40 protein-coding genes and 1 tRNA gene (1 of these 41 running past the window's edge) are annotated in these 44,713 nt (G+C 61.2%); 16 read left to right on the forward strand and 25 right to left on the reverse strand.

What is annotated here, in order from left to right:
• Positions 1–68 carry the 5' end (the start) of a ribonuclease gene (locus GVL52_RS18165; protein ID WP_160009648.1) on the reverse strand. It extends 667 nt beyond the left edge of the window, so the window shows 68 of its 735 coding nt (coding positions 1–68); its start codon is at positions 66–68; the stop codon falls past the left edge of the window.
• Positions 69–239: 171 nt separating this feature from the next.
• Here GVL52_RS18165 and GVL52_RS18170 point away from each other — a divergent pair, with 171 nt between their 5' ends.
• The 4 genes from GVL52_RS18170 (at position 240) to GVL52_RS18185 (ending at position 5,077) form a co-directional block, all read left to right on the forward strand.
• Entirely contained in the window at positions 240–1,169 is a 930-nt protein-coding gene (locus GVL52_RS18170; protein ID WP_160009650.1) for an alpha/beta hydrolase, read from the forward strand.
• A gap of 72 nt (positions 1,170–1,241) precedes the next feature.
• Complete coding sequence (locus GVL52_RS18175) at positions 1,242–2,201, forward strand: DMT family transporter (RefSeq protein WP_160009652.1); 960 nt, start codon at positions 1,242–1,244, stop codon at positions 2,199–2,201.
• Positions 2,202–2,219: 18 nt separating this feature from the next.
• Positions 2,220–3,422 carry a CaiB/BaiF CoA-transferase family protein gene (locus tag GVL52_RS18180; RefSeq protein ID WP_160009654.1) on the forward strand — a complete coding sequence of 401 codons (1,203 nt, stop codon included), beginning with the start codon at positions 2,220–2,222 and terminating at the stop codon, positions 3,420–3,422.
• Complete coding sequence (locus GVL52_RS18185; protein WP_160009656.1) at positions 3,419–5,077, forward strand: thiamine pyrophosphate-binding protein; 1,659 nt, start codon at positions 3,419–3,421, stop codon at positions 5,075–5,077. Before GVL52_RS18180 ends, GVL52_RS18185 begins: the two co-directional genes overlap by 4 nt.
• Before the next feature lie 41 nt (positions 5,078–5,118).
• Here GVL52_RS18185 and GVL52_RS18190 read toward each other — a convergent pair whose 3' ends face one another.
• The 3 genes from GVL52_RS18190 to GVL52_RS18200 form a co-directional block, all read right to left on the reverse strand.
• On the reverse strand, positions 5,119–5,460 hold the full coding sequence (locus GVL52_RS18190; RefSeq protein WP_160009658.1) for a RidA family protein: 342 nt from the start codon (positions 5,458–5,460) through the stop codon (positions 5,119–5,121).
• Between the two features lie 71 nt (positions 5,461–5,531).
• Positions 5,532–5,870 (reverse strand): TIGR01244 family sulfur transferase, encoded by a 339-nt coding sequence (locus tag GVL52_RS18195; protein ID WP_160009660.1) that lies wholly within the window; start codon positions 5,868–5,870, stop codon positions 5,532–5,534.
• 83 nt (positions 5,871–5,953) lie between these two features.
• Entirely contained in the window at positions 5,954–6,793 is an 840-nt protein-coding gene (locus tag GVL52_RS18200) for a DUF4432 family protein (protein WP_160009662.1), read from the reverse strand.
• Between the two features lie 238 nt (positions 6,794–7,031).
• Between GVL52_RS18200 and GVL52_RS18205 the strand changes: the two genes are divergently transcribed.
• Positions 7,032–8,381 carry a L,D-transpeptidase gene (locus GVL52_RS18205; protein ID WP_160009664.1) on the forward strand — a complete coding sequence of 450 codons (1,350 nt, stop codon included), beginning with the start codon at positions 7,032–7,034 and terminating at the stop codon, positions 8,379–8,381.
• Positions 8,382–8,394: 13 nt separating this feature from the next.
• Here the strand turns inward: GVL52_RS18205 and GVL52_RS18210 are convergent, their stop codons facing one another.
• From GVL52_RS18210 to GVL52_RS18250, 9 genes are all read right to left on the reverse strand, one after another.
• Positions 8,395–9,498: a LuxR C-terminal-related transcriptional regulator gene (locus GVL52_RS18210; protein WP_160009666.1), complete on the reverse strand. Its 1,104-nt coding sequence runs from the start codon at positions 9,496–9,498 to the stop codon at positions 8,395–8,397.
• 273 nt (positions 9,499–9,771) lie between these two features.
• Positions 9,772–10,485, reverse strand: a complete 714-nt coding sequence (locus GVL52_RS18215; RefSeq protein ID WP_160009668.1) for a ParA family protein — start codon at positions 10,483–10,485, stop codon at positions 9,772–9,774.
• Positions 10,486–10,725: 240 nt separating this feature from the next.
• Positions 10,726–11,877: an iron-containing alcohol dehydrogenase gene (locus GVL52_RS18220; RefSeq protein WP_160009670.1), complete on the reverse strand. Its 1,152-nt coding sequence runs from the start codon at positions 11,875–11,877 to the stop codon at positions 10,726–10,728.
• Positions 11,874–13,259: an aldehyde dehydrogenase family protein gene (locus tag GVL52_RS18225; RefSeq protein WP_160009672.1), complete on the reverse strand. Its 1,386-nt coding sequence runs from the start codon at positions 13,257–13,259 to the stop codon at positions 11,874–11,876. Before GVL52_RS18225 ends, GVL52_RS18220 begins: the two co-directional genes overlap by 4 nt.
• A gap of 17 nt (positions 13,260–13,276) precedes the next feature.
• Positions 13,277–13,693 (reverse strand): type II toxin-antitoxin system VapC family toxin, encoded by a 417-nt coding sequence (locus GVL52_RS18230; protein ID WP_160009674.1) that lies wholly within the window; start codon positions 13,691–13,693, stop codon positions 13,277–13,279.
• A complete protein-coding gene (locus GVL52_RS18235; protein ID WP_160009676.1) occupies positions 13,686–14,168 on the reverse strand; it encodes a helix-turn-helix transcriptional regulator in 483 nt (160 codons plus the stop codon). Before GVL52_RS18235 ends, GVL52_RS18230 begins: the two co-directional genes overlap by 8 nt.
• Before the next feature lie 80 nt (positions 14,169–14,248).
• The gene (locus GVL52_RS18240) at positions 14,249–15,616 is read right to left on the reverse strand and encodes a glutamine synthetase family protein (protein ID WP_160009678.1); all 1,368 of its coding nucleotides are present in this window, start codon (positions 15,614–15,616) and stop codon (positions 14,249–14,251) included.
• Positions 15,617–15,763: 147 nt separating this feature from the next.
• The gene (locus GVL52_RS18245) at positions 15,764–17,359 is read right to left on the reverse strand and encodes an amino acid permease (protein ID WP_160009680.1); all 1,596 of its coding nucleotides are present in this window, start codon (positions 17,357–17,359) and stop codon (positions 15,764–15,766) included.
• A 126-nt stretch (positions 17,360–17,485) separates the two neighbouring features.
• The gene (locus GVL52_RS18250) at positions 17,486–18,256 is read right to left on the reverse strand and encodes an N-formylglutamate amidohydrolase (RefSeq protein WP_160009682.1); all 771 of its coding nucleotides are present in this window, start codon (positions 18,254–18,256) and stop codon (positions 17,486–17,488) included.
• A gap of 179 nt (positions 18,257–18,435) precedes the next feature.
• Between GVL52_RS18250 and GVL52_RS18255 the strand changes: the two genes are divergently transcribed.
• The 7 genes from GVL52_RS18255 to GVL52_RS18285 all read left to right on the forward strand — a co-directional run bounded on the left by GVL52_RS18255 (position 18,436) and on the right by GVL52_RS18285 (position 25,933).
• Complete coding sequence (locus tag GVL52_RS18255) at positions 18,436–19,308, forward strand: MurR/RpiR family transcriptional regulator (RefSeq protein WP_160009684.1); 873 nt, start codon at positions 18,436–18,438, stop codon at positions 19,306–19,308.
• A gap of 179 nt (positions 19,309–19,487) precedes the next feature.
• The gene (locus GVL52_RS18260) at positions 19,488–20,591 is read left to right on the forward strand and encodes an ABC transporter substrate-binding protein (RefSeq protein ID WP_160009686.1); all 1,104 of its coding nucleotides are present in this window, start codon (positions 19,488–19,490) and stop codon (positions 20,589–20,591) included.
• Between the two features lie 73 nt (positions 20,592–20,664).
• Positions 20,665–21,558 carry an ABC transporter permease subunit gene (locus GVL52_RS18265; RefSeq protein ID WP_160009688.1) on the forward strand — a complete coding sequence of 298 codons (894 nt, stop codon included), beginning with the start codon at positions 20,665–20,667 and terminating at the stop codon, positions 21,556–21,558.
• On the forward strand, positions 21,555–22,343 hold the full coding sequence (locus GVL52_RS18270) for an ABC transporter permease (RefSeq protein WP_160009690.1): 789 nt from the start codon (positions 21,555–21,557) through the stop codon (positions 22,341–22,343). Before GVL52_RS18265 ends, GVL52_RS18270 begins: the two co-directional genes overlap by 4 nt.
• A gap of 14 nt (positions 22,344–22,357) precedes the next feature.
• Positions 22,358–23,419, forward strand: a complete 1,062-nt coding sequence (locus GVL52_RS18275) for an ABC transporter ATP-binding protein (RefSeq protein ID WP_160009692.1) — start codon at positions 22,358–22,360, stop codon at positions 23,417–23,419.
• 181 nt (positions 23,420–23,600) lie between these two features.
• Positions 23,601–24,944 carry an MFS transporter gene (locus GVL52_RS18280; RefSeq protein WP_160009743.1) on the forward strand — a complete coding sequence of 448 codons (1,344 nt, stop codon included), beginning with the start codon at positions 23,601–23,603 and terminating at the stop codon, positions 24,942–24,944.
• A gap of 119 nt (positions 24,945–25,063) precedes the next feature.
• Positions 25,064–25,933 carry a hypothetical protein gene (locus GVL52_RS18285; protein ID WP_160009694.1) on the forward strand — a complete coding sequence of 290 codons (870 nt, stop codon included), beginning with the start codon at positions 25,064–25,066 and terminating at the stop codon, positions 25,931–25,933.
• A gap of 106 nt (positions 25,934–26,039) precedes the next feature.
• On the opposite strand, the gene metH is transcribed toward GVL52_RS18285, so the two are convergent.
• Positions 26,040–29,813 (reverse strand): methionine synthase, encoded by a 3,774-nt coding sequence (gene metH, locus GVL52_RS18290; RefSeq protein WP_160009696.1) that lies wholly within the window; start codon positions 29,811–29,813, stop codon positions 26,040–26,042.
• Between the two features lie 173 nt (positions 29,814–29,986).
• On the opposite strand from metH, the gene GVL52_RS18295 reads away from it, so the two are divergent.
• On the forward strand, positions 29,987–31,243 hold the full coding sequence (locus GVL52_RS18295; protein WP_160009698.1) for an AGE family epimerase/isomerase: 1,257 nt from the start codon (positions 29,987–29,989) through the stop codon (positions 31,241–31,243).
• 234 nt (positions 31,244–31,477) lie between these two features.
• On the forward strand, positions 31,478–32,779 hold the full coding sequence (locus GVL52_RS18300; RefSeq protein WP_160009700.1) for a DUF2254 domain-containing protein: 1,302 nt from the start codon (positions 31,478–31,480) through the stop codon (positions 32,777–32,779).
• A 39-nt stretch (positions 32,780–32,818) separates the two neighbouring features.
• Here GVL52_RS18300 and GVL52_RS18305 read toward each other — a convergent pair whose 3' ends face one another.
• The 9 genes from GVL52_RS18305 to GVL52_RS18345 form a co-directional block, all read right to left on the reverse strand.
• Positions 32,819–34,363 carry a DHA2 family efflux MFS transporter permease subunit gene (locus tag GVL52_RS18305; RefSeq protein ID WP_160009702.1) on the reverse strand — a complete coding sequence of 515 codons (1,545 nt, stop codon included), beginning with the start codon at positions 34,361–34,363 and terminating at the stop codon, positions 32,819–32,821.
• 216 nt (positions 34,364–34,579) lie between these two features.
• Positions 34,580–35,290, reverse strand: a complete 711-nt coding sequence (locus GVL52_RS18310; RefSeq protein ID WP_160009704.1) for an alpha/beta fold hydrolase — start codon at positions 35,288–35,290, stop codon at positions 34,580–34,582.
• 186 nt (positions 35,291–35,476) lie between these two features.
• Positions 35,477–35,968: a heme-degrading domain-containing protein gene (locus tag GVL52_RS18315; protein WP_160009706.1), complete on the reverse strand. Its 492-nt coding sequence runs from the start codon at positions 35,966–35,968 to the stop codon at positions 35,477–35,479.
• A gap of 129 nt (positions 35,969–36,097) precedes the next feature.
• Positions 36,098–36,709, reverse strand: coding sequence for a flavin reductase family protein (locus GVL52_RS18320; protein WP_160009708.1), 612 nt, complete (start codon positions 36,707–36,709; stop codon positions 36,098–36,100).
• 3 nt (positions 36,710–36,712) lie between these two features.
• Positions 36,713–37,453: an aspartate/glutamate racemase family protein gene (locus GVL52_RS18325; protein WP_160009710.1), complete on the reverse strand. Its 741-nt coding sequence runs from the start codon at positions 37,451–37,453 to the stop codon at positions 36,713–36,715.
• 4 nt (positions 37,454–37,457) lie between these two features.
• Positions 37,458–38,279, reverse strand: coding sequence for an ABC transporter permease (locus GVL52_RS18330; RefSeq protein WP_160009712.1), 822 nt, complete (start codon positions 38,277–38,279; stop codon positions 37,458–37,460).
• Between the two features lies 1 nt (position 38,280).
• A complete protein-coding gene (locus tag GVL52_RS18335; RefSeq protein ID WP_160009714.1) occupies positions 38,281–39,195 on the reverse strand; it encodes an ABC transporter permease in 915 nt (304 codons plus the stop codon).
• 216 nt (positions 39,196–39,411) lie between these two features.
• Positions 39,412–40,710, reverse strand: coding sequence for a PotD/PotF family extracellular solute-binding protein (locus GVL52_RS18340; RefSeq protein WP_160009716.1), 1,299 nt, complete (start codon positions 40,708–40,710; stop codon positions 39,412–39,414).
• Between the two features lie 31 nt (positions 40,711–40,741).
• Positions 40,742–41,830, reverse strand: a complete 1,089-nt coding sequence (locus GVL52_RS18345) for an ABC transporter ATP-binding protein (protein ID WP_160009718.1) — start codon at positions 41,828–41,830, stop codon at positions 40,742–40,744.
• Between the two features lie 268 nt (positions 41,831–42,098).
• Between GVL52_RS18345 and GVL52_RS18350 the strand changes: the two genes are divergently transcribed.
• Positions 42,099–42,812: a GntR family transcriptional regulator gene (locus GVL52_RS18350; RefSeq protein WP_244619224.1), complete on the forward strand. Its 714-nt coding sequence runs from the start codon at positions 42,099–42,101 to the stop codon at positions 42,810–42,812.
• Positions 42,813–42,894: 82 nt separating this feature from the next.
• Here GVL52_RS18350 and GVL52_RS18355 read toward each other — a convergent pair whose 3' ends face one another.
• Together GVL52_RS18355 and GVL52_RS18360 are read right to left on the reverse strand one after the other, a co-directional pair.
• Positions 42,895–43,278 carry a hypothetical protein gene (locus GVL52_RS18355; protein ID WP_160009720.1) on the reverse strand — a complete coding sequence of 128 codons (384 nt, stop codon included), beginning with the start codon at positions 43,276–43,278 and terminating at the stop codon, positions 42,895–42,897.
• 250 nt (positions 43,279–43,528) lie between these two features.
• The gene (locus GVL52_RS18360; protein ID WP_160009722.1) at positions 43,529–44,275 is read right to left on the reverse strand and encodes an SIMPL domain-containing protein; all 747 of its coding nucleotides are present in this window, start codon (positions 44,273–44,275) and stop codon (positions 43,529–43,531) included.
• A 153-nt stretch (positions 44,276–44,428) separates the two neighbouring features.
• Here GVL52_RS18360 and GVL52_RS18365 point away from each other — a divergent pair.
• A tRNA-Ile gene (locus GVL52_RS18365) sits at positions 44,429–44,504 on the forward strand.
• The last annotated feature ends 209 nt before the right edge of the window (positions 44,505–44,713 follow it).

Consider the following 44,713-nt stretch of genomic DNA (forward strand, 5'->3'; position numbering starts at 1 on the left):
GCCAAGACCGGCCCGGCGATGATTGTTGCGATGACCAATGCCACGATACGCGCAAGCAGATTGCTCATTCCCATCTCCAACCCAACCTCTATCCGCAAAAGAACAATTCATGAACACAAAAGCATGTCGCGCATCGTCCCGCAAGACGCAAAACGGCATCATTGAAATTCCCCGGCACAACCTGCCCGGCCTGTTGCATTTGGCCGCTGTTCTGGTCTTCTCCCGCCACGGAGGAAATCATGTTCGCAGACACCCGGCGCCTCGATCATTCAGGCGCCTCACTCGCCTTTCATCATCAGCCAGCAGACGGCGCGGCGCGCGGCATTGTGCTCGTCTGCCACGGCCTCGCCGAGCATTCGAAGCGCTACGAGACCTTCGCGACGGCAATGGCCGCCCGCGGCTACCATGTCTATGCCTACGACCACCGCGGCCACGGCGAGACGATCGCAGCGGACGCGCCGATCGGCCGCTTTGCCCGCCGCGATGGCGCAAGACGCGTCATCGACGACGTTTTGGCGATGCGCGACTACGTGGCGACCGAGCATCCGGGCCTCCCCGTCATCCTCTTCGGTCACTCGATGGGTGGATTGATCGCGCTCAATGCGGCAGTCACCTACCCCAGGAAATTCGACGCCGTTGCCATCTGGAACGCGAACTTCAATCCCGGCCTCGCCGGTCGCGCCGCGCAAGGCATCCTGCTGGTCGAGCGAGCACTGAAAGGCTCCGACGTGCCGAGCGACCTCTTGCCGAAACTGACCTTCGGCACATGGGGCAAATCGATATCGGGGCGCCGCACCGATTTCGACTGGCTGTCGCGCGATCCCGATCAGGTGGAAAAGTATATCGCCGATCCGCTTTGCGGCTTCGACGCCTCCGTGTCGCTGTGGCTAGACCTGTTCGAACTGACGTTCCGGGCGCCGCAGAAGCAGCATCTGGCACGCCTGCCGACAGAGACGCCGATCCAACTGGTTGGTGGCGGCAAGGATCCGGCAACGGACAACGGAAAAGCCGTCACCTGGCTTTCAAACCATTTGAAAGCATCCGGCTTCTCTCGTATCAGCACTGAGATATATCAGGATATGCGTCACGAGACCTTGAACGAGATCGGCGCTGACACGGCAATCTCGGCTTTTGCCGATTGGTGCGACCAGGCAACCGCCAGATCCTGAGCAACAAGCCCAAGGCCCCCGCCCCCTGAACGGGCACCCCTGAACAGCCAGTCCCGAGCAAAGAACCCCGACATGAGCAGCAACATACCGTCCGCCACCACGAACACCTCTTCGGAAGTGATGATGGGCCTTGTCCTGATGTTTATATCGGTCCTGATATCGCCTGTTATCGACATATTCTCGAAGCTTGCCATCACCACCATCCCCTCGGCAGAGATCACCGCGGCGCGCTTTGCCGTGCAGGCGCTGTGCATGCTGCCGATCGTGCTGTGGCGAAAGAACCTGGCCGACACCACCTGGCGCCAGAGCTTCTTCCACGCCATCCGCGGCGCCATCATCACCATCTCGATGATCTCCTTCGTCACCACGCTGAAATACATGGCGGTTGCCGATGCCATCGCCATCTTCTTCGTCGAACCGATCATCCTGACGATCCTCAGCAGCATCTTCCTCAAGGAGAGGATCGGCTGGCGGCGCTACACCGCCTGCGGCGTCGGCTTCTTCGGCGCCATCCTGATCATCCAGCCGAGCTTCCAGGAAGTCGGCTACGTTGCTCTTCTCCCGGTCGTCAGCGCCGTCTGCATCGCCATCTCGGCGATGATGAACCGGGCGCTTGCCCAGCGCGAAGATCCCTGGGTGATGCAGTTCCACATGGGTCTCTGGGGCCTGCTCATCTGCGCCATCCTGCTCTACATCGGCCACGGCAGCGGCTCCGACGTCTTCGATCCCGTCATGCCGGATATGCGCGCCTCGCTCTATCTGGTCGGCGTCGGCGTCACAGCCGCGGTCGCCGGTATCTTCGGCGTCTACGCCTACCGCTCGGCTCCCGCCTCGACACTGGCGCCGCTGCAATATTTCGAAATCGTCTCGGCCACCGCCTTTGCCTGGCTGGTGTTCGGTGATTTCCCGAATGCGCTGAAATGGCTCGGCATCTTCATCATCATGGGCTCCGGCTTTTATATCATCTGGCGCGAGCGCCGCTTTGCATCAAAGCCCGTATCCGATACATCTCAATCGACGCGGGCACCCTGATCTGATCGTGGGAGGAACATGACGGAAACCCAGCCCAACAAGGCCCCATTGTCTGGCATCCGGGTCATCGAACTCGCCCGCGTGCTGGCCGGCCCATGGGCAGGCCAGATGCTGGCTGATCTCGGCGCCGACGTCATCAAGGTTGAAAATCCCGATGGTGGCGACGACACCCGGCAATGGGGGCCTCCCTTCGTCAAGGGCGCCGACGGCGAAAACCTTTCCGCCGCCTACTACCATTCCGCCAACCGCGGCAAGCGCTCGATCACCGCCGATCTCAGGAGCGAAGAAGGCCAGTCGCTGGTGCGCCGCCTCGTTGCCACCGCCGATGTCGTCATCGAGAACTTCAAGCTCGGCGGCCTCGTCAAATACGGCCTCGACTACGAGAGCCTGAAGGCGATCAATCCGAAACTGGTCTATTGCTCGATTACCGGCTTCGGCCAGACCGGCCCCTATGCCGCCCTCGCCGGCTACGACTATATCGTCCAGGGCATGTCCGGCTTCATGTCGATCACCGGCGAGCCGGACGGGCAGCCGATGAAGGCGGGCGTGGCGATTGCCGACATCTTCACCGGCATCTATGCCGTGTCGGCGATCGAAGCTGCCCTCATCCATGCGTTGAAGACCGGGCAAGGACAGCTGGTCGACATGGCGCTGTTCGATGTGCAGTCGGCAGTTCTCGCCAACCAGAACATGAATTACCTGATCTCCGGAAAGCCCCCCACGCGGCTCGGCAACGCCCATCCCAACATCTCGCCCTACGAAGTCATCCCGACTGCCGACGGATACCTGATCCTTGCGATCGGCAATGACGGCCAGTTCCGCCGCCTCTGCGCCATTCTCGGCCTCGGCGCCGCGGCCGACGACGAACGTTTCGCCACCAACAAGGCCCGCGTCGCCAATCGCGACGAGGTACGCCGAATGGTCTGCACGCAGACGCTGGCATGGCAGAAGGCCGACCTCCTGAAAGCCTGCGAGGCAAGCGCCGTCCCGGCCGGCGCGATCAACACCATCGAGGAAATGTTTGCCGATCCGCAGATCGAGGCACGCGGCCTGCGTGTCGATCTCAAGGATGCAGCAGGCACGATCATACCGGGTGTGAGAACGCCCGTTGTCATGTCGCAGACACCGTTGCGCTACGAACGGCCCAGCCCTAGATTGGGCGAGCATCAGGAGGAGGTGCTGGCGGAACTCGCCGAATGGGAGGGGAAGAAGCCGACATGAAAAGAACCGGCGGAGAACTGATCGTCGAGGCATTGAAAGCGAATGGGGTCAAACGCCTCTCCTGCGTGCCCGGCGAGAGTTTCCTCGCCGTTCTCGACGCGCTCTATGACAGCGACATCGAGGTGATCGTCTGCCGCCAGGAGGGCGGTGCCGCGATGATGGCCGATGCCTGGGGCCGGCTCACCGGCGAGCCCGGCATCTGCATGGTCACCCGCGGCCCCGGCGCCACCAATGCTTCGGCCGGCCTGCACATCGCCAGGCAGGATTCTATCCCGATGATCCTGTTCATCGGCCAGGTCCAGCGCGACGCCCGTGAGCGTGAAGCCTTCCAGGAGGTCGAGTTCCGCCGCGCCTTCACCGAATACGCCAAATGGGTGGGCGAGATCGACGATGCCGCCCGCATCCCCGAATTCGTCACCCGCGCTTTTTCGATCGCCACGTCGGGCCGCCCCGGCCCTGTCGTCCTGTCACTGCCCGAGGACATGCTGCGCGACGAAGTCGAAGCGCCCCGCGCCAGGCGTTATGCCCGTGTCGAGGCCCATCCGGGCAGCAGCCAGATCGATGACCTCTATCTGCGCCTGCTGAAGGCCGAACGGCCAATGATCATCCTCGGCGGCACCCGCTGGGATGCAGATGCCGTCGCCGATTTCCAGACTTTTGCCGAACGCTTCAAGCTGCCGGTCGGCTGCTCTTTCCGCCGTCAGATGCTGTTCGATCACCTGCACCCGAGCTATGCCGGGGATGTCGGCATCGGCATCAATCCTGACCTTGCCAAAGAGATCAAGGAAAGCGATCTCCTGATCCTGCTCGGCGGCCGCATGTCGGAAATGCCTTCATCAGGCTACACGCTGATCGACATCCCCTACCCGCAGCAGCAACTGGTCCACATCCACCCCGATCCATCCGAACTCGGCCGCCTCTACCGCGCGGATCTCGCCATCTCAGCCAGCCCGCAGGATTTCGTCGCCGCGCTCGCCGATCTAGAAGCGCCTGATGAAGCCCATTGGGCCGAGCGCACCGAGCGCATGCATCGATCCTACCTCGCATGGTCGACACCGCCGCGGACCGGCCCCGGCGACGTCCACATGGGGCCGATCATGGAGTGGATCGAGGAAAACACCAGGCCCGACACGATCTTCACCAACGGCGCCGGCAACTACGCCACCTGGGTGCATCGCTTCCATCGCTCCCGCCAGTTCAACACCCAGGCAGCCCCCACCTCCGGCTCCATGGGCTACAGCTTGCCGGCCGCCGTTGCTGCCAAGCGGCTGTTTCCCGACCGCGAGGTGATCTGCTTTGCCGGCGACGGCTGCTTCATGATGCATGGCCAGGAATTTGCCACCGCCGTGCGCTATGACCTGCCGATCATCGCCGTCGTCATCAACAACGGCATGTACGGCACCATCCGCATGCATCAGGAGCGCGAATATCCCGGCCGCGTCATCGGCACCGGCCTCACCAACCCTGATTTTGCCGCCCTCGCCCGCGCCTATGGCGGCCACGGCGAAACGGTGGAGAAGACCGCCGACTTCGCGCCCGCCTTCGAGCGCGCCCGCGCCAGCGGCAAGCCATCGATCATCGAGGTAAAGCTCGATCCCGAGGCGATCACGCCCACCCGCACGCTATCGGAAATTTCCCAAACAAAAAGCCGGTGAGCGAACCCACCGGCTTTCTTCAAATCGAGATGGCAGCGAGTTTAGATCGCAGCCGTGACGATGAATTCGACCTTGTACTTCGGCGCAGCAAGCTTTGCTTCGCTGGTCGCACGCGCAGGCGTGTTGGCAGGATCGACCCATGCTTCCCAGGCAGCGTTCATTTCAGCGAAATAATCGATGTCGGAGATGTAGATGATCGTCTGCAGGATCTTCGACTTGTTGGAGCCGGCAGCGGCGAGCAGGCGATCGACTTCAGCCAGTGCCGACTTGCACTGGTCGGTGACGCTTTCGCCTTCGCCAACCTGGCCGGCGAGGTAGACAGTGTTGCCGTGGATGACTGCGCCGCTCATGCGGGCGCCGGCGTCGAGACGCGTGATGCTCATGATGTTCTCCTTGTTATGATATGAAAGGCGCCGCACGAAAGGCGGCGCCGGGTATGCCACTCGGTCGAGGACTAAGTGCGGATATGGTGGGTCTTCTGGTAGATCGCCGTCGAGCGGGCGCCGGAACGGCAATAGCCGAGCATCGGGCGCGGAAACTCGTCAAGCGCATCGACCATGCCGGCAACCGCTTCTTCGGTCACGCCCATCGGGCCGACAGGAACATGGGCGATCTCGAGACCGAGTTCCTTCGCCCGCGCTTCGATCACGGCAAATGGCGTCTGGTCCATGCTTTCCTGGTCCGGACGATGGCAGACGATGGACTTGAAGCCCATGGCCTTGATCTCATCGAGTTCATCGACCGTGATCTGGCCGGAAACCGAATATTCGTCGTCGATCGGGCGAATGTCCATCGCAAATACTCCTGAAATCGTTGGCTGAATGACTACGCCGCCCGATGCGAGGCGTCAACCGCAGATCGCTCCTACGTGAGCACTCAAACGAACGCGAAACTGAGGGCATAATCGCGGCTTTCGCCGGGCTCCAGCATGACGAATTCGCCGGCCTCCTCAAGCTCCGAACGCGCCACCCAGCGATGCGACACCGGTTCGATGCCGAGCACGTCGGCAGGTGCCGTCTGGTTGCGCCAGACCTGCAGATGCGGCAACGTTTCGGCCTTGACCCGCACCCTCAGCGTCTTGCCGCCGATGGCGGCAATCGGCCCGAGCCGCACCTCCGCCAGGCCGTTTTCGGTGGCCGGCGCCTCGACGCAGAAGATGTCGCCATCGACAGCGCCGAACCGCCAGGGAAAGCCACCGCCATCGAGCATCTCGCCCTCAAGCCGCGTGCCACCATCGAACCATTTGCCGCCGATATTCATGTGGTACATCAGGAAGGTCGGCACCGTCCGGTCGCTGGTGTTGATCACCTTGTCTTTCAGATGCGCCTCGCCCGTCTTCCCGTCGATGAACCAGTGGCGTTCGATGCGCGCAGGCAGCCCATCGACCGTGACGATGTCGATATCGGCGCGGCATTCCGCATTGCCGTTCTCGAATTTCGTCCAGAGCACCTTGGCCGCATGCCCAGCAGCCGAGCCATGCAGCGGATAGACTTTGCCGTCGGTGCGACCGGGTATCTTGTCGCGATGGCGGATGTGGTCTGGCCCGCAGGTGAAGAGGAAACCCTGAACCGAGTGCGAGATGCGCGCATCGCCATCATCAGGCACTGCTTCCTTCGGCGCAATATCGATGCCTTCGACCACGCATCCGCCGATGTCCATCGACGACGTTTCGTCCAGCATCAGCCTCGGCCCGGTAGCAGCGGCGAACTCCATCATGGTCTCATCTCCCATTCGACAACTGCGGTAGGGTTAGGTTGCGCGCTGCGTTTCGTCAATCTGGCCTATCTTTGCGATTGCCGAGATTTTGATTGGAACCGTCTGGCCCTCTCAAATGTTTATGAGTAAAGGGAAATTTGTGTGTTTTTTCATCTTTTGTTCAGCACGATTTCATAAATTCCACACTCGCGTCAAAATTCGCAGGTGTGTGTCGGCCAGTCACTAAGGATACGAAGACGTGAATCGCTTTCTGAAATCGGCATTGTCGGGAACAATCATCGCGCTGGCCATCACGGCAACGGCCGAAAACGCAGGCGCGCAGCAGTTCCGCCGGCAGGGCAGCGTCGTCTTCGTCACACCGAACGGCGACATCCTCGATTACATGCCGGAAGGCTCCGGCTATGCCCGTGACCGCAGCGGCAATCGCGTGCTGATCGACCGCAATGGCTACATCATTGCCACCGAAGCGCGCGCACGCGGCTACTACCCGCCACCGCCGACCCGCGAAGTCTATAACAACGACCCCTATTATAGCGACGAGCAGTACGGCGATCCCCGCTACTCCGACCCCGGCGCAGTGACAGGCTCGATCCCGCGCGAAGCGTCGATCGATCGCCAACCTCTCGACGATCAGGCCTACCCGCAGAACGATGGCAATTACGCATCGATCGAGCCCGACCAGCAGCAGCCGGGAGTGACGCAGCCGACGCGGCCTGCAGATCCCGTCATCACGCTGAACAACAAGTCGAAGTCCGAAATCGTCGCCCTGCAGGTGTTCCTCGACCGCGCCGGCGTATCGCCAGGTGCGATCGACGGCCATATGGGCGCCAACGTCACCAAGGCGATCTACGCCTATGAGCAGATGACCGGCGAGAAGCTGGATCCGAACAACACCGATGCCATTCTCGAGCAGCTGCGCATGTCGGGCGGCCTGCCTGTCGTCAGCTACACGATCACGCCTGCCGATGCGGCTGGCCCCTACGTCGCCGAAATCCCCGAGGACTACGCCCACAAGGCAGCCTTGACCTCGCTCAGCTACACCTCCACCACCGAGGCACTCGCCGAGCGTTTCCACATGGACGAAGGCTTCCTGAAGGAGCTCAACCCCGGCGCCGATTTCACCGTCCCCGGCACCATCGTCAAGGTCGTCAACCCCGGCGAGATCAAGAGCGGCAGCGTCGCCCGTATCATTGCCGACAAGGGCAAGAAGCAGGTCTTTGCCTATGACGCATCCGGCAACCTCCTGTCAGCCTACCCCGCCTCGATCGGCTCGACCGATACGCCGTCGCCGTCGGGCACGGTGACTGTCGAGCGTGTCGCCTTCAATCCGGGTTATACCTACAATCCGAAGATCAACTTCCAGCAGGGCGCCAACGACAAGATCCTGAACATCCCGCCAGGCCCGAACGGCCCTGTCGGCACCGTCTGGATGGCCCTGTCGAAGCCGACCTACGGCATCCACGGCACGCCGGAGCCTTCGAAGATCGGCCGGACCCAGAGCCACGGCTGTATCCGCATGACCAACTGGGATGCCACCGAACTGGCAAAAATGGTCAAACCGGGTGTCACTGTCGAATTCGTCGATTGAAATAGGCGCTGATCTAACTGTGATAGCGTGTCTGCTCGCTGAAGTAGACGAGCCTTAGAAGCTCGGACTGCGAGTTGACGCCTGTCTTTGAAAACACCGATTTGAGCTGGCTGCGGATGGTCTCTCTCGACCGGTTTGATTCGACTGCAAGGTCGGCAATCGACGATCCGCCGAGCAGACCGCGCATGATCTTCATCTCCGCCTTCGTCAGGCCGAACTTGCCGGCCAATTGCGGAATGTCCGCTGCGCCGGGCATGGCCGGCTTCTCGATGATGATGGCAACGGTGGGCGAATCGAAGAAGCCCAGCCGCGCGCTCTTCTGAAGCCTGATGATGGTCAGCTTCGCCGCACTGGATGACATCACCTGTTGCCGCTCGCCATCGCGCCATTGCCCCAGCAAGCGCGTGAGGCGGGCGTCTGCATCGGCATCCGTCAGGCAGACATTCCCCTGAATGCCAAGCCGAACGCATTGGCCGCTCTCCAGCGCCTTGTGGCCGACCTCGCTCGCCGAAATCAGCCTGCCGCCATCACCCACCAGCAACACACCGACACCGATGGCATCGAACAGGCGCCCACCGAGTTCGTTGAGGCTCTTCTCGCTCTGGCCGGCCTCGAAATACCGCACGGCCCGGTGCAGATGCGGCGCCAGCCGCGTCAGCATATCCGCATAGATCTGGTTATCCTCCGGTTCGCCTGAGGCGATCGAACTGGAGATGTTGAACAGCTGGTCGCCGCGCTTGACGAGTGCCATGCCGATGGCAGTCCGGCCGCACTGCTTCCAGAAGTCGTTGTAGAATTCGGTCTTCTCGAACGTGGCGCGCGGAAACAGCTCTTCGGCGACGAAACCCTTCCACATCGGCATCCGGCTCATCGCCTCGCCCCATGGATTGACGCTGGCGAAATGGTTCGCATAACTCTCGACCCATTCCTCGCTGAAGCCCTTGTCGATGTGCGAGGCGCCTGCGGCACGCGCGGGGTCGTGGCAAAACAGCGTTGTCCTTCCACCCGGAATAATCTCGTTCCAGCGACCGAGAAACATGTCCCAGGTCGCCTCACCAAAGATCACGCCATAGATCGTATCGACCAGGCCGTCATAGGTTTCCTCCGCAACAGTCATTCGTCTCCCCGGCATCACTCGCAACGCAAGATAGCAGTGTAAAGCTTCTTCAAATGCATGGAATTACCCCTTTCGGGTGATGCGCCGCGGCGGAAAATCGACACTGATGACGTCAGGTGTGAATGCAGCAGGTCACGGGCGGCCGCAACAGAACCACTATTCCCCGCAAGCGGGAGTGCATCGCAAGGCCATGCAGATTCGAGGATTGGCCTGATGCAACAAAGAATGCGCCCCAGCGGACCGGGGCGCATTCTTCATCTCGTTCGATTGGCTCTACGCCGCCGAGCGGATCAGCGGACCTGTCATGCGGGCTGCGGCCGTTAGCCTGACCGGCAGCTTGCGCATGATCTCTTCGGCAAAGCAGAGTGCGTTCTCGCGGGCCTTTTCGAGGTTGCTGGCGCGGGCCGGATCAAGTGTGTGCAACGTGCCGCCGCAATCGAAAATATCGCGGAAAGCCGAACGCTCGATGATCGCGGTGTCGAGAACCGGGACCTGTCGTTCCGAGAGAAGCGATTTCACCAGCGACAACGCCCTGGTCGTCACCATCGAGTTGACGCGGGTGAGCACCACGGAATGGCCGATCTTGATCCCTGCCTTCTCGTCCAGATACTGCAGCAACTCCAGCACCTGCGCGCCACCGCGCGCATCCATCGCGCAGCCCTGGATGGGAATGAGCACGTGATCCGAAAGCCCGATCGCGGTGGCCAGCATTGGATTGCGCGCGCCCGGCAGATCGATGATGAAATAGTCGGTATTGTGCTTGTTGTCTGAGATGTGGTGCGGCAGCGACGCTGAGGTGACGAAATCGATCACCGAGATATTTGCCACCTGCCCAGAGACTTCATGCCAACGCGAAATCCAGTGTTGAGGATCGGCATCGAGGATGGTGATCCGGTAGCCCTTGCGGGCAAGCTCGGTCGCCAGCAGAAGCACCGCGGTCGTCTTGCCGGCCCCGCCCTTGGTGTTTGCAAACGTAATGACTGCCATGTTCGATCCTCAAGGGGAAATGTCGCGAGCCCGGAATCGCTCTATTGCGCACATCAGGATGCATCGTGCGATTAATGCATCCTTTCCAATCATGGTTAACAATGCCTAAACACACCCACCCAAATTGCGGTGCGGATTTCTGATACTCGCCGTCGCCTGCAGCCGGAACAGCCTGCGCAGCAACAAAAAAGCCCGGAAGCGCAATGCTTTCCGGGCTAAGTCTCAGGTCCGCATTTTGTATCAGAAGCAGTCCGCAAACAGCGTCTTGGTGTTCTCGAGCGTCAGCGCCACCGGATTGCCACCCGCACTCGGGTCCTCGATCGCCATCGCCGACAACTCGTCGATTCGGTCAGGCGTGATTCCCATGGCAGTCAGCGTCTGCGGCACGCCCAGTTCCGAGCGCAGTTTCAGCACGTAATCATAGAAGCCGTCGAAGCCGCCCGAAATGCCGAGATAGGCCGCAGCGCGCCCGATCTTCTCCTCGATCGCCGCCCGGTTGAAGCGCAGCACCGCCGGCATGACGACAGCGTTGGTCATCCCGTGGTGGGTATTGTAGACGGCGCCGATCGGGTGCGACAGCGCATGAATGGCGCCAAGCCCCTTCTGAAAGGCGACAGCTCCCATGGCGGCCGCCGACATCATGTTGGCGCGGGCTTCGAGATCCGTGCCCTCTTTGTAGGCGCGCGGCAGGAACTCCTTGACCAGCCGCATGCCCTCCAGCGCGATACCGGCCGACATCGGGTGATAGAACGGCGAGGAATAGGCCTCCAGGCAATGCGCAAACGCATCCATGCCGGTGCCCGCGGTGATGATCTTCGGCATCCCGACTGTCAGTTCCGGATCGGCGATGACCACGCCGGGCAGGAATTTCGGATGGAAGATGATCTTCTTCACATGCGTCTGCGAATTGGTGATGACCGAGGCGCGCCCCATCTCCGAGCCGGTGCCGGCAGTCGTCGGCACCGCGACGATCGGCGCGATACCCTCGACGCTGGCACGCGTCCACCAGTCACCGATATCCTCGAAATCCCATACCGGCCGCGTCTGGCCCGCCATGAAGGCCACGCACTTGCCGAGATCGAGACCAGAGCCGCCCCCGAAGGCGACGACGCCATCATGACCGCCATCCTTGAAGGCCTTGACGCCGGCGTCGAGGTTCTTTTCGTTCGGGTTCGGATCGACATCGGCGAAGATCGCCCGGCCGAGACCCGCCTCTTCGAGAATGTCGAGCGCATTGGAGGTGATCGCCATCGATGCCAGGCCGCGATCGGTGATCAGCAGCGGCTTCTTGATGCCGAGGCTTTTGCAGGCATCCGCCAGTTCCTTGATGCGGCCGCGGCCGAGCTTGAAGGTGGTCGGATAGCTCCAGTTGGCTGTGATATGCGCGCTCATGCTGTGACTTTCTTCAGATGGTAGGATTTCGGACGCGTCAGGTTCTGGAAGCCGATGATCGACAGCGAGCCGCCACGGCCGGTTTCCTTGACACCGGTCCAGCACAGAGCCGGATCGAGATAATCGGCGCGGTTCATGAACACGGTGCCAGTCTCGATCTCGCGGCCAAGCCGCCCCGCCCGCTCCGCGTCCTTGGTCCACAGCGATGCCGTCAAACCGTACTGGCTGTCGTTCATCAGCGCGATTGCCTCGTCGTCGCTCTTCACCTTCATGATGCCGACGGCAGGTCCAAAGGTCTCCTCCCGCATGAAGCTCATCGAGTGATCCACATCGACGAGGATCTGCGGCGCCAGATAGGCGCCACCATCATCTTCAGGAAACAGCTTCGGATCGACCAGCGCCTTGGCGCCCTTGGCAACCGCATCGGCGATCTGCTCGCGCACCACCTTGGCAAAGCGCTTGTTGGCCATCGGCCCCAGCGACGTCTCAGGGTCCAGCGGATTGCCGAGCTTGTAGTTCGACACCCAGGCCACCGACTTCTCGACGAAGCTGTCATAGAGCGATTCATGCACATAGATGCGCTCGATACCGCAGCAGCACTGGCCGGAATTGTAGGTCGCGCCATCCATCAGCGTATCGACGGCAGCCTCGAGATCGGCATCTTCCATGACGTAACCCGGATCCTTGCCGCCGAGCTCGAGCCCCAGACCTGTAAACGTCCCCGCCGCCGCCCGCTCCATCGACCGGCCGCCCTCGACCGAGCCGGTGAAGTTGACGAAGTTGAAGCTGCCGGCCGCAATCAGCGCCGAGGTCGTCGCATGATCGAGGAACACGTTCTGGAACACATCCTCAGGCACACCGGCCTCGACGAAGGCCTGAACCAGCCGCTCGCCGACCAGCAGCGTCTGCGACGCATGCTTCAGCACCACCACATTGCCCGCCATCAGCGCCGGCGCGATCGTGTTGATCGCCGTCATGTAGGGATAGTTCCACGGCGCCACGACGAACACCACGCCATGCGCCTCGCGCTCGATGCGGCGCTCGAAGCTGTCGCTGGCTTCGACCACCAGCGGCGCCAACGCATCGGCGGCGATCGAGGCCACGTAATTTGAGCGCTCATTAAAACCCTTGTATTCGCCGCCATAGCGGATCGGCCGGCCCATCTGCCAGGCAAGCTCCGGCACCACGACGTCGGACATCTCGTTCAGCCGCGCCACGCCTTTCAGCACCAGTTGAACACGATCTTCCAGCGGCCGCTTCGCCCAGGACTTCTGCGCCTTGCGCGCCCGCGCCACCACCTCTTTCGCCGCCTCCAGCGGCAGCGCCGGGCGCTCGGCGTAAACCGATCCGTCGATCGGCGATATGCATTGGATCATCGTCATTTCCAGAACTCCAGTCATCAACAGGCAAGCGTGCGGACATGGCCCGCAGCACCGTAGGAAAGAATCGCGCGGTCGCGCGTGATAATCGTCAGATCCTGCTCTCGTGCAGTCGCAATCAGGATGCGGTCGATCGGGTCTCTGTGAAGCAACTGCGGCAGTGAGCAGGAGGCAATGAAAATGTTGGCAGTCACCGGCTGTTCCTCAATCTGAGCCTCGCGCTTGAAGTCATCGTACCATCGTTCCGCACTCTTGGTTTCGCGAATGCGGCCACGTGCCAATAGCATCGCCATCTCCCACGCCGTTATGGCAGAGACAAAAACAGGCATGGCTGCAGCCCTGGCACCTGCAAGTGCGACGACGGCATTTTGGGCCAAGGGTTCTCTTTTTGTCATCCAGATTGCCGTGCAGGTGTCGAGCAGATATGCGCTATTCATTGAAGAGCTTCTCGCCCCACTCCTCGTCCCAATCCATTGGCGCGGTGAGATCGACGCCCGGGAGAATGGTCAACGTACCCTTCATGCAACCGTAGGCCGGATGCAGTTCGAGCAAGGTGCCGTCATCCAGCTCCATCCAACGCTTGCCATCCTTGTAGATGATATCGTCCTCCGTAAACATTTTGACGTCTGGCTCTGCAGGCTCCAACAAACCAGAGCCTTCGCTCGCGTAGTCTGCCTGCTTCTTCTCCCCAAAGCCTGCCGCCTCGCCGCGACGACGCGCGGCCACCTCCCCAAGGTTGACACCGAGATAGTCGGCAATCTGATCCTGCTCCTCCGCACTCATCTTCCGCTCGCCGTTCAGCATCCGCGAAACAGCGCTGGGATCAAGCCCCATGAAACGCGCCATGTCTCGAAGCGATGCGCCCCGCTCCGCAAGCTTTTCATAGAACCAGGTACTGTCGATGGCGCCCATCACGATCTCCTCACGAAAACGCCCGCCGACAATAGCACAATGCGACCACAGCAACAACCAAAGCGAGTGTTGTGATTATCTCACGCCCGCTCGAATCCGCGCGCCACCTCCCAATCGGTAATGCGTCGATCGTATTCCTCCTGCTCCCATTCGGCAGCCCGGGTATAGTGGTCGATCACGTCATCTCCGAACGCGCCACGCAACATCTTCGACTTGGTCATCACACTGGTTGCAACCCGCAATGTCCGAGGTATCTCACGCACTTTGCGCGCACCATAGGCATCGCCGACGAATGGCGCTTCCAGCGCCATCTTGTTCTCGATGCCATCGATCCCGGCAGCGAGCAGCGCCGCGAACGCCAGATAGGGATTGAGGTCGGAGCCACCGACGCGGCACTCGATGCGGATCGCCTTGGTGCCGTCGCCGCACAGACGATAGCCGGCGGTGCGGTTGTCCTTGCTCCAGATCGCCTTGGTCGGCGCGAAGGTGCCGGCCATGTAGCGCTTGTAGGAGTTGATGTAAGGCGCCAGGAAATAGGTGATCTCGCTGGCATGCGCGAGCAGGCCGGCGATGTAGCTCTCCATCAGCGGCGACATGCCGTACTTGCCCTTGTCGTCGGCAAACAGCGGCGTCTTGCCGTCGATGCTCCACAGTGACTGGTGGATGTGCGACGAACTGCCGGCAGCATTGTAGTGCCACTTGGCGAGGAATGTGATCGCCTTGCCCTTGGCCCAGGCGATCTCCTTGCAGCCGTTCTTGATGATCGCATGGCGGTCGGCCATCGTCAGCGCATCGGCGTAGCGGACGTTGATCTCTTCCTGGCCGGCCGAGGCCTCGCCCTTGGAGTTTTCAACGGGAATGCCGGCGCCCTGCAGCCCGGTGCGGATCGCCCGCATCACCTCTTCTTCCTTGGTGGTCTGGAAGATGTGGTAGTCCTCGTTATAGGCGCTGGCGAGCTTCAGATTGCGGTAGCCGGCGGTGTGGGCGGATTCGTAACTCTGGTCGAACAGGAAGAACTCAAGCTCCGAGGCCATGAACGCCTTCATGCCCATGTCTTCGAGGCGCTTGATCTGTTTCTTCAGGATAGCGCGCGGCGAATGCGGGACTTCCTCGTGGGTATGATGATCGAGCATGTCGCAGAGCACCAGCGCCGTGCCTTCGAGCCAGGGAATGCGCCGTAGCGTCGAAAGATCCGGCTTCATCGTATAGTCGCCGTAACCGCTCTCCCAACTCGTCGCCTTGTAGCCGGACACGGTCTCCATTTCCATGTCGGTTGCCATGAGATAGTTGCAGCTATGCGTCTCCTTCCAGGCGCTCTCAAGAAAGAACTCGGCCTGGAAGCGCTTGCCCATCAGCCGCCCCTGCATGTCCACCTGGCATGCGAGAACGGTGTCGATGCGCCCATCGGCGACATCCTGCTTCAGATCGTCAAGAGTATAAATGCTCATCCGTCCCCCCTTGTCCATTGTCGTAAAATCGGCCCGACGAAGTGCATGCTCTGGCCGGTCTTCGCCGGTCTCGCCATTCATACATTCTCATTTGGCCGGCCAAGGGACCGCGGATGCGGTCCCTTGCTGTTGATAGTTTGCGTGAACTCAGGCCTTGCTCGGCACAGCGTCAGCCAATGCCGTTTCGCCGACAGCCGCTTCGGCCGCCGCGATTTCGCCCTTGCGCTTGGCGATCATGTCGCCGATCGGCGGTCCCTGGAAACGCTTCTTCTCGAGCGTGAACCAGACGACGATAGCCAGAACGATGAAGCCGACGGTGACGCCCAGGACCTTGTCGTTCGGCGGCTGGATCGCGATGTAGATGATCAGGATCATGCCAAGCGTTGCCAGCACGCCCATCGCCTTGAAGACGCCGCCACCGATATTCCACGGGCCGGGTGCCGGCCATTTTGCCGTGCCGTAGGCAAACATGCCGAGCACGATCGGAAACAGGAACGACAGGAACAGGAAGATCAGCGTCGCATTGACGACGGTGACATAGAGGCTGGCTTCGCCGACCGAGATGAACAAGGCACCCCAGACGAACAGGCTTTCAAGCGCAGCACCGGTCCAGATCGCCGCAACGGGCGTGCGGAACTTCGGGCTGACGCTTGCCAGCATTTTCGAACCAAACGGAATGCCGCCATCGCGCGAAAACGCATAGATCATCCGCGAGCAAGACGTGACCGTCGCCAGACCGCAAAGGAACTGCGCGATGAAGATGGCGATGTAGAGCAACGTCACCAGCCAGGCGGGCATGATTGCGTTGATCGTCATGAAGAACACACCCCAGCCCTGCTTGGCGCCTTCGGCCATATCGGGAATGGCAATGACGAAGGAGGACAGCATGACCCAGCCGGCCAGCGACGACCAGATGACGGCAGACACCATCGAGCGCGGCACCGAAATGGCCGCCTTCTTGGTTTCTTCCGACGTATGGGCAGACGCGTCGTAACCCGTGATCGTATAGATCGGCAGCAGCAGACCGAGGCCGAAAATATACCACATGCTATCCGACTGCGGCCAAACGGAGCCACCAGCCTCACCGGAATTGTTGGTGAACGTCCACAGGCGCGAGAAATCATGCGTCGGTGCGAAGTAGAAGCACGCAATCGTCAGGACCGCTGCCGTGACCAGGATCAGCGAACCGGAAAAATCGGTGAGCTTGGCCGTCAGGCCGATACCGAAATGGTTGATCGCCGCCTGAACGATGGTGAACAGCACCACGAGAACGACCTGCATGCCCGGCGAGACGACGCCCGCGGCATCGGCGATGCCCAGTTGCGCACCGAACGTGCCGCCGAGGAAAAGAGCGGTACCGATGTTGATCGCGCCCAGAACGGTGATCAGGCCGAGCAGGTTAAGCCATGCCGTCAGCCAGCCGGTAAAGCGCGTGCCGAGGATGGAGCTCCAGTGATAGAGGCCGCCAGCCGTTGGGTAGGCCGACGAAATCTGCGCCATGCCGAGTGCGAAGAACAAGGAAATGATGCAGCCGACCGGCCAGCCGATGCCGATCGCGGCACCGCCGACGCCAGAGGTCGCCTGCGCCAGTGAATTGATGCCGCCTGAAAGAATGCAAATAATTGAAAATGAAATTGCGAAGTTCGAAAACGAACTCATCCGCCGTTCGAGTTCCTGGGCATAGCCCATGGAATGCAGGACGTTGACGTCCTGCTTCTTGTCCAGTTCCGAGTAATCGGACATGACGTTCCCCTGTTTAGCGATCACCCGCGGAATTGCGGATGACGATCCAGTGCCAAAATGCCCGCGACGTTTTCGCCTACGGGCGGCTCGCAGTTAGACTGCTCCCTGGGGTCTTATCTTTTGTTGTCAGGCGTCCATGCTCTGCTGGAGCAGCCTCGTCAGATAGCTGGCCACGACCCCTTGGCCAGCCTGGTCTGCGATCAGGTCGTTGCGGACCTCGATCATTACATTGCGCAATCCGTTCGACAGCCCGTGCAGAACAAGCGTATGCGTCACGCCGTCTGCAGGGCCATAGGGCTCGTTGCGTTCAACTTTATAGTGCGACGTCCCGGCTGCGGCGGCAAGCATGCCGTCAGCAAGCCGGCTATCACTATCATGCAGGATGCCGATTTCGACGGCACGAGTCTTTCCGTAATACACCGGCGTAAAACTGTGGACAGTGACGATAATTGTCTCCTGCCCTTGCGCCGTTCGATCACGAATGAGCGCGCGAATGGCGTCATGAAAGGGAATATACAGAGCCTCGGTCCGCGCTTGCTTATCCGCGTCACTCAGCGTCGCATTACCCGGAATGTCGTAAACCTCGCTTTTCCCAGGCATCGCGCCTGCCGCTTCCGGCGGCCTGTTGCAATCGTAGATCAAACGCGAAAAACGCTGATAAACCAAAGTCGCATCAAGCGCTTGCGAGATCTCCCGCGCAACGGCAAGTGCACCCGGATCCCAGGCAATATGGCTGTTCAACGCCTCTTCCGAAAGGCCCAGTGTTCCGAAGCGGACAGGCAGAAGCCGCGATGCATGCTCGCAAATGACAAGCAACGGGCTGACACCGTTCTGCCTCTCGACCGCGACGCATTCCCCATCTGCTTCGCCCAGGACTCTCAACTGATCAAGCACCACAGTCGCTCCACCACAACTGTTAATAAAATACTTATAAGAAAAGAATTCTTCAGGTTCGAGCCACTGTCAAGCTCACTCTGAAAAATTCTTTTCATGACAGTGGTTGACATGGATTGTGACAGCGTTGTTAACTTTGAGTGGGAAAGTGGCACAAGACCAATCCCGGGGAGCAAGATCGCGTGACCGTTGCGTCGAAAACAGTTTCGGACGTAATCCACTCGCATTTTGGCGCGCTGACGCGGGCCGAGAAGCAGTTGGCTGAAAGTCTGCTGGACAACTACCCTGTCTCCGGATTGGGGAGCATCACCACGATTGCCGAAAATGCCGGCGTCTCGACGCCGACGGTCGTGCGGATGGTGCAGAAGCTCGGCTTCAAGGGCTATCCCGATTTCCAGGCGCATCTGCATCAGGAGGTCGAGGCAACAATTTCCAACCCGATCGCCAAGCACGATCGCTGGGCCACCAACGCCCCCGGCACCCACATTCTCAACCGGTTTGCCGACGCGATCATCGGCAACCTGCGCCAGACGCTGACCGGCGTCGATACCGCGACCTTCGACAGCGTCGCGCAGCTCCTGTCCGACCGCAAGCGCAGCCTTTATTTCGTGGGCGGCCGCATCACCGGTGCACTCGCCGAATATTTCTTCACCCACATGCAGGTCATCCGTCCGAACACGGCACTGCTGTCGGCCAATTCCAGCAGCTGGCCGCAATATGTGCTGAACATGAGCCCGGGCGACCTGCTGATCATTTTCGATATCCGCCGCTACGAGCAGGAACTGGTGAGCCTCGCCACCGCAGCCAGCAAGAGTGGCGCGGAGATCATCCTTTTCACCGACCAATGGGCCTCTCCTGCCGCGAAACTGGCGAAGCATACGTTTCGCGTGCAGATCGAGGCGCCATCGGCCTGGGATTCGTCCGTCGTCACGCTTTTCATCGTCGAGGCACTGATCGAAGCAGTGCAGAACTCGACATGGGACGAGACGAAGGAGCGCATGAAAACACTGGAGGGACTGTTCGAACAGACCAGGCTCTTCCGCAAACTTGGTTAGGAGGGACAATCACGACAGGCAAGGATGACGTGGGAAAGAGCGAAGCGGTGTCGTAATTGAAACATCTTCGCCAAATGCCTGCGATACAAAGAAAAATGAACGTCATCCAACCGTCACACAAGCTTCACGTAACGTCAGTAACAGCATCGTCGGACACTGAAACCCGAAGGAGAACAACAGTGATCTCTAATCTTTCTCGACTGCTCTCGCTCTCTACAGCAATTGTTGTGGCTTCAACTGCAATTGCTGCTGCAGAGCCTAGCGCAGAACTCATCGCTGCCGCCAAGAAGGAAGGCACGCTGACCACTATCGCCCTTCCGCATGACTGGTGCGGCTACGGCGACGTCATTGCCGGCTTCAAGGCAAAGTACGGCCTCGAGGTCAACGAATTGAACCCGGACGCCGGTTCGGGCGACGAAATCGAAGCGATCAAGGCCAACAAGGGCAACACCGGCCCACAGGCGCCTGACGTCATCGACGTCGGCCTCTCCTTCGGTCCGTCTGCCAAGGCCGATGGCCTGATCCAGCCTTACAAGGTCTCCACCTGGGACTCGATCCCTGACAGCGCCAAGGATGCCGACGGCTTCTGGTATGGCGACTACTACGGCGTTCTTTCCTTCGTGGTGAACACCGATATCGTCAAGGACGTCCCGAAGGATTGGGCTGACCTGAAGAAGTCGGATTACGCCAACAGCATCGCTCTCGCAGGCGACCCGCGCGCGTCCAACCAGGCCGTGCAGGCTGTTTACGCAGCTGGCATCGCCACCGGTGAAAAAGATCCGACCAAGGCTGGTGAAGCCGGTCTCGCCTACTTCGCCGAACTCAACAAGGCAGGCAACCTCGTTCCTGTCATCGGCAAGTCCGCTTCGCTGGCTCAGGGCTCGACCCCGATCGTCGTTGCCTGGGACTACAACGGCCTGTCCTGGCGCGATACGCTGAAGGGCAACCCGCCGGTTGAAGTCGTCGTTCCGGCATCGGGCGTAAACGCCGGTGTTTACGTCCAGGCGATCTCTGCCTTCGCACCGCACCCGAACGCTGCCAAGCTCTGGATGGAATACCTCTATTCGGACGAAGGTCAGCTCGGCTGGCTGAAGGGCTATTGCCACCCGATCCGCTTCAACGATCTGGCTCAGAAGAAGGCCATTCCGCAGGACATGCTCGACAAGCTGCCGCCGGCTGCCGCCTATGAAAAGGCTGTGTTCCCGACGCTCGACGAGCAGGCCGCCGGCAAGGCTGCCATCACCACCAAGTGGGACACCGTCGTTGGCGCAAACGTCAAGTAATACCTGACGAACGGCCTCTCCGCCCTCGCGGCGGAGAGGTTCCCTTTATCTTGCCCCGATAAGGCTGTCCTGAATGAGCACTGCTTCGACATCCGTGGCCAGCACCACGTCCCTGATAAACCGCGACAGGGTCATCGACTGGCTCGGTATCGCACCGTTCATGATCTTCGCCGCGATGTTCCTCATCGTGCCTACGCTTTATCTGGTCGCAGGTGCTTTCCTGACGCCCGAGGGCGATCTGACCCTCCAGAACATCGCCGACCTGTTCACGCCGACGATCCTCAGCGCCTACTGGATCAGCATCAAGGTCTCGGTCGCCTCCGCTCTCGGCGGTGCGCTGATCGGCTTCTTTCTCGCCTGGGCGATCGTGCTCGGCGGTCTGCCGAACTGGGTCCGCTCCGGCCTGCTGACCTTCTCCGGCGTCGCCTCGAATTTTGCCGGCGTGCCCCTGGCTTTCGCCTTCCTCGCCACACTCGGTCGCACCGGTCTCGTCACCGTGCTGATGCGTGACTGGTTCGGCTTCAATCTCTATTCGACCGGCTTCAATCTCTTGAGCTTCTTCGGGCTCACCCTCACCTATATGTACTTCCAGATCCCGCTGATGGTGCTGATCCTGACGCCGGCGCTCGACGGCATGAAGAAGGAGTGGAAGGAAGCGGCCCTGATTCTCGGCGCCACCAACGGCCAGTACTGGCGCAAGGTCGCCTTCCCGATCCTCTGGCCGAGCCTGATGGGCACCACCCTGCTGCTCTTCGCAAACGCCTTCGGCGCCATCGCCACGGCCTACGCCCTGACCGGCAGTTCGCTGAACATCGTGCCGATCCTGCTTTATGCGCAGATCCGCGGCGACGTGCTGCACAATGCCAACCTCGGCTACGCCCTGGCGCTCGGCATGATCGTCATCACCGGCCTTTCGAACCTCCTCTACATCATGCTGCGCATGCGCGCCGAACGGTGGCAGAAATGAAGACATCACGCCTTGGAGCCTGGATCGCAATTGCCATCGGCGCGATCTATTTCGTCCTGCCGCTCATCGCCACCATCGAATTCTCCCTGCGCATGCGCCGCGGCGTCTACAGTTTCGACGCCTATGCCTCGGTGTTTTCCGAGCCGCAGTTCCGCGAGACGTTCGGCTATTCGATGCTGATGGCGCTGCTGACCATCGTCTTCGGCATGCTGCTGGTTGTCCCGACGGCCTACTGGGTCCGTCTGCGCCTGCCGCAGATCCGTCCGGTCGTCGAGTTCATCACCCTGCTGCCGCTGGTCATCCCGGCGATCGTCATCGTCTTCGGCTATCTCCGCATGTACAACTCGTCCTCGGCCCTGCCGCTGACGGGCTCTACCACCGGCACCAACATCCTCCTGATGTTCTCCTATATCACGCTGTCGATGCCCTACATGTACCGTGCCGTCGATACCGCCATGCGCGCCATCGACGTCCGCACGCTGACCGAAGCTGCCGAAAGCCTCGGGGCAAGCTGGCTCACCATCATGTTCAAATGCATTTTCCCCAACGTCATGAGCGGCGTGCTCTCAGGCGCCTTCATCACGCTTGCCATCGTCATGGGTGAATTCACCATGGCGGCATTGCTCAATCGTCCGGCTTTCGGCCCCTATCTGCAGCTCGTCGGCGCCAACCGCGCCTATGAGCCGTCGGCTCTGGCGGTCATCGCCTTCTCGATTACCTGGCTCAGCATGGGCCTTCTTCAACTCGTCTCCCGCTTCCACCGAGCCGCTCCGGCCAAGTCGTAAGGTATCTGGTTTTCATGGCTTTTCTCGAACTCGCAAACCTCAAGAAATCCTTCGGCAGCACCAAGGTCGTGCATGACTTCAACATGCAGATCGAAAAAGGCGAATTCATTTCGTTCCTGGGCCCGTCAGGCTGTGGCAAGACGACCGTCCTGCGCATGATCGCCGGCTTCGAAACACCGACAGCGGGCAGCATCGTCATCGGCGGCAAGGAACAGGGCAATCTGAAGCCGAACAAGCGCAATATCGGCATGGTCTTCCAGGCCTACGCGCTATTCCCCAACATGACCGTTCACGACAACGTCGCCTTCGGCCTGAAGATCGCCGGGGCGCAGGCAGCCGAAGTCGACAGCCGCGTCAAGGAGATGCTGAGCCTCATCAAGCTCGACCATCTCGCCGATCGCTATCCCTACCAGCTCTCGGGCGGCCAACAGCAGCGCGTCGCACTTGCCCGCGCGCTCGCCGTCAAGCCGCAGGTCCTGCTGCTCGACGAGCCGCTGTCGGCTCTCGACGCCAAGATCCGCGTGTCGCTGCGCGAAGAAATCCGCGCCATCCAGCAGAAGCTCGGCATCACCACCGTCTTCGTCACCCACGACCAGGAAGAGGCGCTGTCGATCTCCGATCGCATCGTCGTCATGAATGGTGGCCGGGCAGACCAGATCGGCACGCCCTTCGAAATCTACAACACGCCCGCCACCCGCTTCGTCGCCTCCTTCGTCGGCACGCTGAACATCATCGGGGCCAAAGTCGTCGATCCCGCGGTCAATCGCATCCAGATCGGTGATCAGGGCGTGACGCTGAAGCAGTCGATCGCCGCCTTCAAGGCCGGCGACACGGTCTCACTGGCGCTGCGCCCGGAAGCCGGTTCGCTCTCCGATACGCTACCGAGCGATACGGCGCTCACCGGCACCGTGGTCTCCGCCCACTTCCTCGGCTCGGTCATCCGCACCCGGATGAATGTCGGCGGCAACGTCATCTCCTTCGACATGTTCAACAGCCCCGGCGTCAAGCCGCCGGCAACCGGCGAAACCGTCACGCTGCGCTTCATGGCAGCCGACCTGCTGGTCATCAAGGACTGACATCTCGATATCCCGATGACGAAAGGCGCCGCCCATTCGCGGCGCCTGTCGCATTTGCGGCTTTACCACACAGGCGCACCCGATCGCCAAACGTGCATCGGCAGCGCAGAAATCACTTGAAATGCCGGCCTCATTGCGCGACGACGACGCAAACAATGTCAGCTCGGTAAAATTCAGCACCATGTCTCCCACCACGACGCCAGCTCAGGCCCCTCGCAGCCTCAACTCTCAGGATTTCAAGACGCTCGGCCTCTCGGCGCTGGGCGGCGCATTAGAATTCTACGACTTCATCATCTTCGTGTTCTTCGCTGGCGTGATCGGCAAGCTGTTCTTCCCGCCTGACATGCCCGACTGGCTGGTGACGATCCAGACCTTCGGCATTTTCGCCGCCGGCTACCTCGTCCGCCCGATCGGCGGCATCGTGCTCGCCCATTTCGGCGACATGTTCGGCCGCAAGCGGGTCTTCGCATTCTCGCTGATGCTGATGGCGCTCTCGACGCTCGGCATGGCGGCCATGCCGACTTACGCCACCATCGGCATCGCCGCCCCCATCCTGCTGATCCTGATGCGCGTTTTGCAGGGTGCGGCCATCGGCGGCGAAGTGCCTGGCGCCTGGACCTTCGTGGCCGAGCACGTCCCCTTCCGCCGCGTCGGCTTTGCCTGCGGTTTCCTCTGCTCGGGCCTGACGCTCGGCATCCTGCTCGGCTCCTTCATCGCCACGATCATCAACTCGGTCTTCACGCCTGAAGAAGTCGCGGCCTACGCCTGGCGCATCCCCTTCTTCCTCGGCGGCATTTTCGGCCTCGTCGCCGTCTACCTTCGCCGCTGGCTGCGGGAGACGCCGATCTTCGCCGAGATGAAAAAGAGCCGCTCATTGGCGCACGAATTGCCATTGAAGACGGTCTTGCGCGACTACCCGCGCGGCGTCATCATCTCGATCCTGCTCACCTGGATTCTGTCGGCCGGCATCGTCGTCACCACGCTGATGACCGCGACCTTCCTGCAGAAGCTCTACGGCTACACCGCCCAGCAGTCGCTGGCAGCCACCAGCTTCGGCACGCTGTTCCTGATCTTCGGTACGGCAGCCGCAGGTGCGATCGTCGACAAGGTCGGCTCCGGCCGCTTCTTCATCGTCGCCAGCATCTTCTTCGGCGTTGCCACCTTCACCTTCTACACCTACGCCGCCGTGTCGCTGACCGTGCTGTTCGTGCTCTATGCGATCATGGGCCTGTCGGTCGGCCTCGTCGGCGCCGTGCCCTATGTGATGGTTCGCGCCTTCCCGGCCCGTGTCCGCTTCACCGGCCTGTCCTTCTCCTACAACGTCTCCTACGCCATCTTCGGCGGCCTGACGCCGCTGGCCGTCGCCTCGCTGCTGCCGCTGAACCCGATGGCGCATGCCTACTACCTGCTGTTCATCGCAGCGCTCGCCTTCGTGCTCGGCGTCTATCTGCTGATCAACGGCGACAGCGTCGAGGCAGAGGTCGGCATCGAGGAACTCAACGAGCGGATTGCGGCAAGCGCCTGAACGACAATACTCTCAGCCGGGCGGCCAACCGCCCGGCCTTTTTCATGATGGCCCATGCTGCACCGGCAGCAGCGGCGCTCTGCATTGAAGCACCAGTCCGACGAGGTTATTGAAGAACGATGTCCCGACCTGAAATCAAGATCCTCGACAGCCAGTCCACGCCCAGCAATCCAGCCAAGCCGAACGACGACCGCTTCGGCTACAACGAAGCCTCCGCTTTCGTCATCGACGGCGCCACCGGCCTCGGTGATCGCCAGTATATCGACGCATCGGGAAGCGATGCCGCCTGGATCGCCGCGCGGTTTGCCGACGGTTTTCGCCAGCAGATTACCCGCGATAGCGCCATCTCCGACATCGCCCGGACTGTGTCGCTGGAATCACGCGAGGCATTTCTCGGCAGCCATCCGGACGTGCCGCGCTATGCCTGGCCGCTCTCGGCCTTCGCCATGCTGCACGCGAGCCAGACGGGTTTTACCTTCTATGGCCTGGGAGATTCCTGCGTCTTCCTGTTGAGCGAGGACGGCACCGCCAGCATCCACATGGCAATCCCTGATGCCTTCACCCGTGAGCAGGCCCACGCCCAAAGCCACATCGCCCGCACCGGCGGCATCACCAAGGGCGGCGGCGCGCTCGGCAATGCCGAGACGCTGGCAGCACTGCGCAAGCATAGGGAAAGCCAGAACACGGCCGGTGGCATCTGGACACTCGGCCTCGTGCCGGAAGCAGCCGATCATCTCGTATCGGAAGACCTGCCGATCACCGGCAAGGCGCACGCCATCGTCTGCAGTGACGGCTTTGCCGATCTGGTGGTTTTGTACGCAGCCTATGATGCGGCAAGCCTTGTGCGCACAGCCCTCGACAAGGGCATCCGCCCAATGATCGAGGAACTCCGCCGCTTCGAACGTGAGACCGACCCGGAAGGCCTGCGCTATCCGCGCTTCAAGCAGAGCGACGACACCACGGCCATCCTGGTCGAACTGACGGCCTGATCAACCGGATCGGCCTGCAGGCGATTTCGATTCAGGATCAGGGCCTTGGCCGCAGATCCTGAATCATTTTCCCAACATCTTGAATCAGATCATCAAGACGCGCCCCTCAGGCCGCGTCTTCCACATTCTCGCGCGGCTTGGCCGGAACGTAGTTCAGCACCGGCCCAAGCCAGCGCTCGACTTCGCGAATCTCCATGCCCTTGCGGCCGGCATAATCCTCGACCTGATCGCGCTCGACCTTGGCCACGCCAAAGTAATAGGCCTCCGGATGGCCGATATAGATGCCCGAAACCGAAGACCCCGGCCACATCGCGTAGCTCTCCGTCAGCGTCACACCGGCCGCCTTTTCCGCATCGAGCAGACGGAACAGCGTCGCCTTCTCGGTATGGTCAGGCTGGGCCGGATAACCCGGCGCCGGACGGATACCGGCATATTCCTCGGTGATCAGCTGATCCTTGCTGAACGCCTCATCCTTGGAATAACCCCAATATTCGCGACGAACCTCTTCGTGCATGCGCTCGGCAAAGGCTTCCGCAAAACGGTCGGCCAGCGCCTTTACCAGGATCGACGAGTAATCGTCATTGGCACGTTCGAAGCGCTCGGCAATCGCCACTTCCTCGATACCAGCCGTGACGACGAAGCCGCCGACATAATCCTGCACGCCGCTATCGACAGGCGCGACAAAATCCGACAGCGCAACGTTCGGCCGGCCATCGCGCTTCGACAGCTGCTGGCGCAGCGTAAAGAACGTCGCCAGCTCGTCCTTGCGGCTCTCGTCGGTGAACAGCTTGATATCGTCGCCGACGGCACCCGCCGGCCAGAAGCCGATCACGGCGCGCGGACGGAACCACTTTTCGTCGATGATCTTCTTCAGCATCGCCTGCGCATCGGCCCAGAGCGCCCGTGCCGCCTCGCCCTGCTTCTCGTCCTTGAGAATGGCTGGATAGCGGCCCTTCAGCTCCCAGGTCTGGAAGAACGGTGTCCAGTCGATGTATTCGGCGAGCGTCGCCAGGTCGTAATCCTCGAACACTCTGGTGCCGAGGAAGCTCGGCTTGCCCGGCTGGTAGCCGGACCACTCGACCTTGTGCGCATTTTCGCGCGCACGCGCCAGTGGCAGGCGAACCTTCTCCGCCTCGCTGCGGGCATGGGCCGCCGCAACCTTGGCGTACTCGGCGCGGATATCGCTGACGTAACCATCACGCGCATCCGGCGACAGCAGCGCCGAGACCACGCCGACGGCGCGGCTGGCGTCGGTCACGTAGACCGTCTGGCCCTTGGCGTAACCCGGATGAATCTTCACCGCCGTATGCACGCGGCTGGTGGTGGCACCGCCGATCAGAAGCGGCAGGTCCAGCCCCTGGCGCTCCATCTCGGCCGCCACATGCACCATTTCGTCGAGCGACGGCGTGATCAGGCCGGAGAGACCGATGATATCGACATTCTCGGCAACCGCCGTCTCGAGGATCTTGGTCGCCGGCACCATCACACCGAGATCGACGATCTCGTAATTGTTGCAGGCGAGCACGACGCCGACGATATTCTTGCCGATATCGTGGACGTCGCCCTTGACCGTCGCCATCAGGATCTTGCCGGCAGACTTGCGCTGATCGCCGCCATTCAGGCGCTTTTCTTCTTCCATGAACGGCAGCAGCACGGCCACCGCCTGCTTCATCACGCGGGCCGACTTGACCACCTGCGGCAGGAACATCTTGCCGGCGCCGAACAGGTCGCCGACCACGTTCATGCCGGCCATCAGCGGGCCTTCGATGACATGCAGCGGACGCTCCGCCTTCAGGCGGGCTTCCTCGGTATCGGCATCGATATATTCGGTAATGCCGTTGACCAGCGCATGCTCGAGACGCTTCTCGACGCTCCATTCGCGCCACGACAGATCCTGCACACGGCCTTCGCGCGCAGCCCCGCCCCTGAATTTCTCGGCCACTTCGAGCAGCCGCTCGGTGCCATCGGGACGGCGGTTCAGCACCACGTCCTCGCAGGCCTCGCGCAGCTCCGCGTCGATATTGTCGTAGACGGCCAGCTGGCCGGCGTTGACGATACCCATGTCCATGCCCGCCTGGATGGCGTGGTAGAGGAACACCGCATGCATGGCTTCACGCACCGGCTCGTTGCCGCGGAACGAGAAGGAGAGGTTCGAGACGCCGCCCGAAATATGCACCAGCGGCATGCGCTGCCGGATCGTCCGCGTCGCCTCGATGAAATCGACGCCGTAATTATTGTGCTCTTCAATGCCGGTGGCGACCGCAAAGACGTTCGGATCGAAGATGATGTCCTCGGGCGGGAAGCCGGCCTTTTCGGTGAGGATCTTGTAGGCACGCGAGCAGATCTCGACCTTGCGCTCGTAGGTATCGGCCTGCCCGGTCTCGTCGAAGGCCATGACCACGACCGCCGCGCCATAGGCATGCAGCAGCTTCGCCTGTGCCAGGAAATTCTCTTCGCCTTCCTTCAACGAGATCGAGTTGACGATCGACTTGCCCTGCACCCGCTTCAGGCCGGATTCGATGATCGAGAACTTCGAGCTGTCGATCATCACAGGCACGCGGGCGATATCCGGCTCTGCGGCGATCAGGTTGAGGAACTCGACCATCGCCTTTTCGGAATCGATCAGGCCCTCGTCCATGTTGATGTCGATGATCTGCGCGCCGTTCTCCACCTGGTCGCGCGCCACGTCGAGCGCTGCGGTGTAATCGGCATTGGTGATCAGCTTGCGGAACCGGGCGGAGCCGGTGACGTTGGTGCGCTCGCCGACGTTGACGAACGGTATCTCCTTTGTCAGTTCGAACGGCTCGAGGCCCGACAGCGACATGAACGGACGGTGTGCCGGGATGGCGCGCGGCTTGTACTTGGCCACCGCTTCGGCAATCGCCTTGATATGCTCCGGCGTCGAGCCGCAGCAGCCGCCGACGATGTTGACCAGACCCTCGCGGGCGAAGCTTTCGATCTGCGCCGCCATCAGTTCCGGCGTCTCGTCATACTGGCCGAACTCGTTCGGCAGGCCGGCATTCGGATAGGCGCAGATGAAGGTATCGGCAGCGCCCGAAAGCTCCTGCAGATGCGGGCGCATGGCATTGGCGCCGAGCGCGCAGTTGAGCCCGATGGTGAACGGATTGGCGTGGCGCACCGAGTTCCAGAACGCAGACGGCGTCTGGCCCGACAGCGTACGGCCGGACAGGTCGGTGATCGTGCCGGAGATCATCACCGGCAGGCGCACGCCCTTGGCCTCGAAACGCTCCTCGCAGGCAAAGATCGCCGCCTTGGCATTCAGCGTGTCGAAGATCGTCTCGATCAGGATGATATCGGCACCGCCATCGATCAGGCCGTCGATCTGCTCGCCATAGGCGATGCGCAGGTCGTCGAAATCGACGGCGCGGAAACCGGGATTGTTGACATCGGGAGACATCGAGGCGGTGCGGTTGGTCGGGCCGATGGCGCCTGCCACGAACCGGCGGCGGCCATCCTCGCGCTCGGCGCGCAGAGCCGCGCGGCGGACGATCTCGGCACCTTCCTTGTTCAGCGCATAGACCTCGCCTTCCATCGCATAATCGGCCTGCGCGATGCGGGTCGAGGAGAAGGTATTGGTCTCGAGAATATCGGCGCCGGCCTTGGCATACTTGTAGTGGATCTCTTCGATCGCATCCGGCTGGCTGAGGATAAGAAGGTCGTTGTTGCCCTTCTGGTGACAGGCGCAACCGATGAAGCGGTCGCCGCGGAAATGATCTTCGTCATATCCCAACCCCTGGATCTGCGTGCCCATCGCTCCGTCAAGAACGAGAATGCGTTCGCTGGCCGCTTTTTTCAGCGCTTCGAACACTTCGCTACCGTCGCGCTTTGCTCCTTCGGAACCAAACAGAGTATCAAACACGGGCGGACTCCTTGACGTCATGGAAAGACAAGCGGTTCAAATCACATAAAGATATCTTTATGTCAATATATCAGCGACATTTTCGGTTCTTCACGGCACTGTGCGGATGACAGAACTGAACACCCCCTATATAGCCAGTTCGACAGCTTTGTGTATGACATCGGAGGAGTATCATGGCACCTGCAATCGGCGACGCCACGCTCGGGAACTGGACCACCCGAACCTATCACCGCGACTGGCTGATCGCCCAGGCCAATGGCCTTTTCGATTTCTTCCAGCATGATTCCATCAATCCCAAGGGTGGCTTCTACGATCTCGACGATACCGGCAAACCGCTCGACGCAGAGGGCCAGGTCCGCGGCATCCACATTGCCGCCCGTGCCGTCCACTGCTTCTCGATCGGCGCTCTGCTCGGCCGCCCGGGTTCTTCCGATGTCGTCGATCACGGCATGCAGTACATCTGGAACAACCACCGCGACACCAAAAACGGCGGCTATTTCTGGACGTTGAACAATGACGGTCCGGTCGATTCGAGCAAGCAGGGATACGGCCACGCCTTCGTTCTGCTCGCCGCCTCCTCGGCCAAGACCATCGGCCATCCGCTGGCCGACGCGATGATCGCTGACGTCACCGACGTGCTGAACACAAGGTTCTGGGAACCGCGCCACGGCGCCATTGCCGAGGAGTTCAACGCCGACTGGTCGCCGATCGACGGCGGCACCTATCGCGGCCAGAATTCCAACATGCACCTGACCGAAGCCCTGATGGCCGCCTTCGAAGCAACCGGCGACCGGAGCTATCTCGACAAGGCAGAAAGCATCGCCGACCTCGTCATCCGCCGCGCCGCAGGCTCGGTCGACTGGCGTGTCGCCGAGCACTTCTCGTCCGAATGGGTGCTCGACAAGCACTACCGCGGCAACGAGATGTTCCGCCCGTCAGGCACAACCCCCGGCCACTGGCTGGAATGGGCCCGCCTGCTGCTGCAACTCTGGTCGCTCGGTGGCAAGAAGCTGGACTGGCTGCCGGATGCCGCCAAGGCACTGTTTGCACAATCGATGCTCCTCGGCTGGGACAGCGACAAGGGCAGCTTCTTTTACACGCTCGACTGGGAAGACAAGCCGGCGAAGCGCGAGAAGATGTGGTGGCCCGCCTGCGAAGGTGCCGCCGCCGCCCACTATCTCAACCAGCACCTGCCGAGCGATTTCCACGAGGAAAGCTACCGCAAGATCTGGAACGTCATCGAGCGCGGCTTCATAGACCACAGACACGGCGGCTGGCACGAGGAACTGACCGAAGACCTCGTCCCGGCCCACACCATCTTCCCCGGCAAGGGCGACATCTACCACGCCCTGCAAGCCTGCCTCATCCCCCTCTTTCCCGCCACCGGCAGCCTGACCAAGGTGATCGCCGAGGCTGGCGGCAAGATCTGAGCGGACGGATGATCTGACGAGAGGACGGCGCCCTGTGAATGGCGCCGTTTCTTGTTTGCGTGGGTGAGCGACTGGCCCGCAATCTCGATGTCCCGTGAAAGCGGACCGGAGAGCGCGCCACAGAATATGGTTTCCGCGATCGAACACCGCCAAACCTTGATAAGCGGGCCGCAGAACCTAGATGTGACACCTTCTGGATAAACGCCAAATTCGGTATAAGGGAACGTGCAATCAATGACATCACGCTGGATCTGGCTGCTTTCGCAACTCACCCGGCGGATATGGTTCAGGGCTTCTTTATTCTCGTTGCTCGCCGTCGCCACGGCACTGCTGTCGATCGTTGCCAGTCCTTTTATCCCCGCCAGCCTGCCTGCACGGATCGGCGCGGACGCCGTCGACAATATTCTCGGCATCATCGCTTCGAGCATGCTGACGGTGACGACGTTCTCGCTGAGCACGATGGTCTCCGCCTATTCAGCCGCCACCAGCAATGTGACGCCGCGAGCAACGAAGCTGGTCATGGAAGACAGCACCACACAGAATGTGCTGGCCACCTTTGTCGGCTCGTTTCTGTTCAGCTTGGTCGGGATCGTTGCCCTGAGCACCGGCGCCTATGGCGACCGGGGACGGCTCGTGCTGTTTCTGGTCACCATCGCGATCATCGTTCTGATCGTCGTCACCTTGCTGCGCTGGATCGACCATCTCTCCAGGCTCGGGCGGGTGACGGAGACGACGGAACGGGTCGAGCAGGTCACGCTCGAAGCGATGCGATCACGTAGCCAGCTACCCTATCTCGGCGGCAAGCCGCTGCTCGATGAGGAGCGCGATGTGCCCTCGACTGCGCGCGCTGTATTCGTCTCTGCATTCGGCTACGTGCAGCATGTCGATACCGGAGCACTGTCGAAGATTGCTGCCGACTGCGAAGGCGTGATCTATCTTCGGGCAGTTCCAGGCAGCTTCGTTGATCCAACAGAACCGATCGCCTGGATCGACGGCATTGCCGGCGAAGATCAGGACACCGAAATCTGCGCCTGCTTCTCAATTGCCGACACCCGATCCTTCGATCAGGACCCACGCTTCGGCGCCTGTGTCCTTGCCGAGATCGCCTCGCGGGCGCTGTCTCCAGCCGTCAATGATCCGGGCACGGCAATCGACGTGATCACCCGAGGAATACGGATTCTAGCCGTCTGGAACGAGCCGCGGGACAAGGATGCCGAAATTATCTTTCCCAACATCCACGTCCCACCGATCGATCTCGCCGATCTCTTCGACGACATTTTCACGCCGATCGCGCGCGACGGCGCGGGTCTCATAGAGGTCGTGCTGCGCCTGCAAAAGGCGCTCAGGACGCTCTCCAGGCTTGAGGATCCCCGCTATGCCTTCAACGCGTCTCGGCACGCGCGTGAATCGTTGGAACGTTCGGAACGGGCTCTCACGACCGACAGCGACAAGCGCCGAGTCAGGGCGGTTGCCGAGAGCTTTGCGATGGCCGGATCACCCATCCCCATCAACAGTGCGGCACCGGCGGCAATCTGATCTGAAACAATCGCCGGGCGATTCCCTGTCCGGCGTCGCTCATTCAGCCGCCGCTGGCGTCGGCCGCGCGAAAGCGACGCAAACAATGCCGCAGGCCGTGAGGATGGCGACGACCATCCAGGCTTCGTTGATCGCCTGCACGCTTGCGGCGGTCTGCACCAGCGGGTCGAGCAGTGCGGTCGTCTCGGCATCGAATCCGCCCGTATGGCCGACAATGGTCTCTAAAGGCGCGCCGACGAAAGCTGCGGTCTTGGCGTCGCCCGCCTGCAGCTTCTCCCAAAACCCCTGCCCCAGCGGGTCGGAGCGTGTGTAGATGATCGTGTCGATCAGCGCGATCCCGATCGCCCCTCCGAGATTGCGCATCAGGTTGAAGAGGCCGCTGGCATCGGGAATCCGCTCCGGCGGCAGCGTGCCGAGCGCCAGCCGCGTCGGCGGCAGCAGGCAGAACATGATGGCGACGCCCCTGACGATCTGCGGCCAGAACATCGCGTCATAGTCGGAGCGCGGGTCCTGAACCATGCTCATCGCGATGCCAATTGAGAACAGCGCAAAGCCGAAGGCCGACAGCAGCCGCGGATCGGTTCGCTTCTCAAGGGCAACGGCAATCGGGGCCGTGGCCAGCTGGGCGACGCCCGTGACCAGCATGGTCATGCCGATTTCGAGCGCATTGTGCCCACGCACAAACGCCAGGAACACCGGCATCAGATAGACGGAGCCGAACAGGCCGATGCCGAGAATGAAGCTCAGCACCGATCCGGCGAGAAAATTCCGGTCGCCGAAATTGCCGAGATCGACGATCGGCCGGTGCCGGCGCAACGACCGCCATGCAAATAGGCACCCCGAGGCGACGCATAGCACAAGCAGGCCGACCACATAGAACGAAGCCCAGCCGCTGGTCGGCGCCTCCTTGAGCCCGAGTTCCAGGCTCGTAAGCGCCGTCGCCATCATCGCCAGCGACAGCAGGTCGAGCTGACGCAACTCCGAGGGATCGCCGCTCTGCCTTGGCAGCGCCCGCCATGCGACAAGGGCCGCCAGCACGCCCGGCACCACATTGATCAGGAACAGCCAGTGCCATGAATAGGTCTCCGTCAACCAGCCGCCGACGATCGGACCGACAGTCGGCGCCAGCACCGCCAGAACGCCGGCGATCGTCGTCGCCAGTGCCTGTCGTTCATTGGGAAAGAGGATGAAAACCGCCGAGAACACCGATGGGATCAGCGTTCCCCCGGAAAATCCCTGCAGCACCCGCCAGGCGACCAGCATCTCAAAGCTGCCGCTTGCGGCACATCCGACAGACGCAACGACAAACAGGCAGATCGCAACAACGAACAGCCATCGCATCGAAAGCAGCCGCGTCAGGAAACCGGTCAGCGGAATGGCGACCACCTCGGCGATCAGATACGCGGTCTGGATCCAGCTCATCTGGTCCGGGCCGATATCAAGCGCCGACTGGATCGTCGGCAGCGAGGTCGCAACCACCTGCACATCGAGGATCGCCATGAACATGCCGATGCACATGGCGAGAAAACCGACCCACACTATCAGGGGCTGGCGATCGGGATGGGCGGCTGATCGATCCGACATGCGACAAGCTTTCCGCGAACGGCCACCGTGGCCTTGCTCGGTCAAGACAAGCGCCTTGCGAAGCCGAATTGCAAGCTTCAGATCGGCAGAGCGAGGTGCGAGCATCAATCCAGCCCGCCGCCCCGGCCAGATAACGCCTGTGCGGCACTGAATGACAGGACCTGCCGGAAACCCAGCAGGCCTCAGCGCAAGGCAGGCCTTTGGCTGCCCCAGCGCTTACACTGCCGACGCCGACTTGCCCTCGAGCAGATCAATTAGGCAGCGATTGACGACCTCCGGCTGCTCCAGTGTCGATCCGTGGCCGCATCGCGGCACGATGACAAGACGGGCGCCCGGAATAGCCACGGCAATCTCCTCCGAAAGCTCTGGCGGCGTCAGAGGGTCGCTGTCACCAACCAGCACTAGGGTCGGAACCGAGATTGCTGCAAGGCCGGAGCGGCTGTCGATCCGCGTGGACATCGCATTTTCGTGGCGGGCCAATCCTTCCAGCCCGACGGTCAGCCCCATGCGGACATTGATCGCACGCAACACCGCATCGCTCTGATGATCTGGATGCAGGATCGATGTCATCACGTTTTCCAGCAACGCTGCGAAATCACCGCTGTTGGCAGCTGCGACCAGGCCGCGTCGCTGTTCGGTTTCCTCAGGCGTATCGGCGCGAGCCGAGGTGTCGAGCAGCGCCAGCTTGATCACCCGCTCCGGTGCCTGCCGCATGATCTCGAACGCGATGTAGCCGCCCATCGACAGGCCGACCAGCGCGAAGCGTGGCGGTGCAGAGGCAAGAATGGAAGACGCCATCTCGCCGATCGTCGCCCCTTCGAGCGTCGAAGCAACGGTGACAGGCCCATATGGCCACAGGGCCGCTATCTGCGGCGCAAACAGCTCTGCCGAGCACAACATGCCGGGAATGAAAACGATTGGTGTCATATCTCTCTTCCAAATAATGTCAGGTCTTTACCCGGAAGAGCTTTAGTCGAGCCCACTGCCAGAAACTGGCAGTATGCTTTGTGGCGACATACGAAGGAAACACCGAGAGCCAACAGAAAGGTGGCTCACAGCGGTTTTAACGCCTTTACCGACCACATCGACCGACCACAACGGCCAATCGAGCGCTCAGGCGAGCCGCAGCGCGTCCAGATCCTTCGCCAGCATCAGCGCCAGCGCCTCGACCGCCAGATTGTGATCGTCGCGCTGCGGCAGGCCGGAGACGGTGACGGCGCCGATGCAGCCGGTTCCCTTGACGTTGATCGGGAAGCTGCCGCCATGCGGCGCGAAGTCGGCATCGGCAAGACCGTTATCGGCGACTGTCTTGCCCTTCTGCTTCAGCTCGAGGCCGATCGCATAGCTGCTCTTGAAATAGCGCAGCACCAGATTGCGCTTGCGGCGCACCCACTGGACATTGTCAGGCGTGACGCCGGGAAGTGCCGTGTAGAAAACCGGCATGGAATGCAGGGTAATGTCGATGGCAATGCCAAGCCCGCGCTCGGTGCCCAGTTCCTGCAGGAGCTTGCCGAGCTGCCATGCTGTCGTCAGGTCGAACGTGTCGAAGGCCAGCACCTTCTCCTGCTCGGCAATCCGTGCGAGATCGTCATCGGGCATGGTCATGGCGGTGTTCTCTCCTGCAATGCTTTTGTGCGAATTTTCGCAAGCAGGGCAGAAAAGTAAAGCGAAATCGACGGGATACGATCAGCCCCCGAGCTTCATCGTCAGAGCTTCAGCGTCAGAGCTTCGTGGTCAGAGCTTCGGCGTCAGCATCTCGAACCGGTCGCGGATCGTGCTGCAGGTATCGCCGCCAAGCCTGGCAATGGCGTCGAGCTGTTCCGGATCGACCCGCATCCGTTCCGGATCGACGACGCCGTCGCGATAATGCGCATAGACGATCTCACCCATGATGATCTGGCGCGACTTGCCGAGTTCCAGCGTCACATGCCGCTTGCATTCGAAGGCGGCCGGCGCCTCGGCGATCCATGGCGACGCGACCTTCGCCCCCGGCATAGCCGTCAGCCCGGATTCCTTCAGCTCATCGACGCCGCGCGGATATTTCGAGCCGCAGATGTGCATGGCTTCCGCAATCGCAAACGACACGATGTTGACGGTGAACACCTCCGTCATGCGGATATTGTGGCCGGTGTCCTTGAAGGACATATCAGGGTTGTTTTCGACCCCCAGCGCCAGGATCGGCGGATCGGCCGACAGGCAATTGAAGAAGCTGAATGGTGCTGCATTCACCCGGCCATGCTCATCCACCGTGGTCACCAGCGCGATCGGCCGCGGTACGACGGTACCGATCATCAGCTTGTAGCGCTCGCGTTCGGAGAGCGTCTCGAAATCGAAGGAAATGGACATGGTTCAGCTCGCTGCCTTCATCGGCGCAAATTCGCTCATTGCACCACTGAACGGCTTGGCGAGCGGCGATGCATAGGAGCCGCGCTTGCTGGTCTTCAACCCCAGCGAAACCAGCGCCTCGGCCTGTTTGACCGCCGCGGCCACGCCATCAACCACCGGCACGCCATAGATTTCCTGCAGTTCACGCGCCAGATCGGTCATGCCGGCGCAGCCAAGCACGATCGCTTCGGCGCCATCCTCGGACAACGCCCGCTCGATCTCGGCGCGAAGCTTGCCGATCGCGCCAGATGCCTCGTCCTCAAGCTCCAGCACCGGAATGTCTGATGCCCGAACCTTCGCCCGGTCGCCCATGCCGTAGCGGCGCACCAGATTGTCGATCAGCACCCGCGAGCGTTCCAGCGTCGTCACCACGGTAAACCGCTGCGCCAGGAACCCGGCCGTCGCCACCGCGGATTCGCAAAGCCCGAGCACCGGCACGTCGGCAAAGCTCCGGGCCGCTTCCAGCCCCGTATCGTCGAAGCAGGCGATGACGGCGGCATCATAGGTCCCTGCCCGGTCCTTCAGTTCTGCCAGCAGGCCGGGAATGGCAAGCGCCCCGTCATAGTGGCCTTCGATCGAGACCGGCCCCATCCGCGAGGTGGCGGCGATGATCTCCGTGCCGGAGGCCGCGACCAGCCGGGCGGCGGTGGCAGCCTTCTCGGTCATGCTGGCCGTCGTGTTCGGGTTGACGATGAGAATGCGCATGAGGTCAGCTTATCTTTGCCTGGCGTCCACGCAGCATCATCATGATGCCGAGCGCGACGAGAATGATGGTGAAGGAGAACAGCGTCGTCACGGTGCCCAGCGCATAGAGCACCGGCGTCGTGACGTTGGTGGTCATCCCGTAGATTTCGAGCGGCAGCGTGTTGTAGCTGCCGGAGGTCATCAGCGTGCGGGCGAATTCGTCGTAGGACAGCGTGAAGCCGAACAGGCCGACGCCGATCAGGCTCGGCGCGATCATCGGCAGCACCACATGAGCGAATGTCTGCCAGGCCGATGCCCCGAGATCGCGCGCCGCCTCTTCGTAGGCCGGCGAGAAGCGGTTGAAGACGGCAAACATGATCAGCACGCCGAACGGCAGCGTCCAAGTCAGATGCGCGCCGAAGGCCGAGGAGTACCAGGCCGGCCGCAGTCCGCCCTGCTGGAACACCACGCCGATGCCGAGCGAGATGATGATCGAAGGCACCACGAGGCTCGCAACCGTTGCATAGAACAGCACCGTCGAGCCGCGGAAGCGCCGGCGGAAGGCAAGGCCCGCCAGCAGCGACACCACGACGGTGACGATCATCACCATGAAGCCGAGCGTGAACGAGCGGCGGAACGAGGCACCGAAGTCGCCGACCGCCTGCTTTTCGAACAGGTTGAAGAACCAGTGCACCGACACGCCGTTGAGCGGGAAGGTCAGGCCGCCATCGGGTCCCTGGAAGGAGAGGATCAGGATCGCCGACAACGGGCCGTAGAGAAACAGCACGAAGACGACGAAGAAGGCGGCAAGAGCATAAAATTCCCAGGTGCGCTTTTCGTGACCCATCTTAAAGCTCCTTGCGAATATCGACGACGCGCAGGATGGCGGCGACCATCATCAAGACGACGATCAGAAGCACCACGGCATTGGCGGCGGCGGCCGGATATTGCAGCAGCGACATCTGGTTCTTCATCATCAGCGCCACCGAGGCGCTCTGCCCGCCGGACATCACCTGCACGGTCGAGAAGTCGGCCATCACCAGTGTGACGACGAAGATCGAACCGATGGCGATCCCGGGCTTTGCCAGCGGAATGACCACGTTCCAGAGGATCTGCCAGCCGCTGGCGCCGGCATCGCGCGCCGCCTCGAACAGCGACCGGTCGATGCGCATCAGCGTGTTGAAGATCGGCGTCACCATGAACAGCGTGTAAAGATGCACCATGGCCAGAACCACGGCAAAATCGGAATAAAGCAGCCATTCGATCGGCTGCGGCACGATCCCCATCTCCACCAGCGCCGAGTTGATCAGGCCGTTGCGGCCGAGCACCGGGATCCAGGAGATCATGCGGATGATGTTGGATGTCATGAACGGCACGGTGCAGACCAGAAACAGGATCATCTGCGTCGATGTACGCCTGACATGGAAGGCGAGGAAATAGGCGACCCAGAAGCCGATGAAGACCGTCAGCGTCCAGACGATCACCGCGAATTTCAGCGTGTTCAGATAGGTCTTCCAGGTAACCCAGGAGCCGAGCGTTTCGGTATAGTTCATCGTCAGGAAAGCCGGGTAGAGACCGGCGAAGTCGTAGTCCCAGAAGCTGACGACAACGATCATCAGGATCGGCAGCACGAAGAAGAAACCGAGGATCAGAACGAGCGGCGTCGCCTGGATATAGGACGCGGCCCACGGCGGAAGGCGCAAGCCGCCGGAGCGAACCCGTCCGGCCTTCTCGTCTGTCTGTGCTGAAGCGATCGTCGCCATCCTCTATCCTCTCGGAGAAACGCCTTCATCCCGGCGATTTGAGAGGAGGTGTCGATCAAGACCCCTCCCCAACCCTCCCCACAAGGGGGAGGGAGTTTTCCTGTTGCACCCTCCCCAACGGAGAGAGCTTCCTTGCCGCTGCGTCCGCGCTCCCTCCCCCTTGTGGGGAGGGTTTGGGGAGGGGAAGCGGCACTCGCTTCGTGGGTGATGCCAGCCTTAAGCTGCGATGAACTCGTTCCACCGGCGAACCATGTAGCGGTCCTCGTCCATGACGGAGTTCCAGCATGCCACATGACCCATGCGCTCTTCGAACGAGCCGCCGTCGCGAACCGCACCGGCCTTCTCCATGACCTTGCCTTCCGGCGACATGACATCGCCCTGTGCAGCCTTGCCTTCGATCCAGTAGCCCCACTCGTCGGCCGTCATGAACTTCTTGGCAGTGTCCATGCAGGCGGAGTAGTAGCCCTGGCGGTTGAGGTAACCACCGACCCAGCCGGACGTGTACCAGTTGATGTACTCGTACGCCGCGTCGAGCTCAGCGCCCTTGAGGTGCGAAGCAAGGCCGAGACCACCGCCCCACGAGCGGTAACCTTCCTTGAGCGGCTGGTATTTGCAGGCGATGCCCTTGGAGCGGACAGCGGCAACGGCCGGCGACCACATGGACTGGATGATGACTTCGCCCGACGACATCAGGTTGACTGATTCGTCGAAGCTCTTCCAGAAGGCGCGGAACTGGCCGTCCTGCTTCGCCTTGATCAGGAACTCGATCGTCTTGTCGATCTCTTCCTTGGTCATGTTGCCCTTGTCGGCATACTTGATGTTGCCCATGGCTTCCATGATCATCGCCGCATCCATGATGCCGATCGACGGAATGTTCAGGATCGAGGTCTTGCCCTTGAACTTCGGGTCCATGATATCGGCCCAGCTGGTGATCTCGCGGCCGACGAGGTCGGGGCGGATGCCGAGCGTATCGGCATTGTAGATCGTCGGCATCATCGTGAAGAACTCGGTCTCGCTCTTCGCAAACGTCTTCGCATCGGCGCTCTCGACGTAACCGACGGTGTGCGGTGCCGTGCCCTGGGCAATGACGCTGTCTGCCTTGAGCTTGCCGTTCTTGAACAGCGGAACGACCTGGTCGTAATACTTCAGCTTCTTGACATCCATCGGCTGGATAACGCCGGTCGGATAGACCTTCTTCAAGATCCAGTATTCGATGTCGGCGATGTCGTAGCTGTCGGGCTGGGTGACAGCGCGCTGGGCGGCAGCGTCAGAGTCCGTTGCGGTCATCTCGAGCGTGATGCCGAGGTCGGCCTTGCACTTCTCGGCGATCGCATTGATGTTCGAAACACCGGTGCCGAACTGGCGCAGCGTGATGTTCGTCTGGGCCCAGATGGTCGGGAAGCCGGTGATCAGGCCCGAGCCGGCAATCGCGCCGGCCGCAGCAGCCCCCGTCTTCAGCAGCGTGCGGCGGGACAGACCCTTATCCGTCTTGGTGGATTTCGTTGCATCAGTCATTGTAGTTCCCTCTTCTTTTAATGATCGTGATTCAGGCCGAAACGCGGCCGAGGAGGACAGCATCCTCCAGGGCCCAACTCAGAGACACCGCATCGCCGACCGATGCGGGTTTGGCGAAATAATCGCCGTCGGTCGCAATGACCGTGAAGTCATCGCTGCCCGCGCCAACCACGGTGATCTTCACCGAAGCGCCGCGATATTCGATATTGGAGATGATCCCGTTGAAACCGAGCGTCTTGTCGGCAGCCGTGTCGAGCCGGACGCGATCGGTGCGAATGCCGATATCGACGACTTCGCCGATCGCCTTGTCCGCCCCGCGCACCGAGAAGCTCTGCCCCTCCGGCACCTCGAGCGTCACCACGCCGCCCTTGGAAGCCGTGACGCGACCGGTGAGAACATTGTGATCGCCCATGAAGCGGGCGACGAACGCCGTTGCCGGCTCTTCGAACACCTTGCGCGGCGTTGCCGCCTGCTCGATCTTGCCGTCGTTCATGATGACGATGATATCGGCCAGCGCCATCGCCTCTTCCTGGCTGTGGGTGACGTGGACGAAGGTGATGCCGAGCGTCTTCTGCAGCTTCTTCAATTCCGCGCGCATGCGGATCTTCAGGAACGGATCGAGCGCCGACAGCGGCTCGTCGAGCAGCAGCGCTTCCGGATCGGTGATCAGCGCGCGGGCCAGTGCCACACGCTGTTGCTGGCCGCCCGAAAGCTGGGCCGGCCTGCGCGTCGCATAGGCTTCCATCTGCATCAGCTTCAGCATCTCCAGTGCCTTGGCCCGACGCTCTTCCTTCTCGACACCCTTCATCTTCAGGCTGAAGGCGACATTGTCGATCAGGTCGAGATGCGGAAACAGTGCGTAGGACTGGAACATCATCGCCGTGCCGCGCTTGGCCGGCGGAAAATCGGTGACCACGGTATTGCCCAGGCGAATATCGCCGGACGAAATACTCTCGTGCCCGGCAATCATCCGGAGTGTGGACGTCTTGCCGCAGCCGGATGGTCCCAGGAAGCAGCAATAGGAACCAGCCGGAATCTTCAGGCTTATGGCGTGGACGGCAGTCGTGCTACCATACACCTTCGAAACGGATGCTATATCGATCTCTGCCGCTTTCGACATCGTGTCTTCCCCTGTTCGAGTAAGACGATGCATTCGCCGTGCCAGTTTCCATCGCAGTGCACCAAGCCCTTACGAAATCTGAATTTTTCAGCATAATCCAGCGTCGGCTACATTTAGACCGCCTGAGATGTCTGCACATGAAATAGGCTTTCGTCTGCAATTTGCGCAAAAAATCGTATACAATTTAGCCGTCACTTTGGTCGCAAATTCCATTTAACTTTTCAGCCAAACGCGGATATCATTTGCCGATCATAAGGTAATTTATTTCATGAACTCCGCCGCCAACGCGCTCCAGACAACAGACGATCCCACCGAAACCGGTGCCCAGCAGATCCGCGACGCCATCCGCGATGCGATCGTCGAGCGTCGTCTGTCGCCGGGAACCAAGCTGTCGGAAAGCGATGTCGGCAATCTCTTCAACGTCAGCCGCACGCTGGCACGCGCAGCCCTGCAGGCGCTGTCCTATGAAGGCCTGGTGAGTGTCGCGAAAAACCGCGGGGCCTTCGTCGCCTACCCCTCGCCGGATGAGGCCCGCCAGATCTTTGCCGCCCGACGGCTGATCGAGCCCGGCATCCTGCGGGAGGCGGCAGCCAGAATTACCCCGTCTGAAATCCAGCACCTGAAGCAGCTTTTGCTGGAGGAAAGCCGGCTGATCAGCGAGCGCGGACAGACAGCGCGGCGCGCCGAGATCAAGGCATCCGGCGATTTCCACCTGACGCTGGCGAGCATCTCCGGCAATTCGATCATGCAGCGCTTCATGGACGAACTCGTCGCCCGGTCATCTCTGGTGATCGCCCTATACGGCCAGTCGACCATCTCCAGCTGCGGCCACTCCGAGCATGGCGACATCGTCTCGGCAATCGAGCGCAAGGATCTCGACCGCGCCTGCCATCTCATGGTGCACCATATCGCACATATCGAGGCCGATCTCGATCTGCGCGAACGCAAGGGTCAGGGATTGAAGGAAGCATTCGACCTCTAGGCGGGTCGAAGATCGCCATTCGCAAGGACAGCGACTGTCCAAAGCGAGATCGCGGCCACCAGAGCGGCCGCGATATCAGGCATCAGCCGCGTGAGCGGCGTTCGTCCGGTAAAGCCGCAACAGCCAAGATATCGGGCGTTCCGGCCGCATGCATACGTTTGCGAACCAGCACGCCCATGACGCGGGCCGCCGTCGAAAACGTCATCTGGTCGAGAGGACCCTCGCCTTCCCAAGGCTTGGTCAATCGCTCGGTCACGGCACCGACGATGTTCATTGGAACGATGTCGTCGCACTGGCGCATGGCCTCGAAGACGCGGCTGATCGGAACGACCCGGCCTTCGAACGTAACGATTGGTTCGGTGAGTTCCGTATCCCACTCTTCAAACGCATAGAGAGCGTCGCGGAAGAGCTCCTGAAGGGTGAACGGGGCGTGCCCATTGTGAAGTGGCGGCAAGGCATTCGTCATGTCTGTCTCCTCTTTATCGGGATAAAGCCAATTCCTCCTCATCGGTCCGCACGAACGCGGGAAACAGAACTCAAGTTCCCGGCAGGACCGAATAACACGATCAATGTTATAGTGTAATATACCCGTGATAAAGCGTTTTTCTGCCGCACCCTCACCGCACCTGTGGCGACAAAAAGATAAGCCGTTGATATCAAACAGGATATCAACGGCCATACTTTGGTAACTTAAATGAACGAATGCCGCGATGCGCCTACTGCGCGATGGCAAATGTCACGTTGACGCTGATGTTGTAGCTGCTTTCGCCACCCTGGATCGGTACGCCGGCATCGGCTCCCGACTTCATCATCGCTGCCCGCATGACAGGCACCGGCTGCGGCCGCGGACCGCTTTCGTTGATCTCGATGACGCTGCCGAGCTTGACACCGGCAGCCTCCGCAAGCGTCTTTGCCCGTGCCATCGCATCGGCGACGGCACCTTTGCGCGCTTCTTCCATCGCGCTTTCCGGCTTGTCATTGGTGAACTGGATATCGCCCCCCTGATTGACACCCAGGGTGACCGCCTGGTCGATGATCGGCCCGAGCTGCGACAGATCGCGCACCCGCACCGTCAGCGAGTTGGATACCTGGTAACCGATCAGCTCCGGCGGCAGCTGCTGGCCATCGGTGCCCTGCGGGAAGCGATATTGCGGCTGCACCGAAAAGCCGGATGTCTGCAGGTCGCGCTCGGCAATTCCCGCCTTCTTCAGCGCACCAAGCACGTCGCTCATCGCCTTGTTGTTGCCGTCGAGCGCCTCGCGCGCCGTCTTCTCCTGTTTGACTACGGAGAAGTTCAACACCGCCATATCAGGCGCCATCGTCGCCCGTCCCTCGCCGATCACCGATATGATTGCCTGACGCTGAGACTGATCGGCGGCAAGCACCGGCAAAGCGGCAGCAATGGCGATCGGCAGGCTGAACAAAAACCCGGCAGCAAATCTCTTGGTTTTGGACGAAGGCATTGTTTCACTCCCCGATTGTGATTTACCGCTCCCTCTTGCCGTTTGATTGTGAAGCTATTGCGGCAATGGCTTGTGACCGCTCAAAAATTGCGTTAGAGCCAAATCGCACCGGCGAACCATTGCGCCGCTGCACGGCGCCGCAAGCGACCGCCAGGGCCTGTAGCTCAATGGTTAGAGCCGGCGGCTCATAACCGCTTGGTTGGGGGTTCGAGTCCCTCCGGGCCCACCACTTTTTCCAGAACTTTCGCCGTGCTTGCCCGCGTCGCCGGCGTTTCTGGGCGGCAGGTCCGAGTCTTGCGCCGACTCCCCGCTGTAGCCGGACGCGAAAAATCGGAATTTTGACACCAAGTTCTGGAATTTTCAGGTTTCGCATTGGTCTGGCACGAATCTTTAATGAGGCTTTGAAGCTGTCTCAAACCTCGCTCGCAGCTGATGAGA

It is taken from the genome of Rhizobium sp. 18055 (assembly GCF_902706285.1).
Taxonomy (GTDB): Bacteria; Pseudomonadota; Alphaproteobacteria; order Rhizobiales; family Rhizobiaceae; genus Rhizobium.

Bases quoted from the DNA above. Each gene is read 5' to 3' on its own strand.
- GVL52_RS18170 (WP_160009650.1), top strand. From the start codon at position 240: ATGTTCGCAGACACCCGGCGCCTCGATCATTCAGGCGCCTCACTCGCC.
- GVL52_RS18175 (WP_160009652.1), top strand. From the start codon at position 1,242: ATGAGCAGCAACATACCGTCCGCCACCACGAACACCTCTTCGGAAGTG.
- GVL52_RS18180 (WP_160009654.1), top strand. From the start codon at position 2,220: ATGACGGAAACCCAGCCCAACAAGGCCCCATTGTCTGGCATCCGGGTC.
- GVL52_RS18185 (WP_160009656.1), top strand. From the start codon at position 3,419: ATGAAAAGAACCGGCGGAGAACTGATCGTCGAGGCATTGAAAGCGAAT.
- GVL52_RS18190 (WP_160009658.1), bottom strand. From the start codon at position 5,460: ATGAGCATCACGCGTCTCGACGCCGGCGCCCGCATGAGCGGCGCAGTC.
- GVL52_RS18195 (WP_160009660.1), bottom strand. From the start codon at position 5,870: ATGGACATTCGCCCGATCGACGACGAATATTCGGTTTCCGGCCAGATC.
- GVL52_RS18200 (WP_160009662.1), bottom strand. From the start codon at position 6,793: ATGATGGAGTTCGCCGCTGCTACCGGGCCGAGGCTGATGCTGGACGAA.
- GVL52_RS18210 (WP_160009666.1), bottom strand. From the start codon at position 9,498: ATGACTGTTGCGGAGGAAACCTATGACGGCCTGGTCGATACGATCTAT.
- GVL52_RS18215 (WP_160009668.1), bottom strand. From the start codon at position 10,485: ATGGCAGTCATTACGTTTGCAAACACCAAGGGCGGGGCCGGCAAGACG.
- GVL52_RS18220 (WP_160009670.1), bottom strand. From the start codon at position 11,877: ATGAGCGCGCATATCACAGCCAACTGGAGCTATCCGACCACCTTCAAG.
- GVL52_RS18225 (WP_160009672.1), bottom strand. From the start codon at position 13,259: ATGACGATGATCCAATGCATATCGCCGATCGACGGATCGGTTTACGCC.
- GVL52_RS18230 (WP_160009674.1), bottom strand. From the start codon at position 13,693: ATGAATAGCGCATATCTGCTCGACACCTGCACGGCAATCTGGATGACA.
- GVL52_RS18235 (WP_160009676.1), bottom strand. From the start codon at position 14,168: ATGGGCGCCATCGACAGTACCTGGTTCTATGAAAAGCTTGCGGAGCGG.
- GVL52_RS18240 (WP_160009678.1), bottom strand. From the start codon at position 15,616: ATGAGCATTTATACTCTTGACGATCTGAAGCAGGATGTCGCCGATGGG.
- GVL52_RS18245 (WP_160009680.1), bottom strand. From the start codon at position 17,359: ATGTCCGATTACTCGGAACTGGACAAGAAGCAGGACGTCAACGTCCTG.
- GVL52_RS18265 (WP_160009688.1), top strand. From the start codon at position 20,665: ATGAGCACTGCTTCGACATCCGTGGCCAGCACCACGTCCCTGATAAAC.
- GVL52_RS18270 (WP_160009690.1), top strand. From the start codon at position 21,555: ATGAAGACATCACGCCTTGGAGCCTGGATCGCAATTGCCATCGGCGCG.
- GVL52_RS18275 (WP_160009692.1), top strand. From the start codon at position 22,358: ATGGCTTTTCTCGAACTCGCAAACCTCAAGAAATCCTTCGGCAGCACC.
- GVL52_RS18280 (WP_160009743.1), top strand. From the start codon at position 23,601: ATGTCTCCCACCACGACGCCAGCTCAGGCCCCTCGCAGCCTCAACTCT.
- GVL52_RS18285 (WP_160009694.1), top strand. From the start codon at position 25,064: ATGTCCCGACCTGAAATCAAGATCCTCGACAGCCAGTCCACGCCCAGC.
- GVL52_RS18295 (WP_160009698.1), top strand. From the start codon at position 29,987: ATGGCACCTGCAATCGGCGACGCCACGCTCGGGAACTGGACCACCCGA.
- GVL52_RS18300 (WP_160009700.1), top strand. From the start codon at position 31,478: ATGACATCACGCTGGATCTGGCTGCTTTCGCAACTCACCCGGCGGATA.
- GVL52_RS18305 (WP_160009702.1), bottom strand. From the start codon at position 34,363: ATGTCGGATCGATCAGCCGCCCATCCCGATCGCCAGCCCCTGATAGTG.
- GVL52_RS18310 (WP_160009704.1), bottom strand. From the start codon at position 35,290: ATGACACCAATCGTTTTCATTCCCGGCATGTTGTGCTCGGCAGAGCTG.
- GVL52_RS18315 (WP_160009706.1), bottom strand. From the start codon at position 35,968: ATGACCATGCCCGATGACGATCTCGCACGGATTGCCGAGCAGGAGAAG.
- GVL52_RS18320 (WP_160009708.1), bottom strand. From the start codon at position 36,709: ATGTCCATTTCCTTCGATTTCGAGACGCTCTCCGAACGCGAGCGCTAC.
- GVL52_RS18325 (WP_160009710.1), bottom strand. From the start codon at position 37,453: ATGCGCATTCTCATCGTCAACCCGAACACGACGGCCAGCATGACCGAG.
- GVL52_RS18330 (WP_160009712.1), bottom strand. From the start codon at position 38,279: ATGGGTCACGAAAAGCGCACCTGGGAATTTTATGCTCTTGCCGCCTTC.
- GVL52_RS18335 (WP_160009714.1), bottom strand. From the start codon at position 39,195: ATGGCGACGATCGCTTCAGCACAGACAGACGAGAAGGCCGGACGGGTT.
- GVL52_RS18340 (WP_160009716.1), bottom strand. From the start codon at position 40,710: ATGACTGATGCAACGAAATCCACCAAGACGGATAAGGGTCTGTCCCGC.
- GVL52_RS18345 (WP_160009718.1), bottom strand. From the start codon at position 41,830: ATGTCGAAAGCGGCAGAGATCGATATAGCATCCGTTTCGAAGGTGTAT.
- GVL52_RS18350 (WP_244619224.1), top strand. From the start codon at position 42,099: ATGAACTCCGCCGCCAACGCGCTCCAGACAACAGACGATCCCACCGAA.
- GVL52_RS18355 (WP_160009720.1), bottom strand. From the start codon at position 43,278: ATGACGAATGCCTTGCCGCCACTTCACAATGGGCACGCCCCGTTCACC.
- GVL52_RS18360 (WP_160009722.1), bottom strand. From the start codon at position 44,275: ATGCCTTCGTCCAAAACCAAGAGATTTGCTGCCGGGTTTTTGTTCAGC.